Source organism: Parahaliea maris, from assembly GCF_008064665.1.
In the GTDB taxonomy this organism is placed as follows: domain Bacteria; phylum Pseudomonadota; class Gammaproteobacteria; order Pseudomonadales; family Halieaceae; genus Parahaliea; species Parahaliea maris.
Window position 1 is genome coordinate 230,194 of sequence record NZ_VRZA01000005.1, and the last position, 57,671, is coordinate 287,864.

46 protein-coding genes (2 of these 46 only partly in view) are annotated in these 57,671 nt (G+C 62.3%); 21 read left to right on the top strand and 25 right to left on the bottom strand.

Annotation, left to right across the window (positions count from 1 at the left end; genetic code table 11):
- The 3 genes from FV139_RS14960 to FV139_RS14970 form a co-directional block, all read right to left on the bottom strand.
- Positions 1-1,767, bottom strand: partial view of a TonB-dependent receptor gene (locus tag FV139_RS14960; RefSeq protein ID WP_187276570.1) — the 5' portion only. 384 nt of this gene lie to the left of the window's left edge; 1,767 of the gene's 2,151 nt are visible here — the first part of the coding sequence; the start codon lies at positions 1,765-1,767; its stop codon lies off the left edge, out of view.
- A gap of 231 nt (positions 1,768-1,998) precedes the next feature.
- Positions 1,999-2,733: a hypothetical protein gene (locus tag FV139_RS14965; protein ID WP_148069265.1), complete on the bottom strand. Its 735-nt coding sequence runs from the start codon at positions 2,731-2,733 to the stop codon at positions 1,999-2,001.
- A gap of 124 nt (positions 2,734-2,857) precedes the next feature.
- A complete protein-coding gene (locus FV139_RS14970; protein WP_148069266.1) occupies positions 2,858-3,673 on the bottom strand; it encodes a hypothetical protein in 816 nt (271 codons plus the stop codon).
- Between the two features lie 293 nt (positions 3,674-3,966).
- Here FV139_RS14970 and FV139_RS14975 point away from each other — a divergent pair, with 293 nt between their 5' ends.
- From FV139_RS14975 to FV139_RS14985, 3 genes are all read left to right on the top strand, one after another.
- Positions 3,967-4,734, top strand: coding sequence for an SDR family NAD(P)-dependent oxidoreductase (locus FV139_RS14975; RefSeq protein WP_148069267.1), 768 nt, complete (start codon positions 3,967-3,969; stop codon positions 4,732-4,734).
- 4 nt (positions 4,735-4,738) lie between these two features.
- Entirely contained in the window at positions 4,739-5,419 is a 681-nt protein-coding gene (locus FV139_RS14980; protein WP_148069268.1) for a hypothetical protein, read from the top strand.
- Positions 5,420-5,506: 87 nt separating this feature from the next.
- Positions 5,507-6,874, top strand: coding sequence for a purine-cytosine permease family protein (locus FV139_RS14985; RefSeq protein WP_148069269.1), 1,368 nt, complete (start codon positions 5,507-5,509; stop codon positions 6,872-6,874).
- Positions 6,875-7,310: 436 nt separating this feature from the next.
- Here FV139_RS14985 and FV139_RS14990 read toward each other — a convergent pair whose 3' ends face one another.
- The 4 genes from FV139_RS14990 to FV139_RS15005 form a co-directional block, all read right to left on the bottom strand.
- Positions 7,311-8,732 (bottom strand): MFS transporter, encoded by a 1,422-nt coding sequence (locus FV139_RS14990; protein WP_148069270.1) that lies wholly within the window; start codon positions 8,730-8,732, stop codon positions 7,311-7,313.
- A 95-nt stretch (positions 8,733-8,827) separates the two neighbouring features.
- A complete protein-coding gene (locus FV139_RS14995) occupies positions 8,828-9,988 on the bottom strand; it encodes an FAD-dependent monooxygenase (protein ID WP_148069271.1) in 1,161 nt (386 codons plus the stop codon).
- A gap of 109 nt (positions 9,989-10,097) precedes the next feature.
- Positions 10,098-11,021: a hydroxymethylglutaryl-CoA lyase gene (locus FV139_RS15000; RefSeq protein ID WP_148069272.1), complete on the bottom strand. Its 924-nt coding sequence runs from the start codon at positions 11,019-11,021 to the stop codon at positions 10,098-10,100.
- The gene (locus tag FV139_RS15005) at positions 11,021-12,220 is read right to left on the bottom strand and encodes a CaiB/BaiF CoA transferase family protein (RefSeq protein ID WP_148069273.1); all 1,200 of its coding nucleotides are present in this window, start codon (positions 12,218-12,220) and stop codon (positions 11,021-11,023) included. The genes FV139_RS15000 and FV139_RS15005 overlap by 1 nt, the downstream gene beginning before the upstream one ends.
- A gap of 206 nt (positions 12,221-12,426) precedes the next feature.
- Between FV139_RS15005 and FV139_RS15010 the strand changes: the two genes are divergently transcribed.
- The 4 genes from FV139_RS15010 (at position 12,427) to FV139_RS15025 (ending at position 15,946) form a co-directional block, all read left to right on the top strand.
- Entirely contained in the window at positions 12,427-13,095 is a 669-nt protein-coding gene (locus tag FV139_RS15010; protein WP_148069274.1) for an isochorismatase family protein, read from the top strand.
- A 27-nt stretch (positions 13,096-13,122) separates the two neighbouring features.
- Entirely contained in the window at positions 13,123-14,034 is a 912-nt protein-coding gene (locus tag FV139_RS15015; protein ID WP_148069275.1) for a polysaccharide deacetylase family protein, read from the top strand.
- 4 nt (positions 14,035-14,038) lie between these two features.
- Positions 14,039-14,968, top strand: coding sequence for a polysaccharide deacetylase family protein (locus tag FV139_RS15020; RefSeq protein WP_148069276.1), 930 nt, complete (start codon positions 14,039-14,041; stop codon positions 14,966-14,968).
- A gap of 78 nt (positions 14,969-15,046) precedes the next feature.
- Positions 15,047-15,946, top strand: a complete 900-nt coding sequence (locus FV139_RS15025; RefSeq protein WP_148069277.1) for an isocitrate lyase/PEP mutase family protein — start codon at positions 15,047-15,049, stop codon at positions 15,944-15,946.
- A 32-nt stretch (positions 15,947-15,978) separates the two neighbouring features.
- On the opposite strand, the gene FV139_RS15030 is transcribed toward FV139_RS15025, so the two are convergent.
- From FV139_RS15030 to FV139_RS15045, 4 genes are all read right to left on the bottom strand, one after another.
- On the bottom strand, positions 15,979-16,488 hold the full coding sequence (locus FV139_RS15030; RefSeq protein WP_148069278.1) for a VOC family protein: 510 nt from the start codon (positions 16,486-16,488) through the stop codon (positions 15,979-15,981).
- A 72-nt stretch (positions 16,489-16,560) separates the two neighbouring features.
- Positions 16,561-18,867, bottom strand: coding sequence for a xanthine dehydrogenase family protein molybdopterin-binding subunit (locus tag FV139_RS15035; RefSeq protein WP_148069279.1), 2,307 nt, complete (start codon positions 18,865-18,867; stop codon positions 16,561-16,563).
- Between the two features lie 13 nt (positions 18,868-18,880).
- Positions 18,881-19,411 carry a (2Fe-2S)-binding protein gene (locus FV139_RS15040; protein WP_148069280.1) on the bottom strand — a complete coding sequence of 177 codons (531 nt, stop codon included), beginning with the start codon at positions 19,409-19,411 and terminating at the stop codon, positions 18,881-18,883.
- 275 nt (positions 19,412-19,686) lie between these two features.
- The gene (locus tag FV139_RS15045; protein WP_148069281.1) at positions 19,687-20,637 is read right to left on the bottom strand and encodes a LysR family transcriptional regulator; all 951 of its coding nucleotides are present in this window, start codon (positions 20,635-20,637) and stop codon (positions 19,687-19,689) included.
- 84 nt (positions 20,638-20,721) lie between these two features.
- On the opposite strand from FV139_RS15045, the gene FV139_RS15050 reads away from it, so the two are divergent.
- Together FV139_RS15050 and FV139_RS15055 are read left to right on the top strand one after the other, a co-directional pair.
- A complete protein-coding gene (locus FV139_RS15050; protein ID WP_456238457.1) occupies positions 20,722-21,675 on the top strand; it encodes an alpha/beta hydrolase in 954 nt (317 codons plus the stop codon).
- Between the two features lie 14 nt (positions 21,676-21,689).
- Entirely contained in the window at positions 21,690-22,631 is a 942-nt protein-coding gene (locus FV139_RS15055; protein ID WP_148069283.1) for an alpha/beta hydrolase, read from the top strand.
- Between the two features lie 33 nt (positions 22,632-22,664).
- On the opposite strand, the gene FV139_RS15060 is transcribed toward FV139_RS15055, so the two are convergent.
- From FV139_RS15060 to FV139_RS15070, 3 genes are all read right to left on the bottom strand, one after another.
- Complete coding sequence (locus tag FV139_RS15060; protein ID WP_148069284.1) at positions 22,665-23,669, bottom strand: AraC family transcriptional regulator; 1,005 nt, start codon at positions 23,667-23,669, stop codon at positions 22,665-22,667.
- Positions 23,670-23,797: 128 nt separating this feature from the next.
- Positions 23,798-24,928, bottom strand: coding sequence for a glycine cleavage system aminomethyltransferase GcvT (gene gcvT, locus FV139_RS15065; protein WP_148069285.1), 1,131 nt, complete (start codon positions 24,926-24,928; stop codon positions 23,798-23,800).
- 162 nt (positions 24,929-25,090) lie between these two features.
- Positions 25,091-25,720, bottom strand: a complete 630-nt coding sequence (locus FV139_RS15070) for a helix-turn-helix domain-containing protein (protein WP_148069286.1) — start codon at positions 25,718-25,720, stop codon at positions 25,091-25,093.
- A gap of 233 nt (positions 25,721-25,953) precedes the next feature.
- Between FV139_RS15070 and FV139_RS15075 the strand changes: the two genes are divergently transcribed.
- The 4 genes from FV139_RS15075 (at position 25,954) to gcvP (ending at position 32,089) form a co-directional block, all read left to right on the top strand.
- Complete coding sequence (locus FV139_RS15075) at positions 25,954-27,339, top strand: L-serine ammonia-lyase (protein ID WP_148069287.1); 1,386 nt, start codon at positions 25,954-25,956, stop codon at positions 27,337-27,339.
- A 37-nt stretch (positions 27,340-27,376) separates the two neighbouring features.
- Positions 27,377-28,687, top strand: a complete 1,311-nt coding sequence (glyA, locus tag FV139_RS15080) for a serine hydroxymethyltransferase (protein ID WP_148069288.1) — start codon at positions 27,377-27,379, stop codon at positions 28,685-28,687.
- A 62-nt stretch (positions 28,688-28,749) separates the two neighbouring features.
- Complete coding sequence (gcvH, locus tag FV139_RS15085) at positions 28,750-29,139, top strand: glycine cleavage system protein GcvH (protein ID WP_148069289.1); 390 nt, start codon at positions 28,750-28,752, stop codon at positions 29,137-29,139.
- A gap of 4 nt (positions 29,140-29,143) precedes the next feature.
- A complete protein-coding gene (gene gcvP / locus FV139_RS15090) occupies positions 29,144-32,089 on the top strand; it encodes an aminomethyl-transferring glycine dehydrogenase (protein ID WP_148069290.1) in 2,946 nt (981 codons plus the stop codon).
- A 44-nt stretch (positions 32,090-32,133) separates the two neighbouring features.
- On the opposite strand, the gene FV139_RS15095 is transcribed toward gcvP, so the two are convergent.
- A complete protein-coding gene (locus FV139_RS15095; protein WP_235898663.1) occupies positions 32,134-32,970 on the bottom strand; it encodes a LysR family transcriptional regulator in 837 nt (278 codons plus the stop codon).
- 636 nt (positions 32,971-33,606) lie between these two features.
- Here FV139_RS15095 and FV139_RS15100 point away from each other — a divergent pair.
- The 7 genes from FV139_RS15100 to FV139_RS15130 all read left to right on the top strand — a co-directional run bounded on the left by FV139_RS15100 (position 33,607) and on the right by FV139_RS15130 (position 42,444).
- The gene (locus tag FV139_RS15100) at positions 33,607-35,283 is read left to right on the top strand and encodes a M20/M25/M40 family metallo-hydrolase (protein ID WP_187276571.1); all 1,677 of its coding nucleotides are present in this window, start codon (positions 33,607-33,609) and stop codon (positions 35,281-35,283) included.
- 89 nt (positions 35,284-35,372) lie between these two features.
- Positions 35,373-36,134, top strand: coding sequence for an ABC transporter ATP-binding protein (locus FV139_RS15105; protein WP_148069292.1), 762 nt, complete (start codon positions 35,373-35,375; stop codon positions 36,132-36,134).
- A 32-nt stretch (positions 36,135-36,166) separates the two neighbouring features.
- Positions 36,167-37,702: an ABC transporter permease gene (locus FV139_RS15110; RefSeq protein WP_148069293.1), complete on the top strand. Its 1,536-nt coding sequence runs from the start codon at positions 36,167-36,169 to the stop codon at positions 37,700-37,702.
- The gene (locus FV139_RS15115) at positions 37,695-38,204 is read left to right on the top strand and encodes a hypothetical protein (protein WP_148069294.1); all 510 of its coding nucleotides are present in this window, start codon (positions 37,695-37,697) and stop codon (positions 38,202-38,204) included. The genes FV139_RS15110 and FV139_RS15115 overlap by 8 nt, the downstream gene beginning before the upstream one ends.
- Complete coding sequence (locus FV139_RS15120; RefSeq protein WP_148069295.1) at positions 38,198-39,619, top strand: ABC transporter permease; 1,422 nt, start codon at positions 38,198-38,200, stop codon at positions 39,617-39,619. Before FV139_RS15115 ends, FV139_RS15120 begins: the two co-directional genes overlap by 7 nt.
- Positions 39,620-39,740: 121 nt before the next feature.
- Positions 39,741-41,087, top strand: a complete 1,347-nt coding sequence (locus FV139_RS15125) for an ABC transporter permease (RefSeq protein ID WP_148069296.1) — start codon at positions 39,741-39,743, stop codon at positions 41,085-41,087.
- A gap of 46 nt (positions 41,088-41,133) precedes the next feature.
- Complete coding sequence (locus FV139_RS15130; RefSeq protein WP_148069297.1) at positions 41,134-42,444, top strand: hypothetical protein; 1,311 nt, start codon at positions 41,134-41,136, stop codon at positions 42,442-42,444.
- Positions 42,445-42,475: 31 nt separating this feature from the next.
- Here the strand turns inward: FV139_RS15130 and FV139_RS15135 are convergent, their stop codons facing one another.
- The 10 genes from FV139_RS15135 to FV139_RS15180 form a co-directional block, all read right to left on the bottom strand.
- Positions 42,476-43,732, bottom strand: a complete 1,257-nt coding sequence (locus tag FV139_RS15135) for a cytochrome-c peroxidase (RefSeq protein ID WP_148069298.1) — start codon at positions 43,730-43,732, stop codon at positions 42,476-42,478.
- On the bottom strand, positions 43,729-44,157 hold the full coding sequence (locus tag FV139_RS15140; RefSeq protein WP_148069299.1) for a FixH family protein: 429 nt from the start codon (positions 44,155-44,157) through the stop codon (positions 43,729-43,731). Before FV139_RS15140 ends, FV139_RS15135 begins: the two co-directional genes overlap by 4 nt.
- A gap of 45 nt (positions 44,158-44,202) precedes the next feature.
- Entirely contained in the window at positions 44,203-45,576 is a 1,374-nt protein-coding gene (locus FV139_RS15145) for an alanine/glycine:cation symporter family protein (protein ID WP_148069300.1), read from the bottom strand.
- Positions 45,577-45,611: 35 nt separating this feature from the next.
- Positions 45,612-47,204, bottom strand: a complete 1,593-nt coding sequence (locus tag FV139_RS15150; RefSeq protein ID WP_148069301.1) for an amidohydrolase — start codon at positions 47,202-47,204, stop codon at positions 45,612-45,614.
- A 123-nt stretch (positions 47,205-47,327) separates the two neighbouring features.
- Positions 47,328-48,920 carry an amidohydrolase gene (locus tag FV139_RS15155; RefSeq protein ID WP_148069302.1) on the bottom strand — a complete coding sequence of 531 codons (1,593 nt, stop codon included), beginning with the start codon at positions 48,918-48,920 and terminating at the stop codon, positions 47,328-47,330.
- A 155-nt stretch (positions 48,921-49,075) separates the two neighbouring features.
- Positions 49,076-51,898 carry a TonB-dependent receptor plug domain-containing protein gene (locus tag FV139_RS15160; RefSeq protein ID WP_148069303.1) on the bottom strand — a complete coding sequence of 941 codons (2,823 nt, stop codon included), beginning with the start codon at positions 51,896-51,898 and terminating at the stop codon, positions 49,076-49,078.
- A 607-nt stretch (positions 51,899-52,505) separates the two neighbouring features.
- Positions 52,506-53,930 carry a spinster family MFS transporter gene (locus FV139_RS15165; RefSeq protein ID WP_187276572.1) on the bottom strand — a complete coding sequence of 475 codons (1,425 nt, stop codon included), beginning with the start codon at positions 53,928-53,930 and terminating at the stop codon, positions 52,506-52,508.
- 117 nt (positions 53,931-54,047) lie between these two features.
- On the bottom strand, positions 54,048-54,977 hold the full coding sequence (gene rarD, locus FV139_RS15170; protein ID WP_148069305.1) for an EamA family transporter RarD: 930 nt from the start codon (positions 54,975-54,977) through the stop codon (positions 54,048-54,050).
- An 18-nt stretch (positions 54,978-54,995) separates the two neighbouring features.
- Complete coding sequence (locus FV139_RS15175) at positions 54,996-56,351, bottom strand: LssY C-terminal domain-containing protein (RefSeq protein WP_148069306.1); 1,356 nt, start codon at positions 56,349-56,351, stop codon at positions 54,996-54,998.
- Positions 56,348-57,466: a hypothetical protein gene (locus FV139_RS15180; protein WP_148069307.1), complete on the bottom strand. Its 1,119-nt coding sequence runs from the start codon at positions 57,464-57,466 to the stop codon at positions 56,348-56,350. Before FV139_RS15180 ends, FV139_RS15175 begins: the two co-directional genes overlap by 4 nt.
- A gap of 95 nt (positions 57,467-57,561) precedes the next feature.
- Here FV139_RS15180 and FV139_RS15185 point away from each other — a divergent pair, with 95 nt between their 5' ends.
- Positions 57,562-57,671, top strand: the beginning of a protein-coding gene (locus FV139_RS15185) for a cation:dicarboxylate symporter family transporter (RefSeq protein ID WP_148069308.1). It continues 2,071 nt past the right edge of the window; the window shows 110 of its 2,181 coding nt (coding positions 1-110); the start codon lies at positions 57,562-57,564; its stop codon lies beyond the right edge, outside the window.

Consider the following 57,671-nt stretch of genomic DNA (forward strand, 5'->3'; position numbering starts at 1 on the left):
CTCGCTATCCTGGTAGACGCCGTTGGCCCACACATACAGTGAAGAGGACAACTGCACGGAAATTTCCGCCTCGATGCCCTTGTGCTCGGCATCGTAGTTCTCGGTGATGAACACGCCCTCATTGGTCACCGCCTGCTGCTGCAGGCTGGCATACTCGTTGAAAAAGCCCGCCAGGTTGAGTCGCAGACGATTGTCCCACCACTCGCTCTTGAAGCCGACTTCCCAGGCCTCCACGGTCTGCGGTTCGAACGCCGTGCCGAGAGCCTCGGCCGTAGACGCCAGGCCGTTATAACCACCGGCCTTGAACCCTTCCGTGTAGCTGGCAAACATCAGGATATCGTCGCTGAACTGGTATTCGACAGCGGCTTTAGGAGTGAACTCGCTGAAGTTGTCGTCACTGTTGACCGGCAGGCCACCCACCATGGCATCCAGTTGCTTCTTGTCCTCGGTATACCGGCCACCCAGGATCACTGCGAGGCTGTCGGTAAAGTTCAGGCTGACCTGGCCGAAAGCCGCGTAACTGTCGGTGGTGATATCAAACAGTGTGGAGGACGGGCCGAAGAAGATGGCAGATTCGAGGGCCTGGGTACCGGTTTCCCGGAAGTAGTAGAGGCCGCCCACATAGTCCACAAAGCTATCGAAGGCCTCACCCTGCAGTTGCAGCTCCTGGGTAAAGCTGTCCTGGTCGCTGACCGACTCGCGCTCGAACAGCTCGATGTAACCGGGGAACGGAATACCGAGCGCTGCATTGGCGACGCCGCCAGAGAAACCCACAGCCCAATCGTCCTCCAGCTCGCTCCAGGAGGTAATGGAGCTGAGGCTCATGCTCTCGCCGAGGTCAAAGCTCAGGTGCAAACTGGTGCCGTACTGCTTGTCGGTGGTGTAGGACTCATAGGGGGAGAGCAGTTTGTCGATCGCGCCGGAGGTAAAAGGAAAGTCCTCGTAGGAACCGGTCATACTGAAGGGGTCCAGCGCCGAGGCCCAGAGCCCGTCGCTGTCAAAGTCGCTGTAGAAGCCCTTGAGCCGCGCGGTAAAGGCATCGCCCTCGTAATAGAGGTCGGCCTGGAAGCCCTTGAACTCCTCTTCGCCTACCTCCCGATCCAGGGTCAGGTTCTCCTGACGGCCAACATCGCGATCACGGTACATGCCGGACAGGCCCGCACGCAGGCGGCCATCCTCACTGACCGAGCCGCCGACGTAGAATTTGTCGTAGAACTCTTCCCAGCGACCGATTCCGATCTCGTTCTTGAACGTCAGCTCCTCGGTGGGCGTTGCGGAAATGATCTTGAGCGCACCGGCCGAACTGTTACGTCCGTAGAGCGTACCCTGGGGACCACGCAGTACCTCGATACGCTCCACGTTGAGACCCTCGATGAACGAGGCCGCCGAGCGGGGCTGGTAGATATCGTCTATATAAACACCGACCTCCGCCTCGGAGGTGATGTTGGAACCGTCACTGGTACCACCCCCACGGATGTAGGGGGCGATGGAAGCGCTACCTCCGGTCACTGTTCTGAACAGCACATTGGGCGCGACCTGGGAAAGATCCTTGACGTTGTCAATCTGGAACTTCTCGATATCATCGGACCCGAGAGCAGTGATGGAAACCGGGGTTTCCTGGATACTTTCGGCCCTGCGCTGGGCGGTGACCACAATGTTTTCGATCACCAGGTTGGAGGCCGTTTCCTGCGCCTGCACCAATGATCCTGCCGAGAACACCGAGAGCAGCGACGTGCCTGCTATCGCGGAAAAATGTGAACGTTTCATGGTCATCCCCTCAACTTATCAGCGCTGTGCTGATGCAAAAAGACGCGAGCCCCGAACTTCCCAGGCACACAAATTCAGAAAACCTGATCTCAGACGTGCAACCGCCGGATCACACGCACGCTGCCGCGGGCAGAAGGCTGCCGGACACTGGAATAGCAGGACGCCAGCGACAGAATCAAAAAGGCTACATGGGTTTTTTGACGGCCAGCCATGACATTTGTCATTCGCCCCTCACTCCACTTCGCCCTCCAGCTCCACCAGGTGGTAATACTGGTTCAGTCCGTGGGAGATGACCTGGACCGGCACACAGTCCTGCCCGTACGCCCATATTTCAAAATCGTCCACACCCGGCACCTCGATCAGGACCCGTTGCGCATTGAACGTTCCGGCCGGAACAGTAACCTCGTCCAGTCCGAGATCATGGCTGGTGGAAAATCCCGCCTCGAGGTGAATGAGGTCGGGGCCTGACCCACCGTTGGCGAGCGTAGAGGTGGCGAAGGTGGCGATCTCGAAATCCTTCATCTCACCCGTAAAATTGCGCAGCCGGCCTACCAGCCAGGCGTCCCCGTGTAATGAGTGTGTACCGAAGCATTCGATCTCACTGTGATGACTGGCGCGCCGGGAAATTCGCCCCCCCTCAGCCGTGAGGCCCTCGCATTCGGCGTCGCAACCGTCAAAGCGGTACCAGGAAGACCCCACGAACTGTTCCTCTGCCGTGAGGCGAACGAAGGCGTCGACAGGCCGCCAGTCCTGCCCGACGCTCATCACGACATCCCGTAGCAACCGGTAGTCATCCATCTCGCAGCGGGCGCGCAATGTCCGCGAACCACCAGGTTGCACCGTTACGTCGAAATACTCTCGCCCCATCTCCCCGACACCTTCGGTGACATAAAGAAACTTGCCCCGGTAGCTGCGATGTCGCATACCACACTGCTCCGGAGGGAGCGGAGTAACATTAGCTGTCATGAACGGGTGTCTCCTGTAAGGCACTGCGGGCGCCGGTAACGCTCTCCGCTGGCAAGCTGTAGATCCCGTACCGGTCGGGAAAGGTGGAAAGGAAAACGCGATACCGGTTTTTCAACGCCGCGGCCTAGTAATCGGCAAAGGCCCGCACATAGATCTCCAGCGGCTCCTGCACAGTGCACTCGCCCAGCTGCGGGTCGAAGCCGTAGCAACCCCGGTGCCAGGAATCTCCATCAATCGTGGCCTGCCCTGCGATCACCAGCAGCTCCAGTACAAAACCGGGCCAGCTCGGAAAGGAACCCGAGTACCCAGCGGGAACCCGGAGAATGAAGGCGGATTCGGCCGCCCAGGGGGAATGGTCGCTGACACCGGAAAACTGGCTCAGTTTTCCGGGAGCACCCCGCAACAGTTTCACCTGGCAACTGGCGTTGACCTCGTCATTCACCCAGGGGAGGTCCTGCGCATTGACAATGGCCGGGGAGACCGGCCTCGGATTCCACAACTGATCCACCAGGTAGTGGCCGGTCCAGGGCTCCGGGTGTTCCTGGAAATGAAAGCGACGCCGCTCCCTGGCCAGCGATGCAATGATGATGCCCCCGTCGTGTGAGCCCTCGCCATGGCCGTATACCGTCCCAATGGGCCGGTAGACATAGGTGTCCTTGTAATAGGGATCGATCTCGTCGTGGTGAAACTCGCCGCTGAACTGATAGAGCTCTTCTTCGCAGTCGTAAAAGTGCGCGTCCTCCGGATAAACGAAATTATCGGGACAATTCAGGGCAAAGGTCTCCGCCCCGGTCACGGGATCGGCACTCAGGGAGAGCATCCCCACATTGAATTCATTGCGGGGCCAGTCGATGGAGGACAGGTCAATCTTTCCCGTGCGACGCTCGCCTCGCAATGGTCGTGGATGGGATGCGGAAGGCGCTGGTGTTCCGTCGCTCATGGGAGGCCCTGTTCTATCGATGGGTTGGTTCAATGACAGCTCGCAGCATGACAGGATCGGGGCGTGATCAGGACAAGTCTCACACCAACCCGCCCGTGCTCCCGCGTCAATTGTCTTCAGGCTACTCACCACACCGGCCCGGCAGCCATGACAAAAGTCAATCCGTTTTCTGCGTCGCGCATGCTAGATTGATCGAGCCAAACACGAACAGGCCGCTAAAGGCCCGGCCGGTCCGCCGGTACCCACTGATAGCGACACCACACTGTGCCCCCTCGCAATAGCCAAAGGCAGCCATGACCAAGCACCAGCAATTCCCGGGGAAAACCGTACTCGTGACCGGCAGTGCCGGCGGGCTTGGAACAGCCATAGTGCGAGCCTTCGCCGAACAGGGTGCACATGTGCTTGCGGCTGACATCGACCTTGCATCCGCCGAAGCGCTTGCGACATCGATCGGGTCAGGCATTGACCCCGTAGGGCTGGATGTCACCAGTGAAGCCCAATGGGAAGATCTCTTCACGATGGCTGGCGAGCGCGGCATCGATATCGACGTGGTCGTCAATAACGCGGGCTACTTTCAGCCCAATATCCCCTTCGAGGACATGCCGCTGGCCGAGTGGCAACGCCATTTCGCCGTGAACAGCGACGGCGTATTTCTCGGCTGCAAACACGCAATACGGCACCTGCGCGAACGCGGCGGCGCCATTGTCAATATCGGCTCCGGCATGTCCATCACCGCGAACCCGATGGCAAGCGGCTACTGCGGCTCCAAGGCCGCCATGCTCATGACAACCCGCACCGCCGCTGCCAGTGCTGGCAAGTACAACATCCGCGTCAATGCCGTGTTGCCCGGAGCGGTGCCCACCGACATGCTGATGGGCAACCTCGTAGCAGGCCAGACGGAATCACAGTTGCTTGACACCCTGCGCAGCCACAGCCCGCTCAATCGCCTGGCCACACCGGAAGATATTGCCCGCGCCGTGCTGTTCCTGGCCCATAGTGATAATGCAGCCATCAGCGGCATCTTCCTGCCCGTCGATGGCGGCAACATGCCAGGCGCCTGAGCGTATGGCCAACGCACTGGACAGACTGGTTCGCGGGCGTATCGCCTACTGGGGTGAAGGACAGACATTGCTTGGCCAGGAACGATTCGAACTGGCGCAGCACACCGGTGGCAGCACCCTGCGCGCCCTGTGCGAGATGAACGACATCGGCCTGCTGCGGGATGTCAGCATCGCGCTCGACAGCAAGGGCTGGCCACTGGACGGCTTCTGCCGGCTCACCCGCCATGGCCAGGTGGTGGCGAGTAGCTGGTACGCCTTCAACATGCAGCAGATTGCCGTCGAGAGCACCATTACCGGCATGGGACGGCTCTCCCAGCGCTTCGACAACAGCGAGCCCTATCGCTACCTGGGTCTCCACCCCTTGCAGGGGGATGCCCTGGTCACCTGCCACGTCGACAACAGCCGCCCGGGTGAATACCGGGTCGTGCGCGGCCTGACCAACTCCATCTCCGAGAACGGCGACGAGGACCTGCGCGCTACGCCCGTCAACATTGAAGTCGCCTGGCTGGGCCACGAGTTGCTCGAGGTCGCGGCGGGTGCCTTTGCCGCGCGCAAACTGGCATTGCGCTGGCACCCGGACTGGCCTCCCGCCTACATCTGGGTGCGGGAGGACGATTGCCTGTTCCTGAAAATGACCTGGGAGCAGGTCAACACCTGGTACGAACTGGTCGAACTCTCTGAATAGGGCGACGACCCCACCCTATTTATTGATTTATTGTTATATCTATAATATTTATAGAACCCTGCCTCACGACTGCAAAAGGGGAAGGGTATGTCAGACATCAAGGAAAAGCTCAGGGCCTGGTGGCACCTGGACCCGGAAAAGGAAGCGGCCAGCGCCGATAACCCGCTGGCACCACTGACACCGGACCAGCGCCGCAACGCCCTGCCCCTGCTGGCCCTGGCCTTCGGCTGGGGCTTTCTGGTCACCGGCCTGCTTACCGGCGGCGCACTGGGACAGGGCATGCCTTTCTGGCCCGACCTGCTGATCGCCTCCTTTCTCGGCAACGCAATGAACTTCGTGATCGGCGCGCTGGTGGGCTACATCGGCTATCGCACCGCCTGTAACAGCGGCCTGCTGTACCGCTTTACCTACGGCAATATTGGCGCCCGGGTACCGGTACTGTTTGTCGCGCTCCTCACCATTGGCTGGCAGGGTCTGGTGGTCGGCGCCTTCGGCTTCGCCTGGGCCCAGTCCTTTGACAGTACCACCTTCTACGCCGTCGCCATTTTCGCCGGGCTGCTGTACACCGTGACCACCTACTTCGGTGTCTCGGCGCTGGAAAAGGTCAGCATGCCCTCGGTGCTGATGCTGGTAGGCGTGGGTATCTACGCTACCTGGCTGAATGTGGACAAGGTGGGCGGCTGGAGCGAGTTTCTCGCCCTGTCGCAACAGCGTTCAGGTGAAGCTCCCCTGACCATGCCGCAGGCGATCAACCTCGTAGTAGGTTCCTGGATTGTCGGCGCTGTGGTCATGCCAGAGTACACGCGCTTCGCCCGCAAGGCCTGGGTCGCCCTGGCCATACCGTTCGTGGTGCTGATCATTTCCCAGTGGTTCCTGCAGATCGTCGGCTCGATGGGCGGGATCGCCTCGGGCACCTATGAATTCACGACCTATATGCTGGAGCAGGGTGCAGTGATCGGCGGCCTGGGGCTGATCGCCATGAGCCTGGCCCTGTGGACTACCGGCGATACCAATCTCTACCTGCCCGCCATCCAGACCGCCAATGTGCTGCGTCGCCCGCAACGGGTAACGACGGTGATCTGCGGCCTGCTGGGCACGGTGCTGGGACTGTTCATCTACCAGCATTTCCTGAGCTGGGTAAACCTGCTGGCGAGCCTGGTGCCACCGCTGATCGGTCCGGTCATCATCGACTACTACGTGATCAACCGGCGCAAGTACCGCAGCGAGCACCTCGAACACCTGCACGGCTGGAATCCGGTGGCGATTCTGTCGTACCTGATCGGGGCAATCGTGGCAGTGGCCGCCACTGCGAACAGTGAACTGCTGTGGCTGGAATGGCTGTTCCCCTCCTCCCTCGGCCTCACCACCTCCATGCTGGCCTACCTGGTGCTGTTCTACCTTGCACGTGCTGTCGGTCGTACTTACGGGCCTGCGGCGTTGACCCGCGCTAGCTGACCTGAGCTGTTACACAAAAGGCCGGCCCGAGTCAGGTCGTACCGGCCTTCTTTCTGACGCTTCGTAAATAGGCGGAAAGTGGAGTGAAATAACGATGGATAGCACTCTGTAGACCGGGTGCGACCTGGGCGCACGCCCAGTTCACACCCTGCTTCAACGCGAAGATCCAATTAGTCGGATTCGAAGTTGCGAGAATGAAAATACTCGAGATAGAGCGCGCGCAGTGCCCGGAGCCTTTCCGGGACCGTCAGCGGCATGGATGCCGCTGTCGAGCCTACATGGATGTATTCACGGCGAGTCCCGGAAAGGCTCCGGGCACTGCGCGCGCGGCGCAAGTACACCTATACGCCAAACAAGTCAGACGTCGAAGCCTCTCAGATATTTCCCGGCCCTAGACGAAAATGATGGAACAGGGAATCACACCTATACCACTCCGTCAGCCCAACGCCTCTTTCGCCGCCTTGTGATAACGGGTAAAGGCCGCCAGGCTCAACGCCAGCACCCCGGCAGGAATCGTGGAGTAGAGCCAGATCATCCCGCGGATGGCTTCCTGGTCCTGTGGTACCGCGCCGCCGGTGGATGACTGGAAGCCCACCGCACTCAACACCAGGCCCGCCAGCACCGGCCCGAGAGCAAAGGCCAATTTCTCCGTGGCGGAAAAAATGCCCGAGAACAATCCCTCGTCGACACTGCCTTCCTTGCGGCGCTGCAACTCAATGGTGTCCGTCAGCAGCGAGAAAGTCAGTACCGAAAAGCCCGAGTTGGTACAGCCGATGATCAGCGCCCGAACCAATACCAGGGAATGCTGGGTCGACAGCTCACCCAGCAGCGGCAGGGTCACCAGCACGTCCTCACCCGGCCCGATCCACAACCAGGTGATCGTCACCAGGCCCCAGCCGATACAGGCGACCCAGAAAGCCCGTTCCTTACCCCAGCGGCGTGACAGCTTGACCCACATGGGCTGGCTGAGCACCGAACCAACCGCCATGACCAGCACAAAAGGCAGGAGGAGGTTGATATCGGCGATGGCGTAGAGGAAGACAAAACCCACCACCGCATAGCCGCTGGCCTGGGCAATGGACTGGATGAAGAAGGTCAGGGTCAGGATCATGAACGGGCGGTTCTGCTTCACGACCGAAAGCCTGAGCAACATCTTGCCCGGCATCGCGGGGACGGCCCCGGAGTGACCATAGTCGCGAGGTACGCCGAAGGCTGTCGCCAGCATGGCAAACATGCACAGGCCGCCAAAAATGATCGCCATGGTACGCCAGGCAGCGGCGTCCCCACCCAGCGCGAATACCAGCGGCTGCGCCAGACCGACGCCCATGATCACCCCGGCTACTGCAAAAATCATGCGAAAGGCGAGGATGGTGGTGCGTTCGTGTGGGTCTTCAGAGAGCTCCGACGCCACCGCCAGGTAGGGTACAGAGAAGGCGCTGAAGGCGGTGGAGGCAAGAAAAAACAGCAGGCCTACGGTCAGCGCAGCAGCCCACTGGGAGGAAAATCCGGAGAAGGAAAACAGGGAGATGAATCCCAGACTGGTCAACACAGCCCCCGCGGCGAGAAACGGCCGGCGCCCGTGCCGGGGCTTGTACTGATCTGAGAGTGCGCCCATAAACGGGTCGCAGATAATGACCCAGAGCTTGGGAATCAGGACGACGATCCCGGCCAGCCAGGGCGCAACGCCCAGCATAGTCGTCATGAACAACGGCAACAGGGCCGCCGGGGAATCGCGAAACAGCTGCGCCCCGGTCTGGCCGAAGCCGTAGAGGATCATGGTCTTGCGCGGGACGGACTTGCGCGGGGCAAGGTCTCCGGCTTCCACGGTTTGCGAGGTGAACTCGGCGGATGATTCCATAGTGTCGCGGTCGGCTCCTGAAATGGCGGCGACGGCCCCGTCACCCCTTGTCTGTAAACGGGGCCGGCGATGTCAGGCCCCGCGATCGGCGTGGGCTAGACTGGCTCCGTGGTGCAGTCGTAGTGGAACAGCCCCAGGGTCTCTTCGTTGCGCAGATTGCCGAGGCCATACATCTCGGACTCCTGCCCCTGCAGGCGGTCGGCATTCGCGTTGGACTCTGCCTGGATGAAACTGGTGCGCTCGTGCCGCGCCGCCTGGTAGCGCTGCAATGCCTCACCTGTCGAGGCCGCGTCATCCAGCACCCGCGCCAGCATCACAGCATCCTCGACGCCGGTGGCTGCACCCTGCCCGAGAAAGGGGGTCATCGCGTGTGCCGCGTCGCCAATCAGGGTGACCTTGTCAGCGATGTTCCAGTTGGGCAGCGGGCTGTGGGCGTTGATGGCCCACTTGAACAGCGTCCCGTGCTGGATGGCGCCAATCATGGACTGGATATCCTCACACCAGTCACCGTAGAGCGCTGTCAGTTCCTCGGGCGATGCCGGAATCGACCAGCCGTCCTCGGTCCAGCCATCCTGGCGGGCGAAGAACACCAGGTTCAACAGCGCGCCCTTGCGCAGGGGGTAGCGTACCACCATTTTACCCGGGCCGATGTGCATGCCCGGCTGGTCGACCAAGTGCTGGATCGCGGGGCTGGCCGGCGCCAGAGCACGGAAGGCAATATGCCCGGTAAAGTGCGGTGCCACCGGATCGAACATCTGGCGCACACGGGATTTCAGCCCATCGGCACCAATGACCAGGTCGGCCTGTGCATCGCTACCATCGGCGAACAGCAGGCGCGCGCCCTCGCCCTCACAGTCAATATCCGTTACCCGCTTGCCGAGGACAATGGTCACGCCGCGTTGTTCGGCCGCTGCGACCAGGATCTGGTGCAGGTCGGCGCGATGGATGTAGACGTAGTGGGCCTTGTAGGTATCGAAGGTCTTGCTGCGATCCACCTCCAGCAGAACGCGCCCGTCCTGCCAGTGGGACACATGCTGTTCAACAGGCTCCACACCCGTTTCATAGACGGCCTCACCAACGCCAACCGCGTCCAGTGCCCGCATCGCGTTGGGCGACAGTGTGATGCCGGCACCAATGTCTGCCCAGGCGTCGGCAGCCTCGTAAAGCGTCACTGTGTGACCGCGATCGCGAAGAGCAAGCACCGCCGTCAGGCCGGCTATTCCTGCTCCGACAACGGCTATATTCATGGGTGCCATACTCTGCCTCCTCGCACGGGCTGTGGTGCCGGCACGGACCGGCTGAAAGGGTATTAACTGACTGAGGAATAGTCTGCACGGTGGCCCGGATGGGCCACCATGACAATTATCAAGCTGTGCAGGCGCTTACCTGTTTTTCCAGCCAGGGCTTGAGCCAGCGCTTGGCGCGACCGCCGGGCGCGGTGCCAGTGAGGGTTTCCGAAAGGTCTGAAGCGCGCAGCAGGCGGTCCAGGTCGATGCCCGTGCTGTAGCCCATCTGTTCGAGCATCATCACTACATCTTCAGTGGCGACGTTGCCGCTTGCACCGGGCGCAAAGGGGCAGCCACCGAGACCGCCGATAGACGCATCGAAATAGCGCACTCCGGACTCCAGGGCTGCGAACACGTTGGCGAGCCCCATGGCGCGGGTATCGTGGAAGTGACAGCCAAGTCGCTCGCTGCCAACGGCCGGCACCAGCGGGTCCATCAATTCGCGCACCTGCTGCGGATTGGCGGCGCCAATCGTATCGGCGATCACGATGCGGTCCGCGCCCAGTTCAGCGAATCGCTGGGCAATATCGCGCACCAGGGCAGGGTCGGTGTCGCCGTCGAATGGGCACGCAAAAGCCACGGAGATCGTGGCAATCACCCGAGCGCCCTCTTCCCGAGCTCGAGCGATGATGGCTGCGGCGTCAGCCTCGGCTTCCTGCCTGGTCATCTTGACGTTGGCCTGGGCCATACCATCGCTGGCATAGAGCACCATGGCCACGGTGTTCACACCGGCGGCCCGGGCCAGTTCGTAGCCCCGGGCATTGGGGATCAGGGCGCTCAGGGCCACCCCCTCCAGAGCTTGCAGACGCGCCATGACCTGGTCGGTACCCGCCATTGCCGGTACCGCCTTCGGTGACACGAAGGCGCCCGCCTCGATGTAATTCATGCCGGCGTCCGCCAGCGCCTGTACCAGTTGTACCCGCTCCTCGACGCTGAGGATCCTGGGCTGGTTCTGCAGGCCGTCACGGGGACCCACATCGTTAATTATGACCTGTTCACCCATCAGCCGATCACTCCCTGCTGGCGCAGTTTTACCACTTCCTCGTCACTGTAGCCCAACAACGCGGTGAACACCTCTTCAGTATGCTGGCCCAGCAGTGGCGCTGGGCTGTACTCGTCTTCACCGGTGCGCGACAGCTTGATGGGATTCCCGGGGCCCTGTGTGCTACTGCCGTCGGGGTGCTGCAATTCAACGACCATCTTGCGGTGCAGCACCTGGGGATCGGAAAGCGCCTGACTGAAATTGTTGACCGGTGCACAGGGGATACGCTTTTCCTCTAGTTGGGCAAGCCAGTACGCGCAGGTGTTGGTGCCCAGAATTTCGTTCAGTTTTGTTTCAATCATGTCCCGGGCAGCCCAGCGGCCCGGCTGGCCATCCAGGGCAGGATCATCGAACTCCGGGCACGGCGTGACCGTTTTCAGGTTCTGCCAGAAATTGTCCGTGATGACAGCAATCACGATGAAACCGTCAGAACAGCGGAAGGTATTGTAGGGCACGTGCACGAAGTGGGAATTGCCGATCGGGTGGGGGTTCTCACCGGACAGGAAATGCATGGTCGCCATGTAATTCAGCAGGGAAATCTGGCAGTCCAGCATGGATATATCGACGTGCTGCCCGCGACCGCTGCGTTCACGCTCATACAGCGCGGCCAGGATGCCCATCACACCGAACATGCCACCACCGAGGTCACCGATGGGAATGCCGGCCCGCACCGGGTGCTCCGGGTCCATACCGGTAATAGACATCCCGCCTCCACTCGCCTGGGCCACCTGGTCAAAGGCCGGCCGCTTGTGACCGGGGCCATCGGAGCCGAAGCCGGAGACAGTGCAGGTGATGATGCGGGGATTGACCTTGCTCAGGGATGCGTAATCGATCCCGAGGCGCTCGGGTACACCCGCGCCAAAATTACTCAGCACGATATCGGACACTTCCACTAGCTTGTAGAACTGGGCCAGTCCCTCCTCGCTCTTGAGGTCGATGGCTACACTCTTCTTGTTGCGGTTAAGGGTGATAAAGTAGGCCCCCATACCGGCGAGCGAATTTTTCGGGTCCGACGCCAGCAACTTGCGCGTGCCTTCGCCATGCAAGGGCTCTACCTTGATGGTTTCGGCGCCCAGGTCCGCCAGGATCATACCCCCATAGGGGCCGGAGAGCATGTGGGTGAGGTCGAGGATGCGAACCCCTTCGAGTGTCTTGTTCATGGCTGATCCCTTCGCTAGATGTCGGCCTGCCCCAAAGGGGAGGAGCGCAGTCAGTTCCCGCAAAACCGTAATGTTATATTTTTATATCATTAAAGGCAATTCGCGCACTCGCCTTTGCCGCCACGAGGGTATATGATTTATTGGTATACCTTTATGATTAATATCCAGGCGCACCCCCGGGAGCGCCCTGCCAGCAGGACCCGATAATGGAAACCAGCGATAAAACCGCGCGCCAGATATACCAGGAACTCAAGGCCAACCCCTCCCGGGCACGCTTCGGCTTTGGCGAAAAGGCGATTCTTGTCAATGTCGACCCGCAGAAGGCCTACACCCGTACCGACCTGTTCAAGACCGCCTACGAGACCGACCCCCGCCAGATGGAATACACCGACACCCTGGCAAAAAAATTCCGGTCCCTGGGCTGGCCGGTGGTGTGGACCCACGTGGCCTACATGGCATCGGGCGAGGACTGCGGTGTCTGGGGCACCCGCACCGACACGCCGGATTCGCTGCAGAACATCAAGTTCGGTTCCGAGCGGACCGAGTTCGATGACCGCCTGGACATCGATCGTGAACGCGATGTGATCTACTGCAAGAAAATGCCGTCGGCCTTCTTCGAGACCCAGTTGCAGTCCCTGTGCGTGTGGCACAAGGTCGACACCGTGGTCATCACCGGCGGCTCGACGTCCGGCTGCATCCGCGCCACCGCGGTGGACTCACTGTCACGCGGCTACCGCACCATCGTTCCGGAGGAGTGCGTATCCGACAAGCATGAATCCTATCATTTCGCTAACCTGACGGATCTCGCCATCAAGTACGCGGACGTCCTCGAGGTGCAGGAAGTATTCGACTGGCTGGACAGCCGCAAGGCCTGAGCCACCACAGAAAAGGAAGCACACAGCATGAAAGCCGACCCCGGACTCTACGACTACTGGCCCTGGGAAGGGCGCCCGAAGATCAGCTGGCCGGGCGGTGCCCGGGTCGCTTTCTGGGTAGCCCCCAACATCGAGTTCTACGAACTCAACCCGCCGGCCAATCCCCACCGCAAGGCCTGGCCCCAGCCCTACCCGGCCACACCCGGCTACAGCATTCGCGATTACGGCAACCGGGTCGGCCACGTGAGGCAGATGGAGGTGCTGGACCGCTACGGTATCCGCGGCTCGATTTCCCTGTCCACCGCCCTGTGCGACCATCACCCGGAAATCATCCGGATGTGCGCCGAGCGTGACTGGGAGTTTTTCAGCCACGGCATCTACAACACCCGCTACACCTACGGCCTGTCGGAAGAGCAGGAAAGGGAGATGATCCAGGACTCGGTCGACACCATCGAGAAACACACCGGCCGCAAGCCAGCGGGCTACCTGGCGCCCGCACTCTCCCACTCCGAACACACCATCGACCTGTTCGCCGAGGCCGGGGGCATCTACACCTGCGACCTGTTCCACGACGACCAGCCGACTCCCGTCCATGTCCGCAATGGCCAACGCTTCGTCTCGGTACCCTACTCGCTGGAGATGAACGACACCATCGCCTACGTGGTGAACAAGGTGGAACCGCGCCGCTACGGCCAGATGCTCAAGGACAACTTCGACCGCCTGTACCAGGAAGGCGCCGACAATGGCACGGTCATGTGCATACCCACGCACAACTACCAGGTGAGCTGCCCGCATCGCCTGAAAGCCTTTGAGGAGGCGCTGGAGTACATCACCGGGCACTCCGATGTGTGGGTGACGACCGGCCGGGAAATCGCCGAGCACTACCTCGAGCATCACTATGGCAACGCCGTGGCGGCCATCGCTGCGCAGGAGGGCTGAGGCCATGGCACTGGAACGCGAACACCTCGAGTATCCCCGCCGCGCATACGGCATGGATCACGACCGCTACGACTGGTCGATGCTCACTGATCGCTCCCCGGTTCAGTGGCCGGGCGGCAAACGGCTGGCGCTGTGGGTCAACGTCTGCCTGCAGTTTTTCCCCCTGAACCAGAAAGGGAAGCCCTTTGCCGTCCCGGGCGGCATGACCATGCCCTACCCGGACCTGCGCCACTTCAGCCTGCGCGATTACGGGAACCGCGTGGGCATCTACCGTTTCCTGAAGGCCTTCGATCGCTACGGCGTGCGCCCGGGCTTCGCTGTCAATTCGGCGCTCGCGGAGCGAGCGCCCGCCCTGCTGCGCACAATCGCCGAGCGCGGGGACGAGATACTGGCCCACGGCGTGCACATGGATGCGCTGCACTACGGCGGTCAGGATGAAGCCGAAGAACGGGCGCTGGTAACCGAATGCCTGGATACCCTGCGACAGGCCAGCGGCCAGGCGGTAACCGGCTGGCTGAGCCCGGCCCGCAACGAGAGCGAGCACACCCCCGAACTGCTCGTCGAGCACGGCGTGGAATACTTCTGCGACTGGGTCAACGACGACATGCCCTACCGCTTCCATACCGGCAATGGCGGCCTGTGGGCGATGCCGCTGTCGAATGAGTTGGAAGACCGTTTCGTCATCATGAACAACCTGCACTCGGAGCAATCCTGGCTGGAGCAGGTCTGCGATGCAGCCGACTTCCTGCTGCAGGAAGCGGAGCAGAGCGACAGCGGGCGGATTCTCGCGCTGAACCTGCACCCCTGGATGCTCGGCCAACCCCACCGCATTGCCAAACTGGAGCAGGCGCTGGATTACATCACGGGCAAGGACAGCGTCTGGACTGCACCGCCCGGCGAAATTCTCAAGGCCTTTCGCGAACAGCAGGCCTGAAAGCCTGCCCGCCTGACGACAACTGGCCAGGGGTGCTCCCGGGTGGAGCCCCTCTCGCCTTCATCCCGGTAGCATTCGATGCAAGAAACAGCCCCCTGCAACAATCACCGCAAACAGTTGCGCCACCTCCTGCAGCAGCCCGGAGTGATCCAGGCGCCCGGAATCTACGACGGCCTGTCCGCTCTACTGGTGGAACAGGCCGGCTTTCCCGCCGCCTTTGTCTCCGGCGCCTGCCTGTCCTTCGCCCGGCTCGGCCGCCCCGATATGGGCCTGGTCTGTGCCCGGGAAGCCTGCGATACCGTATTCAGCATCCGCGACCGAATCGAGTTGCCGATTATCGTCGATATCGATACCGGCTTTGGCAACGCCCTCAATGTGCAGCGTACGGTGCGGGAATTCGAGCGCGCCGGAGCCAGCGCATTGCAGATCGAGGACCAGCAAGCCCCCAAGCGCTGCGGTCATCTCGCGGGTAAATCGGTTGTCGCGACCAGCGAGATGGTCGGCAAGGTGAAAGCGGCGCTCGACGCCCGGCGCGACGAAAATACACTGATTTTTGCACGGACCGACGCCCTTGGCGTTCTGGGGCTCGAGGCCGCCATGGACCGGGCCGAGGCCTATCTTGAGGCGGGTGCCAACGCCCTGTTCATCGAGGCACCTCCCACAGTGGAAGCCATGCAACTGATCGCAGGGCGATTCGCAGCCAGGGCTCCCCTGATCCACAATCTGGTGGAAGGGGGCAACAGTCCGGTGGACGATTGTGACTCGCTGCAGGCCCTGGGCTATCGCGTTGCACTGCATCCGGCGGCGCTCATCAACCTGTTCACGCGGCAGTCTCAGACTATGCTGGCGCAATTGCGCGAGCAGGGTACAACACGCGCGTGGCACTCACAGATGTGTGACCTGCACGAGGTGTCGGCAACCCTGGGCCTGCAGGATCTCCTCCAGGCAGGCTCACAGTATGGCGCGGAACCGGATTAGCCGGGAGCAACCAGCTCTCTTACGCTTGGCCGTCAGCTGACGGGAGGCGGCGTCGTTCGCAACTGGTCTTCCGGGGGGCGTTCGATCAGGGAAAGCAGCGTGCCATCGCAATCCCGGACACAGGTCTCGCGAACAGAGAAATCCCCCATCTGAAATGTCTGGGGATCAGGCATCCAGCGCGCGCCGGCTCGCTCCAGCAACGGCAGGGTGCGTTCCAGTGAGCGCACGTAAAATACCAGCGCCACCTCGCCGATGCGGGCGGCACCGTCGCCCCTGTCGACCTCTGCAGCGCCCTGGGCCGGCGACAGTTCGAACAGTCCGAGCATGCCGAAGTTGGGGCCCGGTTGCTTCAGAATGCGGGCGGGATAGGGGTGGTGCTGCGGCAGGCCGATGACCTGACTGGCCGAGGGGTGATCGAGCACCATATCGAGGTAGGTTTCCTCGAAACCCAGCGCGCGGTAGAACGCGGTCGCCTTCTCCAGGTTACGCACAAAAATCGTCGCCCGGATCAGCGACGACAGTTGGAGTTCGCGTTGTTCCATAAGTCCTCATTTAATGTCTACTTTGCACATACCCGGGCTACACGACTACCGGGCACGGTAAATGCCACTGGGTCAGGCGAAAGCAAAGCCGGCGTCCGCAATCGGCAGCGTTCTTACCCGCTTGCCCGTCACGGTGAAAATGGCGTTGCAAATGGCAGGGGCGACCGGCGGCAACGCCGGCTCCCCCAGGCCCGAAGGGGCGGTATCAGACTGAATGAAATGTGCCTCCACCACCGGAGCGTGGGGCATGCGCAGTACCGGATACTCGTGGAGATTGGTTTGCGCAATCCTCCCGCCTTCCATAGTAATTTTTTGACCCATCATGGCGCTGATTCCATCGATGATAGCGCCTTCAACCTGGCCTTCCGCGCCGCTCAGGTTAATGACCGGGCCGACATCCACCGCGGCGGTGACTTTATGGACTTTGACCTTGCCGGCTTCATCCACGCCGACATGCGCCAGCTCCGCCACATACGCAGCATGGCTGAAGTGAAAGGCGAGCCCGAGCCCCTCTCCATCGGGAACCGTCCCCCCCCATCCACCCCGCTCCGCGGCCAGGCGGATGACGGCAGAAGCCCTGCCGGTGTGCAGTGACCACTGGTTCGGTGCGCCGAGGTACCGCGGCTCCCCCATGATTTCCAGCAGGAATTCCAGATGATCCCTGCCCGCGAGTACGCTCAATTCATGGAGGAATGACTGCACCACAAAACCATTGACATTGGCGCCAGGGGCGCGCCAGTAGGAACAGGGCGTGGCAATCTCCAGTGCGGTCTGGGAGGCACGCGCATGGTTGAGGTTCAGCATCGGGAACTCGGATGGCTGGAGCACACTTCCCGGCACTACTTTTCCGCGGTTACTCACACCGACAAAGTGGTTTTGCCAAGCGACGAGTCTGCCTTCTGCATCCAGTGCAGCGCGCAGCCGCTGCGCCCCGGCCGCACGAAAATAATCGTGCTGGATGTCATCGGTCCGGGTCCACAGGTTTTTGACCGGTGCCCCGACCTGCCTTGACATGGCGATCGCTTCGTTGGCGTACTCATAGCTCGTACGCCGGCCAAAACCACCGCCCATGCGCAGCTGATGGATGGTGACGTCTTCAGGGTTCAGCCCGAACAGGGACTGCGCGTATTGCCGGGCCCTCCCGGGTATCTGCGAAGGTATCCAGAGTTCCAGGCTATCGGCCTGTCCTCCCGTCCCGTGACGGTAATCAGCGGTGCAGTTCTGCGGTTCAAGGCATAAATGCGAGACGAAACCGTACTGATAGAATGCGTCTGCGACCCGATGGTCCGGATGCGCAAACGCCCCTTCGACATCGCCGCTGTCAGCCACTGGGGTCTCGCCTGTCTCACGGCTCACCCTGTCAGCCTGCTCCTGGAAAGCCTGCCAGCTATCCCGGGAGGCCTCGCTTTCATCCCATTGGACCTGAAGCTTTTTCCGGGCTTCCAATACTGCCCAGGTAGAGGACCCCACGATCGCAATTCCATCGGACAGTTCACTGGGATTACCCGTTCCCCTTACCACGAAGGCGTCTTTCACGCCGGGTGCCCGACGAACCTCCTCCAGGTTGGCGCTGACCACCTTCCCCCCCAGCACGGCGCACTTGACGAAAGTGCCGTACAACATCCCGGGAACCTGCTGATCGATACCAAACAGGGGACGTCCCTGGACGATATCGGCATTGTCCGTCTGCCCCACCCGGGTACCGAGCAGCGTATAGGTCGAGGGATCCTTGAACGTCAAAGTTTCGGGCGACGGAACCGGTTGCCGCTCCAGTTCCGGGCCGACCAGTTCTGCAAAGGCTATGGATCGACCGGAACTGTGCAGGATTCTTCCCTGCTCCGCCCTCAGCTCTGTCCTGGGCAGCTTCATTCGCTCAGCGGCCGCCGCCAGCAGCATCTCCCTCGTGGTCGCGCCGACGATCCGCATGGCCTGGAAATGACGCCAGATATTGGTGGAACCACCCGAAGATTGGCGCCCGAACCGCTCCTCTACCGGCGCCGCTTCCGTGCGCACACTCGACCAGTCGGCACACATTTCTTCAGCGACGATCATGGGCAGTGAAGTCTTTACCCCCTGGCCCATCTCCGGACCCGGCGAATAGATTGTGATGGTTCCGTCTTTTGCCAGACTGATGAAGGTATTCAGCTCCACCGCGTCAACCGCAGGGGCTGCGTTGACCTCCGGAGTGCCCGACAGGGGTAAATAGCAGCCCAGCACCAGGCTGCCGCCGCCGTAGCCGGAGAGCCTGAGGAAGCCGCGACGGCTGACCACGAGGCTCTCCTCCCCCGCCGCTGTGGAGGTAGTTAAATCAATCCCCCGGGCCTGCAATCTGCCTTTCAGGGTATCCGTGAGTCGCGAGGAGGGCTTACGCGTTGTCAATGGTCAATGCCTCTCACGCACGTTCTTGCGGGACGCCCGCCAGAGGGAGAGCCCCGGAATCCGCGACAGTCACAGCAGGGCTATTCTTCATTTCGGCCGCCGTGCGAATGGCCTTGCGAATCCGGTTGTAGGTACCGCAACGGCAGAAATTCCCCGCCATATAGGCGTCAATTTCCTCATCACTGGGATCAGGATTCGTTTCAAGGAGCGCGGCGGCCGACATGAGCTGCCCCGCCTGGCAATAGCCGCATTGCGGTACGTCGAATTCCACCCAGAGCTTTTGCAGGATATGCAGATCATCCCCGTCTGACAGGCCTTCGATGGTCGTGATCTTCTGCCCCGCGACTGCACTCACCGGCAACGAGCAGGAACGCACCGGGTGACCATTCAACTGAACGGTGCAGGCGCCACACTGGCCAATACCACATCCGTACTTTGCGCCCACCAGGCCGATGGCATCCCGCAGGATCCACAACAGCGGTTCGTTCTGGTCTGCCTCGACGTGATGAACCACGCCATTAACTTCAAGTGAATGAGAAGCCAATACAAGACCCTCTGCAAAAAAGTGATATGGGGACGTCTGTCCGTGATAGAGACTACCAGTACGCTAGCAATGCCCGCGAGTGCCGGGGAACCGCTGGATAGAAGCGTGGGTAGGCTTCAGCTTTCAACATTCCATCTTCCAGCAAAATCGCCAGCGTGTGAGCCCGCGGCGAGGGAGTTTTACGCATACCTATGTATTTTAGTGCCAGACAGGTGCAGGCAGCACCGCAGAATCACTATTGGCACAGTACGCCGGCGCCGGCCAACACTACCCGATCACGGCGCTTTGCCTGTCACAGACCGTTTTGATCCCAGAGAACTCCGCTGCGCCACCAGAAAATCGATCAGCGCCTGGGTTTTCGCAGGCCGCTGTTCTCGTGATGGCGCGTAGAGGAAAAACCCCGGAAAGGGTTTGCACCAGGGCTGCAACACCCGGACCAGGGTGCCCTCCTCCAGTTGCCGGCGGACGCAGAGATCAAGGTACTTCACCAGGCCCACGCCCTGCACAGCTGCGGTCAGCATGCTTTCGTCATCGTTGAACACCGCGTTTCCCCTGGGCTCGAAGACAATGGTGCGATGCTCGCTGTCGGGGGAGGTGAACGTCCAGCGATCCAGGGTACCGCTGGAGCTGAAACGATAGGCGAGGCAATTGTGGTGCTGCAAATCAGCCGGTGTTTCCGGCACACCGCAGCGATCAAAGTAGGCGGGCGAGCCGATGACAGCCATCTCGATGGGCGGCGTCACGGGGATCGCAACCATGTGCTCGTCGACGCTCTCGCCCAACCGGATCCCCAGGTCCTCCCCTTCCGACACGATGTTCGCCAGGCCGTCGTTGTAATCCAGCTCCAGGCGCAGCCGCGGATAGCGGGTCAGCAGCGTTTCGAGGTGCGGCTCCAGCAACAGGCGTGCAGCGATCCGGGAGGTATTGATCCGCAGGACCCCTGAAGGCTCCGCGTGTGCCTCACCCACCTCCGCCACAGCACGCTCAATGCTCCCAATGGCCGGGCTGATCGCATCCAGCAGGCGCTGACCTTCGTCAGTCAAAGACATATTTCGGGTCGTACGGTTGAGCAAACGCACACCCAGTTGCTGCTCAAGCGACTTCAGCTGCTGTGAGAGCGCGGCGCGCGAGACCTCCATCTCCCTGGCAGCCCTGGTAAAGCTGCGATGACGGGCAATGTGGAAGAACCACACCAGGGCCGGCACCTGTGACGGATCCAGCGACATATTGGTAACTCCTGCTTAACAGTCATGTCATTTTAGGCCCATTTATTGAACGGTGTCAGTTACCTACTATGCTTCCTGTGGCGCGTGGCCACGCACCGCGAGAGCGCAACAGGAGACAAGACCATGGAAAAGATCAGCATCAAAAACCTCAATGGCCAGGGCACCACCCTGTCGGCCATCATCTATTTTCCGGAGGGCTTTGACGGCAACCAGACCTACCCGGCCCTGGTGGTCTCCCACCCCGGCGGCGGGGTGAAAGAACAGACCGCGGGGCTGTACGCGCAGCACCTGGCAAAACACGGCCTGGTCACCGTTGCCTACGATGCCTCCTACCAGGGAGAGAGCAGCGGCGAACCCCGCCAACTGGAAAACCCCCATGTGCGCACGGAGGATGTCAGCGCGGTCATCGACTACCTGACCACCCAGCCCTACATCGACGCCGAGCGCATCGGCGCCATGGGCATCTGCGCGGGCGGTGGTTACAGTGCCAACGCTGCAATCAACGACCCCCGCATCAAGGCCCTGGCCACCGTCAGCGCGGTCAACATCGGCCAGATGTTCCGCAATGGCTGGGACAACACGGTGAGCGATGCTGACGCCAGCCCCCTGCTCGCCATGGGTTCACAATCCCGGACCAGCGACGCCGGCAACGCCGACCTGGCGACCCTGCCGCTGGCCCCCATGCGCAAGGAAGACGCACCCAACGCCGAACTGGCCGAAGCCTGGGAGTACTACCACACGCCACGCTGCGAACACCCGAATGCCCCCGGGTTCATGACGGCTCGCAGTCTGAACCAGATCATCACTTACGACGCCTACCATAAGGCGGAGGCCTTCCTGACCCAGCCAGTACTGACTGTCGTGGGCGATGCAGCCGGCAGCAAGTGGATGAGCGACGACCTGCTGGAGCGCGCGGCCAGCGCTGACAAGCAGATGCACATCGTCAAGGGTGCGAACCACATGTCCCTCTATGACGTGCCCGAGTATGTCGAAGAAGCCGTCGCCGCGTTGGCGCCGTTTTTCGGACGCACCCTGTAACTGGAGTACTGAAGATGAGCCATGAAAACAAAGTCGGCGTGACCTACGCCAACCTCGGCTGGGACACGGCAGCCGACCTCTACCTGCCGCCGGGTTTCGACGAAACGAGACAATACCCGGCTATTGTCAGCACCCACCCCATCGGCAGTTGCAAGGAGCAGACCTCCGGTAACATCTACGCCCGAGCGCTGGCGGAAGCAGGCTTTATCGCGCTGGCCTTTGACGCCAGCTTCCAGGGCGCCAGCGGTGGGTCGCCGCGCTTTATCGAGGACCCGGCAATCCGGGTTTCGGACATCCGCTTCGCCATCGACTATCTGGTTTCCCTGCCCTACGTGGATGCACAGCGGATCGGCGCGATCGGCGTGTGCGGCGGTGGCGCCTACACCGTTCATGCCGGGATCACCGATCATCGCATCAAGGCCCTCACCTCCATCACCGGAGTCAACTTCGGCCGCCTGATGCGGGAAGCCTTCAGTGAATTTGACCCCGTCGCCGCGCTGGACGCGATGGCCGCCCAACGCACGGCGGAAGCACAGGGCGCGGAGCGCAATGTCATCAATTACCTGCCAGCATCGGTAGCGGAAGGGCGGGAAAACGGGCTGACCGATATTGATGTACTGGAAGCAACGGACTACTACAAAACCCCCAGGGGCCAACAAGCCAACGGCGCGACCAGCGGCCTGTTTTCCTTTAACAGCGCCGCCATGGGCTGGGACGCTTTCCTGCAGGCGGAGGTACTGTTGACCCAGCCCCTGATGATCGTCATCGGCGACAAGCCCGGCGGCTTTGGCGCCTACCGCGATGGTTGGGAGTTGTACGGAAGGGCCGCATCGAAGGAAAAACAGATCGTGGTCGCGGAAGGCTGGTCACACTACGACCTGTACGACAGGCCAGAGCCCGTCGACTTCGCGCTCTCGCGGGTCATTCCCTTCTTCCGCGAGCACCTGCAGGCATAGCACTTACAGGCAAAGCACCTGCAGGAATAGGTCCTAAAGCTCCGCCCGATAGCGCGCCGGCGGCATACCAAACCAGCGCTTGCAGGCCCGGGTGAGGCTGGCGGAATCACAGTAGCCCGACTGGGCGACCACCTCGTCGATACTGTAGCGGGGGTCGCGCAGCAGGTCGGCCACGTGGTTGCGCAGGTACTCGTCCTTGATCCGGCTGTAATCGGTGCCCAACTGGGCGAGCCGGGTGCGCAGTTTGCGCGGGCTGAGCTCGAGCTCCTGACAGAGGTCTTCCAGTGAGGGCACCCTGCCATTCAGCTCAATCGCATTGTGAATCTCGGCCCTGATCCGTGACCGCAGGCTCACCCGGTCATTGAAGATGTCGACGATGTGCGCGGGGGATTCTTTCAGGAAGCTCTGTAGTTCGGCGGGGGAACGCTCGATGGCGCAATCCAGGAGATGACTGGAAAAGACCATGCAGCTGCTGTCCTGCCCGTACAGCACGGGGCAATCGAACAGGCTGCGGGGGTCGTGCTCCCGCTCGCTCTGCTGGTGGGCAAAGTGCACCTCGATCAGCGGTAACGGGGTATCGATGCACCAGGACAGGAACCGGTGCCAGAGCATGGTGTAGAACTCGGTGAGAAAATGCTCCGGATCGTCGGGCCCGACGTAGGTGCCAATGCCGAGAAATATCCGCTGCCCCTCGCGCGAGACCGTAAGCCGATGGCAAACGGGGGGCAGGAAACTGCTGATGCGCTGGCCGCGGTCGAGGGCCATCTTCAGGGTTTCGCCATCCGACATATAGTCGCAGGTCAGCGCCCAGGTCCCCCTCGGCACCGGGTCGGGGCTGATCCCGAAGCATTCGTCGTTGGTCGCCTTCCAGATCCCCTGCAGGATCTGGGCGATTGCGTCACGCTCGGAAGACGGCGTTTCGAGGACCGGGCCGATATCAGCAAGGAGAGCCTGATAAGCCTCTGGCTCCATCTGCTCCTGCAGGTGGCCCTGGACCTGACGCTTCAGGATGCGCAAGTAGTGTTGCTGTATAGCCATCTAACCCCAGCTGTTATTTGAACTGTATGCCCGAGGCACAGCGGAAGACTACCCTGCCCCTCGAGGTGGGTAAACAGCCGCTGGCCTGTGGCTGGGATTATACGGTAGTGAGAGCGCTTTAGCCGTGATCAGCCGCGATGGTAGCGCTGGGGCACGAAAGGCATTTTGCTGACCCGCATCGGCAGGCGCTTGCCGCGTACCTCGGCGAACAGCTCGGTATCCAGAGCCGCGCAATCAGCCGTCACGTAGGCCATGGCCACCGGCGCTTCGGCACTGGGCCCGAAAGTCCCGGAGGTCACGGCACCCACCGCGTTACCCTCGGCATCGAAGAGTTCGGTGCCTTCGCGCACCGGGGCACGCCCCTCGCCTACCAGGCCTACCCGCTTGCGCGCCACCTGCTTGGTGGCGATCTGTTCGAGCACCACGTCGGAGCCGATAAAGCCGCCGGGGCGCTCGCCATCGGCGCGACGGGCCTTGCTGATGGCCCAGATCAGGCTCGCCTCGATCGGGGTCGTGGTGGTATCCAGGTCGTGACCGTACAGGCACAGGCCGGACTCGAGACGCAGGGAATCCCGTGCACCGAGGCCGATGGGCTCGACTTCTTCCTGGGCCAGGATTTCACGGACCACTGCGTCGGCCTGGGCGGCAGGAATGGAGATTTCGAAACCGTCCTCACCGGTGTAGCCGGAACGGCTGATGAAACAATCGGCCCCGAGAATCGTCATGCGGCGGGAGTCCATGAACACCATGTCGGCGGTTGCGGGCGCCAGGCGGGCCATGACCGCTGCGGCAGCCGGTCCCTGCAGGGCGACCAGCGCGCGGTCGTCCAGCAGCTCCATGCTGACAGCATCGCCGAGGTGGGCCTCGAGGTGGGCAATGTCCTGGGCCTTGCAGGCTGCGTTGACCACCAGGTACAGGCAATCACCGTAGTTGGTGACCATCAGGTCATCGAGGATGCCGCCCTCGGCATTGGTGAACAAGGCATAGCGCTGCTTGCCTTCGGGCAGGTCGATAATATCTACCGGCACCAGTGCCTCCAGGGCCGCCGCGGCACTCTCGCCACGCAGGTTGAGCTGGCCCATATGCGACACATCGAACAGGCCGGCCTTGTCCCGGGTGTGCAGGTGCTCCTTCTTTACCCCCAGTGGGTATTGAACGGGCATCTCATAGCCGGCGAAGGGCACCATCTTGCCCCCCAGTTCAATGTGAAGGTCGTAAAGAGGGGTTTTCAGCAGATCCCCGGCAGCGTGGTCGGTCATTGTGTTCTCCGCATTCAATCAATAACACCCGCTCACAGGCACACGAATATGGGAGCGGGGGTCCGGTGGCAATACGTTCAATGGCAGGCGGTCATGAGACCGCCATGTTTCCAATAGGAAACAAAAGTAGCGGATCAGCTCCGCCAATGCAAACACTTCGGCTCAGGCCGTCACCCACAACACCACCGCATCTTCCTCACTGGTAGAGGTCAGGGCGTGGCCCATCTCGCAATCATAGTAGGCGCTGTCGCCGGTAAACAGCTCTATGGGCTCGTAGAACTCCGTATAGAACATGATGCTGCCAGCGAGGACGTACAGGAACTCCTCTCCCCCGTGGCGCACCCAGTCACCGTACTCGTCAAACGAACGCGCGCGCACTGCGGTTCGATAGGGCAGCATTTTCTTCTGCCGCAGCTGGTTTGCGAGCATTTCGTGCTCGTAGGTGGGCGTCGGGTGCGGCTCACCCTCGCCGGCCCGGGTAATATCGCGGCGGCCGCCGGAACTGCGCCGCTCGACAGGCTGGGCAAACAGTTGCGGGATGTCGATTCCAAGCCCTTTCACCAGCTTGTTGACGGCGCTGAAGGTAGGCGAGATCTGCTCGTTTTCGATCTTCGACAGGGTGGAGCGCGCCAGGCCGGTCAATTTGCTGGCCTCTTCCAGGGTCAGGTTCTGGCTCAGCCGGATCTCGCGCACCCGCTTGCCCAGTTGCAGGGGCTCCACCATGGCCTCGGCCCGCTTGCGCTGTACCATCAGCCCTTCCTGCTCCTGTAAAAAATGTGGCTGATCCGGCATTTTCCTCTCCCGCTCCTCACCCGTCGGCTCCGGGCGCAATGCTATCGCAGCTGCGCGCCGCCACCTAGTTCCAATATGAGGCACAGTGTACACCAGTACGCACCAAAAGTTTCCTATTGGAAATTTTTGTTGCGCATCGGAACTCTCATTGCTAGCCTGTCACTCTCCCCCACGGCCCGCGGCTTCTGTCCGGGTCGTTTTTTATCACCGGGCTTTGGAAGAGATCCAGTGGCATGACCCTCAGTATTTTCGACCTGTTCAAGATTGGCGTGGGGCCTTCATCGTCCCACACCGTCGGCCCGATGGTCGCCGCCAATCGCTTTCTCGAAGAGCTGGCGGAGCGCCGGCACCTGCCAACGGTATGCGGCATCCGGGCACACCTGTACGGCTCTCTGGCCATGACAGGTCTCGGGCACGCCACGGACACTGCCGTGATCGTGGGGCTTCTCGGAGAAACCCCCGAAGACGTCGACGCCCGCCAGATTCCCGACTACCTGGCCGAGATCGAGCGCAGTGGTACCCTGCCACTCGCCGGATGCCACCCCGTCCCGTTCCGGGCCTCGGAACACCTGCGCTTCCACCACGGCGACAACCTGCCCAAGCACCCCAATGGCCTGCGGCTGGAAGCCCTGGACGAGGCCGGGCTCATTCTCTACAGCAACGTGTACTATTCGGTGGGCGGCGGCTTTGTCCTCAGCTGCGCGGAGGCCGACGCCTCGGGGCGGGGTGTCGCCACTGCACCGGTGGCGGTGACCTACCCCTTCCACGATGCCCGCTCCCTGTTGCAGCAGGCCGACGACCACGGGTTGACCATTGCCGATCTGGTGCTCGCCAACGAGGCGGCATTCCGCAGCGAAGAAGCGACGCGCGAAGGGCTGGCACGCCTGTGGCAGACCATGGACGAATGTATTCGCCTCGGCTGCAAGGCCACCGGCAACCTGCCCGGCGGACTCAACATCCCCCGGCGAGCCAACCAACTCTACCGCGAACTGCGCCGACAACCGGAGCGGGGGTTGAGCGACCAGCTCACCGTGATGGACTGGATCAACCTGTACGCCATGGCCGTCAACGAGCAGAACGCCGCCGGCGCACGGGTGGTGACCGCACCGACCAATGGTGCCGCCGGCGTGATACCGGCGGTACTGGCCTACTACGACCGCTTCGTTCCCGGCAGCAACGCCGAGGGCATCAACACCTTCCTGGCGACGGCCGCCGCCATTGGCATGCTGTACAAGCACAACGCCTCTATCTCAGCGGCGGAAGTGGGCTGCCAGGGTGAAATTGGCGTGGCCTGCTCCATGGCCGCCGCCGCCCTCTGTGCCGTGCTGGGCGGCGACAACCAGCAGATCGAGAACGCGGCTGAAATTGGCATGGAACACAACCTGGGCCTGACCTGCGACCCGATTGCGGGACTGGTGCAGGTGCCCTGTATCGAACGCAACACCATGGGGGCAGTGAAGGCCATCAACGCCGCCCGCCTGGCGCTGCGCGGCACTGGAGAGCACCACGTATCGCTGGATGCCGTCATCCGCACCATGCACCAGACCGGCCTCGACATGCAGGCCAAGTACAAGGAAACCGCCACCGGCGGGCTGGCCGTCAATACGGTTGCCTGCTGAAGCGAACTTCGAGAATTCACGCCGGAGACAACAGATTATGACCACTGACACCACCACCGCGGCCTACCCCTCCCCCACCTGTGCCGACTTCTTCACCCGGGACCTGGCCAGCGCCGACCCGGCCATCCAGGCCGCCGTCAGCGAAGAGTCGCGCCGCCAGGCGGACGGCATCGAACTGATCGCCTCGGAAAACATCGTGTCCCGCGCGGTCATGGAAGCCCAGGGCACCTGCCTGACCAACAAATACGCCGAGGGCTACCCCGGCCGTCGCTACTACGGCGGCTGTGAATTCGCCGACCAGGCCGAAGCCCTGGCCATCGAGCGCGCCCGGGAACTGTTCGGCTGCAGCTTCGTCAATGTCCAGCCCCACTCCGGCGCCCAGGCGAATGGCGCGGTGATGCTGGCCCTGCTGCAACCGGGCGATACCATCCTGGGGATGTCACTCGATGCCGGCGGCCACCTCACCCACGGCGCGCGGCCGGCGCAGTCGGGCAAGTGGTTCAACGCCGTGCAGTACGGCGTGTCCCCGGAGACCCAACGCATCGACTACGATGCAGTGGAAGCCCTGGCTGTCGAGTGCCAGCCGAAGATGATCATCGCCGGTGGCTCCGCGATTCCCCGCGAGATCGATTTCGCCCGCTTCCGGACCATTGCCGATCGCGTCGGCGCCTACCTGATGGTGGATATGGCCCATATCGCCGGCCTGGTCGCCACCGGGGCCCACCCGAGCCCCCTGCCCCACGCCGACGTGGTGACCACCACCACTCATAAAACCCTGCGCGGCCCGCGCGGCGGCATGATTCTCAGCAATGACATGGAGCTGGGCAAGAAAATCAACTCCGCCGTGTTCCCCGGCCTCCAGGGCGGCCCGCTGATGCACGTCATTGCGGCCAAGGCCGTGGCCCTGGGCGAAGCGCTGCAGCCCGCCTTCGGCACCTATATCGACCAGGTCGTCAGTAACGCCCGGGCCCTCGCCGAGGTGATGGTCGAACGCGGCTGCGACATCGTTACCGGTGGCACCGACACCCACCTGATGCTGGTGGACCTGCGCCCCCGCGGCCTCAAGGGCAACCAGGTCGAGCAGGCCCTGGAGCGCGCCGGCATTACCTGCAACAAGAACGGCATTCCGTTCGACCCCGAGAAACCGGCGATCACCTCCGGCATTCGTCTGGGCACTCCGGCGGGCACCACCCGCGGCTTCGGTGTTGAGGAATTCCGCCTGGTCGGCCACCTGATCAGCGACGTCCTCGACGCGCTGCAGGCCAACCCGGAAGGTGACGAGCAGGTCGAAGCCAAAGTGCGCGAACAGGTCCAGGCGCTGTGTGCGCGTTTCCCCCTGTACCGCTAAACGTTACAACGCCAGATCACGCCTATTCTTTACGTCTCTTCTTTACGGACAAGGACAGCAACATGAGCGAAACGCCCACTGAACTGAAGTACACCAGCACCCATGAATGGCTGCGGGAAAACAGCGACGGCACGGTGACCGTTGGTATCAGCGATCACGCCCAGGAGTTACTGGGGGATGTCGTGTTTGCCGAACTGCCGGAGGCAGGACAGCAGATTGGCCAGGGAGAACAGCTCGCCATGCTGGAATCGGTAAAAGCCGCGTCCGACGTATATGCGCCGGTGAGTGGCGAAGTGGTCGAGGTAAACAGCGCGCTGGAAGACGCTCCGGAACTGGTAAACGAGGCCTGTTACACAGAGGGCTGGCTGGTGACCCTGCGGGCGAGCGACCCGGAGGAATTCGGGCAACTGCTCGACGCAGACGCCTATCTCAGCAGCACCGCGGAGGACTGACAGCATGAACGCCCCTGCCACCGACACCCAGCCAGCGGCCCACGCCGCCACCGATACCTCCACACTCGCCCTGTCGGCACTGGAAGACCGCGACGCCTTTACCCGGCGGCACATCGGGGCCGGAACCGCCGACCAGGACGCCATGCTCGCAGCGCTGGGGGTGAACTCACTCGACCAGCTGATCAGCGAGACAGTGCCCGCCAGTATCCTGCTGCAGGACGCCCTCTCCATGGACGAGGGTTGCACCGAGGTAGAAGCGCTGGCAGCCCTGCAGGCAGTGGCGGCAAAAAACCAGGTCGCCAAAAGCTACATCGGCATGGGCTACCACAATACCCACGTGCCCCCGGTCATCCTGCGCAACGTACTGGAAAACCCCGCCTGGTACACGGCCTACACGCCCTACCAGCCGGAAATTGCCCAGGGCCGCCTGGAGGCCCTGCTGAACTTCCAGCAGCTGGTTATGGACCTGACCGGCATGGAGATGGCCAATGCCTCCCTGCTGGATGAGGCCACCGCGGCAGCGGAGGCCATGGCCCTGTGCAAGCGTTCCAACCGCAAGAAGAGCGACGTGTACTTTGTCGCCGATGACGTTCACCCCCAGACCATCGACGTCATAAAAACCCGGGCGGAATATTTTGATATCGACGTCGTGGTCGGCAACCCGCTGGAGCTCGACCAGCACGACGTGTTTGGCGTGCAGCTGCAATATCCCGGCACCTACGGCGATATCAGCGACCTGAAGCAACTCATCTCCGGGGCCCACCAGCAGCAGGCCATGGTATCGGTAGCAGCAGATCCCCTGGCGCTGGTGCTGCTGGAATCCCCCGGCAGCATGGGCGCCGACGTGGTGCTGGGCTCGCTGCAGCGCTTCGGAGTACCGATGGGCTTTGGCGGTCCCCACGCCGCGTTCTTTGCCACCAGCGACAAGCTCAAGCGCTCGGTGCCCGGACGCATTATCGGCGTATCCGTCGACACCCGGGGCAACCAGGCCCTGCGCATGGCCATGCAAACCCGCGAGCAACACATTCGCCGGGAGAAGGCCACCTCCAACATCTGCACCGCCCAGGCCCTGCTGGCCAACATGGCGAGTTTCTATGCGGTCTACCACGGCCCCGAGGGGCTGCGTAAAATCGCCGAACGCACCCACCGCCTGACCGCCATCCTCGCCACCGGACTACTGCGCAAGGGGCTGACCTGCAACAGCAGCTACTTCGACACCCTCACCCTCGACCTGGGTGGAGAGCGCGAGGCCATCTACCAGCGCGCGCTGGCAGCGGGCTGTAATTTCCGCCCGGTGGGCGATGCCCGACTGGGCATCAGCCTGGATGAAACCAGCACCGCGGCGGACGTACAGGAGCTGTTCGACCTGCTGCTGGGCAGCGAGCACGGGCTCGACCTCAACGCCATCGACGCCGAACTTGCCGGCGGCACAATCGCCACCGGCATCAGCGCCAGCCAGCGCCGCGGCGACGCGATCCTGCAGCACCCGACCTTCAACCGCTATCACAGCGAAACGGAGATGCTGCGCTACATGAAGGCGCTGGAAAACCGGGACTACTCACTGGTGCACGGGATGATCCCCCTCGGCTCCTGCACCATGAAGCTGAATGCGACCGCCGAGATGATTCCCATTACCTGGCCGGCATTTGCCAACGTCCACCCCTTCGCACCGGAGTCACAGACCGCCGGCTATCGCGAGATGTTCACCGAGCTCGAAGCCCTGCTGGTGGAGATCACCGGTTACGACGCCATCTCCCTGCAGCCGAACTCCGGCGCCCAGGGCGAGTACGCGGGCCTGCTGGCCATCCGTAAATACCAGGAATCCATCGGTCAGGCACAGCGCAATATCTGCCTGATTCCCGCTTCAGCCCACGGCACCAATCCCGCGTCCGCCGCCATGATGGGGATGAAAGTGGTGATCGTGGAATGCGACGGCGAGGGCAACGTCAGCATTGACGACCTGCAAACCAAGGCCGAGCGCCACGCCGACGACCTCAGCTGCCTGATGATTACCTATCCGTCCACCCACGGTGTGTTCGAGCAGAACATCGTGGAGATCTGCGACATCGTGCACGCCAACGGTGGCCAGGTGTACATGGATGGCGCCAACATGAACGCCCAGGTGGGCCTGTCCAAGCCGGGCCTGATGGGCTCGGATGTCTCCCACCTCAACCTGCACAAGACCTTCGCCATTCCCCACGGCGGCGGCGGCCCCGGCATGGGCCCGATTGGTGTGAAGAGCCACCTGGCCCCCTTCCTGCCCGGACACAGTGTGACCGACGTACCCAATCTGGCTACCCAGAACGGCGCGGTATCCGCCTCCCCCTTCGGTTCCGGCGCGATTCTGCCCATCAGCTACCTGTACATCCGCATGCTGGGCCAGCAGGGGCTCCGACACTCGACCGAGGTCGCCATCCTCGCCGCCAACTACCTGGCACTCAAGCTGGGCGAGCAATACCCGATCCTCTACCGCGGCCGCAACGGCCGGGTGGCTCACGAGTGCATCGTCGATGTGCGGCCGTTGAAGGAGTCCTGCGGGGTTACCGAGGAAGATATCGCCAAGCGACTGATGGACTACGGTTTCCACGCGCCTACCATGTCCTTCCCGGTGCCCGGCACCTTGATGATCGAGCCGACCGAGTCCGAGTCCCTCGCGGAACTGGATCGCTTTATCGAAGCGATGACGGGGATTCGCCAGGAGATTGCCCGGGTGGAATCCGGCGAATGGGCCATCGAGGTGAGCCCCCTGCGCCAGGCACCACACACCCAGGCGGACCTGCGCGCGGCCTGGGACCGCCCCTACTCCATCGAGCAGGGCCTGTTCCCAACGGCCGCCACCCGCAGCAACAAGTTCTGGCCGAGCGCCAACCGCATCGACAATGTCTACGGCGATCGCAACTTCTTCTGCAGCTGCCCGCCGGTAGCGAGTTACGAAGACGACGGCCAGTAACAAGCCTCACCGCACTGGCGCTACGCCAGTGCGGGCTTCACCACTCAGTGCGTCACCAGGTAATCGGCGATCGTTTCCGCCAGCAGTGATACCGCCGTCGAGGCCGGTGCATGGGGCGTGATGAGGTTGATACCCACCGAGCCGAGATCGGGAAGCTGGCGGGACGACTCCAGTACCCGCAGTTTGGTCGGCACAGTACTGCGCGCGAGTACAGTCACCCCGAGCCCTGCCTCCACCGCAGCCTCAATACCCGTAAGGTCGGGAATGGTGTAAACCACCCGTGCATTGATGTGATTTTCCGTCAGTACCTGTTCCGCCCGGGCGCGGTATATACAGGGCACCGGCGCCGCCACCAGCGGCACCTCATCGTACTGGCGCATATCAAAATCATCACTACCCACCCAGACCAGCGACTCGGTCTTCAGATAACCCGGCTGCTGGGAATTGGGCCATTCCTGCAGCGCCAGTATCAGGTCGTAACGGGAAGGGTCCTGCAGCAGGTCCTTGCTCAGCACACACTGCACATCCAGGGCGACCTGGGGATAGGCGGCGCTGAACTGGCCGAGGATGCGCGGCATGAGCACAACGGCGAATTCGCTGGGAATACCCAGCCGCAACTTGCCGGACACGCTGGGGTTGATGAACTCACTGATCGCCTGGTCGTTGAGTTCGATAATTCGCAGGCTGTACTGGAGCAGTCGCTTGCCTGCGCCGGTGAGCTCCAGGCGGGCACTGTCCCGCAAGATCAGTTTGTCCCCCACCAGCTCTTCCAGCTTGCGGATATGCTGGCTGATCGCGGGTTGGGTCCTGCCGAGGCGTTCCGCGGCGAGGGTGTAGCTCCCCAGCTCCACAATTGAGACAAAGGAGCGAAGGCAGTCCATCGGCAGGTTCCGTATACCCTGTTTCACCAAGGTGCTTTCCCCTCCTCCGGCATGGCCCGCACCGCTTCAGGGCGCACAACGCACCAGATCTGCAAGCCGGGCGTTTTTGCCGCCCAATTCAGGGGCATCGGTTCATACATTCAATCTCTCCATACGCATCCGCCAACCTGCTTATCCAGCGCGAAAATGCGAGAAAGGCACCATGATATTAGTCAATGTTATGGGAGGATCAGGATTATTGATTCGGCTGTTTCCACCACAGCCGATATGCTTTTGGTGCCCCAATTCAATTTCTCCCCGGGCCCTCCCCTTCTTCCCTGAAAAAACCCGAATTGGCCTGTTGCTTGCAGTGCTCCCTGTATCGAGAGCCGGGAACGTAAACCGGCAACGGGGAACGCAACCTGTACGCAAGCCCACAGAAGCGCTTGCAACTGCGCATGCAGAAACATTGCCAGTGACGACACAAGACGGCGCTGATTCTCGCCCTGGCGTCACGCCACTTACATGCCTACAGGATACCGCAGAATTACTGCCGGGATTGCACTGGTTCCACGGATTTTTTTCAGGCCTAGCGGAGAATCCGGGTCATTCCCGAACGCTCCGCGGCCCTCACTTGAAAACCAGGAGTTGCAGTTGATGAGATTTCCGAGCTTACCCACCCGCATCGCCACAGGCCTCGCCCTGAGCGGTGCCCTGTTTCTGAGCGCCTGCGGCCAGGAAGATAAGGCGCCCGTCGCGGCCGCCCCGGCGACGGCAGAAGCGACGCCAGTCGCCGCTCCCCCCAGCAGCAAACCTTCGCTGGGCGTACGCCCGGTTGCGGATGAAGAAATCTCGATCGACATGTCAGCTGTGCACAACCCGGAGCTGGCGGAGATTTTCGACTACATCGACGCCAACATCGACGACCACGTGGTCAATCTGCAAAAGTGGATTCAACAGCCGAGTATCTCCAATACCGGTGAAGGCATGCAGGAGTCCGCTTTCATGGTCAAGGGCTTCTTCGACCAGTTGGGCTGCCAGAAAACCAAGGTCTACGAGCCGGGGATGACCGAGTGGGGTACCCAGGCCAACCCGGTGGTATACGCCCACTGTGACGAGGGTGCGGAAAAGACCCTGGTGCTGTACTGGATGTACGACACCATGCCCGTCACCCAGCCCGACCTGTGGAAGTCTCCACCCTTCGAAGCCCGGCTGGTGGAGCAGGAACCCTTCAAGAAGGTGTTGATTGGCCGCGGTGCAACCAACTCCAAGGGGCCGCAGATGGTGCAGCTGAATGCGTTCATGGCGATGAAAGCGGTTACCGGCAAGCTGCCGGTGAACCTCATCTTTGTTGCCGAGGGCGACGAGGAGCGCATGTCCACCGGTTACCGCAAATTCGTGCGCGACCATCCCGAGCTGTTTGAAGGCGCCGACGCCATGTATCGCTTCGGTTTCCAGGGCAGCATGAGCGCTGGCTCAGAGGGCAGCGTGTTCGTGGAACTCATCACCGACGGCGCCAAGTGGGGCAAGGGCCCGAACCGCAGCAATATCCATGGCGGCTACAAACGCGCCGTTGATGCGCCGGCGTGGCGTCATATCAAGATGCTCTCCACCCTGGTGGACGAAACCGGCAACAAGGTGATGATCGATGGCTTCTACGACGACATCGTCCCGCTCTCCGAGGAGGAAGAAGCGCTGCTCGCCAAGAATGCCGAGCGCGTGAAACTCGACGTGGCGGCACAAAATCTCGGGGTTGCGCGCTTCATTGCCGACGACCCGGAGACTTTCCTGAAGATGGCCCGCTACGGCACCTCAATGAACCTCGACGGCATCTGGGCGGGCAACATGTTCGAGGGCGGCTCCGGCGCCATCCTGCCCAACCGCATCGTGTCCAAGCACAACTTCCGCTACGTGCCCAACCAGGACGGCATGGACATTGTCGACAAACTGCGCAAGCACCTGGACAAGCACGGCTACGAGGACGTGGAGATCAATGTGGTCGGCGATGTGCCCTGGGCCAAGCGCAGCTATGACAACGAACTGGCCGATGCCGTGCGCGATATGTACAACGCCTTCAACATCGAGTTCGACGACCCGCTCAGCGACGTCACCTCCATGCTGGGCGGTTACTGGCCCGCCTACCTGTTCGCCGGCGACGTCCTGGATATCCCGATTGTCAGCGGCGTAGCCGGTGTCGGCGGCAATGCCCACGCGGCCAACGAGTACTTCGTGATCGAAGGGGCCAAGAAAATCTACGGTATGGCCGGAGGGGAGAAATCCGTCGCCATGATCCTGTACAACTACGCGGGCCTGAACAAACCCGCCGCGGAGTAATCTGCGAATTCTCCAACCTCAACCCCCCGCCGCCGGCAGGCGGCGGGGGATTGACTCGCCACTCTCTCCACTAACTACAGGACAACAGCATGCCCGTCATTTCATTGCAGAACCTGAAGAAGTCGTACGCTCTGGGCGATAACACCGTGCACGCACTGCGCGGGGTTTCCCTGGATATCGAGGAAGGTGAGTTTGTGGCGATCACTGGACCCTCCGGGTCCGGCAAGTCCACCATGATGCATATTCTCGGCTGCCTGGACCGCCCTACAGAAGGGCACTACCTGCTCGGCGGGGAGGACGTGTCCAACCTGAGCCGCGACGCGCTCGCGGATATCCGCAATCGGCAAATCGGCTTCGTGTTCCAGGGCTTCAACCTCCTGCCGCGCACCACAGCTGTGGAAAATGTCGAAGTTCCCCTGCTCTACTCCCGGCCCCTGTTACCGGCGGCAGAGCGTCGGCAGCGCGCCCTGGAAGCCCTCGACAGCCTCGGCCTGTCCCAGCGCGCCGACCACCACCCCAGCCAGCTTTCAGGTGGGCAACAGCAACGCGTGGCCATTGCCCGGGCCCTGGTCAACAAGCCCTCGCTGATTCTGGCGGACGAGCCCACCGGTAACCTGGATACCAAAACCAGTATCGAAGTGATGCGCCTGCTGCAGAACCTGCGCGAATCACTGGGTATCACCATCGTGCTCATTACCCACGAACCGGAAATCGCCGCCTACGGTACCCGCATTATTGCCGTTCGCGACGGCGAGATCGTCAGTGATGTCGCCAATACCCCAACCCCCATGGAGCATGTCGAAGAGGACCAGGAGCAAAGCGAGCCGGCTCTGGCTGCCGCGAACGCCTGAACCGCACGACTTTCTATACACGAGACCGCTCTATGGGATTTTCCCGGCATTACTTTTCGGTGGCACTGCGGGCGCTATTGCGCAACCGCGCCCAGGCTGCGCTGGCGGTACTGGGTGTGTGCATCGGCGTCGGCGCACTGGTGACCAGCCTGGCGCTCGGCCGCGGCGCCCAGGAGGCCATTGCCGACCAGCTGCTGGCAGCCGGGGCCAACATGATCGTGGTCACCGCCGGCAACTACCAGGCCGGCCGCTCCCACGACTACACGGCGCCGGCGGACCACGCCAGCCTGCTGCACCAATCGGGCCACTATTACGTGGCCAACCTGCGCCGCCAGGGCCCCGCCCTGTCCAGCGCCCTGTTCAACCCGGCGGACAATTTCCTGTTCCGCCCGGTACATTTTGAAAACGACCCAATGGCGGTACACGACCACCCCACCGCCAAGGAACGCCTGGGCGATACCATGGCCGGGCTCGGCGCCGCAGCCACCCTCACCATCGAAGACGCCAGGGCCATTCGCGACAGCATCCCCGGCGTGCACCTGGTGGTCTCCGGGGTCCACGAAAACGCGCGCCTGACGGTCGAAAATGCACCGAAGCAGCGCTGGCTGACCCGGATGCATGGCACTGAGGAACAACTGCCCGAAGTACGGCCCGGCTGGAGCCTGCCCTACGGGCGTTTCTTTAACCGCAACGAGGTCGACGACAGCGCCCAGGTGCTGGTGCTGGGCCGGGTGGCCGCGGAGCGCCTGTTCGGCGCCGGCGTCGACCCCGTCGGCGAAACGGTACTGCTGTGGAACCAGCCCTTCGAGGTGGTGGGCGTCGTTGACAGCCGCAGCTGGGCCAGCACACCGGCAGTGGGCGACGACCAGTTCGATGCCTTCTACGTGCCGGTGACCACGGTGCACCAACTGCTCAACCTGAGCATGCTCAACACCATCACCGTCACCACCCGGGCCATCGAGGGCACCTCACAGGTGGCGGACCAGATCCAGACCCTGTTGCGGGACCGCCACGGCATCACCGAGAGCATGCCCGATGACTTCACGGTCAAGTCCCAGGCGGAACAGGTACTGGGCAAGGGGCTGTCGCCGGATATTGCCCGCATCGTCAGTGGCAATCTCGCGCGGGTAGATGACCTGACCGTGGCGCAACTCTCCGGATCACTGCAACGCACCAACCGCACCATGCTGGCCCTGCTCGCCGGTGTGGCCGCCGTTTCCCTGCTGGTGGGTGGTATCGGGGTGATGAACCTGCTGCTGCTGTCCGTGACCCAGCGCACCCGCGAGATAGGCCTGCGCATGGCCCTGGGTGCCAGGCCCAATGCCATCGCCACCCAGTTTCTGATCGAGTCCCTGCTGCTCAGCCTTTGCGGCGGCGTTCTCGGCGCCCTGCTGGGCCTCATTTCCGCTTCCAGCCTGGAAGGGGTTCTGCAGTGGTCCACCGTGGTTTCGCCGCTGTCCACCGTGCTCGCCATTGGCGTGGCTGCGCTGCTCGGCATCGCTGCCGGCGTGTATCCCGCCACCAAGGCCTCGCGCCTCGACCCGATAGGAGCGCTGCACCATGAATAGCGCCGCAACCCGCGCTGCGGAGCGCAAGGGAGATTCCGCACTCGCACTGATCCTGCTGTTGCTCCTGCTGCTGACCGCACCCGGCGGCGAGGCCCACGAGGATGAGGAACACGGCGCCAGCGACGCCCGCCACGGCGGTTACGTGATGATGCACAACGACTTGCACTTCGAACTGGTACTGACGCCGGGCGGTGAACTACAGCTCTACTACAGCGACGCCCGCCGAGCCGAACTGCCGGCTATCGTGGTTTCCGACGTCGCCATCGAAGTGGACCGCAATGGTGAGGCGGCGGAGTTTGTCGCCCTGCAGATCAGCCCCGGCGGCGATTTCTGGCTAGGCCAGGCACAGCCTGTCACCCGGCCGGACACCATCATTCGTATCGGCTTTGTGTTCCAGGGCGATCCCTTACTGGTGGAAGTGCCCGCCAGCGCCTTCCTGCAGCCGCCTCCCGTCATGAGTGCCGGCCTTTACCTTTCCCCAGAGCGAGTGAGCAGATGCTGATCAATCTACACACAGCCACCCGGGCCTTGCGCCAAAACCGCTTGCAGGCCGCCCTGACACTCTGCGGCATGAGTATCGGGGTAGCGATGGTAGTGATCGTGTCCGGTCTCGGCCGCGGCGCGCAACTGCAGATCGAGTCCCAGATCGAGAGCGCCGGCCCCACCCTCATCAGTGTCCGTTCGGGCAACTTCTCTACCGCCGCCGTCACGGGCAACGGCGAGCAGGACAGCAGCGGCGGTGAAGTCTCCCAGGGCCCGGTCGACCCCTTTGGCCTCCAGACTGATCCGATCAGCGACGCGGCCCCCGTCACGCCGGTGACCGTGCGCAAAACCCGCCATCGCTCACCTGCCTGGCCCCTGACCCAGGCCGAAGTGGACGCCATCGCCAGCCAGGTTGAGGATGTGCGCTCGGTCGCTGCCAGTGTCGCCGGCAACGTGAGCCTCGACGAGCAGCCCCAGCTGCGCATTCGGGTTGCGCGAGTCCACGGGTTCCAGACCGACTGGGAGGTCATGAGTGGCTGGAAAGTCTTGCGGGGGCGTATGGTAACAGCCCAGGAGCACGCTGCCGGAACCCCGGTCATGCTGGTCAGCCCGGCAGTAGCGCAACGCCTGTGGCCGGATCAGGACCCCCTGTTACAACAGCTGTCATTCGCCGGACAGGACGTTGCCGTGGTCGGGGTCGTGGACATCGAGGACGAAAGCAGCTCCATCGTGGTGCCCACCGTGCACGTGCCCATGACCCTGGCCCAGCAACTGCTGGATGGCCAGTCCTTTGATGAGATAAACGTCCGCAGCCGCTCGGTCGCCACGACCAGCGGTGTCGCCCAGGCCATCCGCCGGGTGTTGCGGGAGCAACGCCAGCTGGCGGACGACACCTTTGACGATTTCCGTGTCACCACCCAGAGCACCTCCTCCATGCCCAGCCTGGGTACCGACCCCCGGCTGTCTCGCGCGGTTCACGCCAACCTCGTAGAGCTGGAAAAGGTGTCCTGGGAAGAGATGGCCGCCAGCCTGCGTCAGGCCGGTCGGACTTTTACCCTGTTGCTCACCGGCGCGGCTGCCGTTTCCCTGCTCGTCGGTGGCATCGGCGTCATGAATATCATGCTGGTTTCGGTGGTCGCACGCACCCGGGAGATCGGCCTGCGTCTCGCCCTCGGCGCACGTATGCAGGACATCATGCTGCAGTTTATCGCCGAGGCCGTAACGCTCGCCGTTGCCGGTGGCTGCCTCGGGCTGGTACTGGGCTACCTGGGCCTGCTGGTGGCCCAGCAGAGTTTTCACTGGGCCGCCGTACTGGAGCCGGCCATGGTGATGGCAGCGCTGGTGATGGCGATGCTGACCGGCATTGTGTTCGGCTACGGCCCCGCCCGCCGCGCCGCCCGGCTGGACCCGGTGGTGGCGCTAAAAGCCGAGTAGCGGCGGTGAATTGGTAAAAGCCGAGTAGCGGCGGTGAACTCACAAGAGCCGAGTAGTCTTCTTTCCCAACCCGGTCCACCAGTGAAGGTGTCGGGCCGAATTCTGATGCAGGAGTAAAACGATGTTTGCGACGATGCCAGTTAACTTCCGCCTGGCGCTCCGGTCCCTGAACCGGAACCGGATGCGTACCCTGCTGACGATGCTCGGGATCATCATTGGCGTGGCAGCGGTGCTGACCATGGTCGCCCTCGGCACCGGCGCACGCGGGTCGGTAGAGGGCGAGATCACCTCCGCCGGCACCAACCTGGTGTTCGTCAAGGCCGGCAACTACACCCGGGGCGGTGAAAGCGTCGGTATTGTCGCCGGACGCGGTGCCGCCACCAGCCTGGTGCCGGCCGACGCCGAGGCCATCGTCGAACAGGTCGACGGCGTCCTCGCGGTGAGCCCGGGCGTGGCGGTACGCACCTTCCTGACCAGTGGCGAGGCCAGGGCCTTCGCCAGGGTCCAGGGCATTGCCCCGGCGTACGCCGAAATGTATTCCTGGAATATCAGCCCGGGCCGCATGTTCTCCAACAGCGATACCAGCGACGCCATATTGGGCCGGGCACTGGCGGACCAGCTGTTCGGGGCCGGCAGCGACCCGGTGGGCCAGGTGCTGAGTATACGCAACCATTCATTCACCGTGATCGGCGTCACCGACGGCCAGGCCGATGATCACGCCGATGTCGTGTTCGTACCCTGGGCCACGCTGCAGGGCGTCCTTGGCCTCGGTCACATCGAGAGTATTACCCTCGCAGCGGAAAAAGCGGGCGAGGCCTCCAGAATCCAGGCCGAGATCACCAACCTGCTGCGCCTGCGGCACGGGATCAGCGACGGCAGCGCCGAAACGCAGGACGGCTATCTCGCTGCCCAGAGCAGCGTGGGCGGTATCCCCGATGATTTCACCGTGGAGACCCAGGCCGCCCAGGCCCTGACCCGCGGGCTCTACACCCCGGCGGCCGCCTTCGCCCTGGCCAACCTGCCCAAACTCGACGAGGTCACCCTGGACGAGATGTCCGACACCCTGGACAAGGCGAGTAACACCATGACCGCCCTGCTGGCGAGTATCGCCGGCGTTTCCCTGGTGGTGGGTGGAATCGGCATCATGAACATCATGCTGGTCTCGGTCACCGAACGCACCCGCGAAATCGGACTGCGCATGGCCGCCGGCGCCCGCTCAGCCGATGTCGCACTGCAGTTCCTGGTGGAGGCCATCACCCTCAGCCTGCTCGGCGGGTTGATCGGCCTGGTCACCGGAATACTGTGCGCCCAGGCGATTGGCTGGTCCCTCGGCTGGCCCGCTGAAGTTCCCCTTGCTGCCATGGCTCTGGCCATTGGCATCGCCGGCGCGGTCGGTTTGCTGTTCGGCAGCTATCCCGCACGCCGTGCCTCCCTGCTCGACCCGATAGATGCACTGCGGACGGAATAACGGGAACTCACCGTCTCCGGTGGCTTCCACCGGGGTAAGAGGGTACATGGCGTTACTGGCGGCGCTGAGCTTTTGCGCCGGAGTGGCGCTCGCCGCGACGGGTTACTGGTTCGGGGATACACCTGAAGCGCAGCTGGATCGCCTGGGTGAGCGCTACGTCCGTCTGGCCCTGGCACTGGCCCAACAGCACCCGGAGGAGCTCGACAGCTATTGGGGGCCGACGGATCTGAAAGCGGCCGGCGCGGAGAGCGACCTGGAAACGCTGCAACGGGAGGTTGCAGCCCTGAGTGCTGATCTCGCTGCGCTCTCTACATCCGCCACACCCGCCGAGCCAGCCGGGCTGGACCAGCGCAAACGAAACCTGATCGAACACGCTGTGCAGCTGCAGCATATCTTGGCTGCAGTGGCGGGAAACAGCGGCCTCAGCTTCGCGGATGAGGCAGCACAGCTCTATGACCTGCCCCTGCCGAAACTGGAGGATGGGCGACGCCGGGCGATCCTTGATGAACTCGACACCCTGGTCGCGGGTCGCGGCAATCTCGCCTGGCGGGTGGCGAACTTCCAACGCCAGTTCCTGGTACCGGCAGAGAGTCGTCGCGGGGTATTTGAACGCGCCCTGGCGGAATGTCGGCAGCGCACTCTGGCCCACCTCTCGCTCCCGGCCGGGGAAGCGTTGAGCCTGGCGTGGAGCCGCGACGTCACCTCGCCCTGGCACACCTACCAGGGCGATTACCACAGCGTGCTGCAGGTGAACGATCTGCGCATCGCCTTTGCGTCCCAGGCCCTCGATATCGCCTGCCACGAAGGCTACCCGGGACACCACACCCAGTTTGTCCTGCGCGACCAGGCGGCCGACAGCGCTATGGACGGCGCGGTGGAAAATACCCTCGCCCTGCTGCGCACCCCCCAATCCGCCCTGCGCGAGGCCACCGCCAACCTCGGGGTCGACCTGCTGTTCACCACCGACGAACGACTGGCCTTCGAATCCCAGGTGCTGCTGCCGCTGGCAGGTGTGGACAGCATGCAACTCGACACACACCATCGCATAAACCGGTTGCTGGCAGAGCTGGCGCCCTACGCCATCCCGGTGCTGGCCCAGTATCACGACGGCACGCTGAGCGCGGCCGTTGCCATTCGCCAACTCGAGCGCCAGGCGCTGGTCTCCAACCCGGTGGAACTGCTCGAATTTGTCGATCATTACGGTGCGTACAGTGCGGCCTACACGACCGCCCGGGCACCACTGCTGCAACGACTGTCCCTGGGGGCCGGCGCGAATAAAACAGATTGGAGGGCGCTGACAGCACTGTTTCAACAGGGCTCGCTGGCACCTGTGCCCGCCCTCACCGGGGGCCCGTGAATCTCGGCGGCCGTCTCGCCTTACCGCTGGGCTAGAGGGTTCGCAGAAAAGCTTCCAGATCCCTGAGTTGGGCTGCGTCCAGGCCCAGCGGTTCCGCCTCGTTGTGACCGATGGCTGCCTGTTCGGCCCGGTTGTAATGATCCAGTACGGCGGCCAGGTCGGCAATCTGTCCCTTGTGCATGTAAGGCGCGGTGTACGCAGCATTGCGCAGCGAAGGCGCCCTGAAAGCCGCGATCAGGGTCATTCCCTTGCGCACAAAGCGCAATTCCTGGCACTGCTGGGGCGCTGCATCACTGTAGTCTCCCAGGCAGTTGAAGGGGTCTGCCAGCACCTGGCCGAGGCCGAGACTGCGGCCCAGGTCAGGTCGCTCACCTTCGGGTGGCAGGACACCTGTATTGTGGAACTCATTGTTTGTGAACAACGGGCCGTTATGACACTCGATGCAACGGCCGCCGGAGATGAACAGGCGCAGTCCACGCTGCTCCGCCGGGTTCAGGATGACTCCTTCCTGAGAGCCGGCCTGTCCGAGACTCCGGGCAAAGTCGTCAAAGCGGGTTCGTTGCGGCAGCAAGGTGCGCTCGTAGGCGGCGATGGCCTTGCCCATATTGGCAAAGACCCGGTTGACACGATCGCGGCTGGCGGGCGTCATCTCCTGCCAGGCGGCCTGCCATTCCGCCTTGCCTAGCGGGCTGGCGTGCTCGGGAAATTGCGCGGGATCACTGAAATCCGGCAGCGGACCGAACAGCGTTGCGTAGGGTTCGCGATACTCCGGCAGTTCGCTGAACAGGCGGACGTAAAACATCCGGTTACCGCCATGCTCCACCGGATCTTCCAGTGGCGCCAGGGCCTGGGCCCACAGGCTGTCCCGGCGGCCGTCCCAGAACTGCCACGGACTATAGGCAGCGCCCACCGCACTCATGGTGTGGCGCGCTGAGGTGCCAACACCCTGCCCCAGTACCTTACCATCGGTAAAGTGCAGTGCACTCTGGTGGCAGCTGGCGCAGGAAATCTCGCCGTTGCTGCTGAACCGGGGATCGAAGAACAATCGTTCGCCCAACTGCCTGGCGGCTGGCTGGTCAGCAACGGCGTTACCCGGGCTGGGTGGCGGCGGTGGCAAGGCGTCCAGGGACAGGGACTGAATCAGTCCGATCTCGCTTTCGCTCCAGACGGGGGCGACATCTGCATGGTGATCCGACGTGCCCGAACAGGCCACACCGAGGACGACCGACAGGGCGACCAGTGCCATTTTCGCCCTGGCCTGGACTCCGGTGCAGTTCAGCGATCTCATAGGCTCAGGGTAATGACCACCTCGTCGCTCAGTGCCCCGGCGGTTATCTGCAGGCGAACTTCCCAGTTACCGGGCATATGAAAACGCAAACCGTCGATGCGGTAGTCGCCCGCCCCTGCGGCCTCAATCACCTGCGGCCGGGTGGGCAGGCCGTGGTTGTGGGCCGGCATGCCACCATCCACTGCAATGACGGCACCGGTGACCGGCCTGCCCTCGGCGTCCTCCAGCTGTAGTTGCCAACTGTGCATCCGGTTGATGACGATGGGCTCGGAGGTGTAGGTAACGCGAAAATACCCCTGTGCCGATGTAAAGGCAGCGACCGCGGTAGTGGCAGGAAGCGGCTCCGCCCACAGTCTGACTGCCACCAGCATCGGCACCGCGAACAGGACCGCCAGGGTCAGCCACGACATGGAACGTTTCAGCATGCCCACCTTTCCCGTAGTTTCTTGCGATCAGTCACTGGACAGACATCAGGAACCTTCGGGCTGGACGGCACCGTCGTCTGCCTGGGGCTCTTTACTACCGGCAGAGAAATACTCCCGGCTCAGTTTGAAGATCAGCGGTGAAAGCAACAGCAGCGCCACCAGGTTGGGAATTGCCATGAAGGCATTCAACGTGTCGGCGATGAGCCACACCAGGTCCAGCTGGATCACTGTTCCCAGCGGGATCGCGATAACCCATGCCAACCGGAATGGCAGGATGCCGCGGGTGCCGAACAGGTAGACCACACAGCGTTCACCGTAGAAAGACCAGCCAATCATGGTGGTAAACGCAAACAGGCACAGCCCCAGTGTCACGATATACTGCCCACCCGGGAAGGCGTTGGCGAAGGCCATGGAGGTCAGGGTGGCACCGCTGGCACCCGAGGGCAGCACATCCATGATGACGATCACCAGCCCGGTCATGGAGCACACAACCAGGGTGTCGATGAAGGTGCCCAGCATGGCGATCATGCCCTGCTGTACCGGCTCGTCGGTACGTGCGGCGGCGTGGGCGATGGGCGCGCTGCCAAGGCCCGCCTCATTGGAGAAGATGCCCCGGGCCACGCCGAAACGCAGGGCCGCCCAGACCGTGGCTCCGACGAAACCGCCCGCCGCAGCCGAACCGTTAAGCGCACTGTCGACAATCACCCCGACAGCATGGGGGATCTGGTCGATGTGAGTGACCAGCACCACTACGCTCATCAGGATGTAACTCGCGGCCATCATGGGCACCAGCCAGCTGGCCACGTTGGAAATACGCTTGATACCGCCGAGCACCACTGCCCCCACCAGAACCATCAACACCAGCCCGGTTGCCAGCGGCGGCACCGTGAAGGAGTCGTTGAGCACTTCGGCAACAGAGTTTGACTGCACGGTATTGGCAATACCGAAGCCGGCCAGGCTGCCAAAGATCGCGAACGCGTAGCCCAGCCAGTGCCAGCGCTTGTGCAGGCCGTTGCGAATGTAGTACATCGGTCCGCCACTGTAATTGCCGTGGGCATCCTGCTCGCGAAAATGCACTGCACAGACCGCCTCGGCGTACTTGGTGGCCATCCCCAGCAGGGCTGTAATCCACATCCACAGCAGTGCGCCGGGACCACCCAGGGCTACCGCGGTAGCGACACCCGCAATGTTGCCGGTGCCGATGGTGGCTGACAGGGAGGTCATCAGCGCAGCGAAGGGCGAGATATCGCCCTCACCGGCGCCGCTGCGCCCCCGCAAGAGCAGGCCGATCGCCTGCGGGATCCTGCGTACCGTGGCAAAGCGCAGGCCAAGCGTCAGGTACAAACCCGTGCCCAGCAGCAGCACCAGCATCACCGGCCCCCAGGCAAAGGCGTTGATCGCGCCGATCAGTTCACTCATGTCGCTCTCCCGCGCTGCCTAACACACCACCCACCTCACTTGACTGTCGGGTAGTCGATACCCAACTGCTCCAGATAGGTGTCGTACTTCGAGGGGTCGTAGTAGTAGTCCTTCATCACCGGACGCCACTGGGTCATGATTTCCTCGTTGAGGAAGGTGGCCGGCTTGTCCTCGGGACGCAGCAGCGGAATGTACTTCTGGTCCTTGGTCTGGACGTCGTCGTAATAGGTCCAGGCCGCTTTCAGCAGGGCCGGTTCGGTCAGCAGGTTCATCAGGGTCAGCGCCTGGGCCTTGGCACCAGCCACCACGCCCTTGTGGGCAATCGGGGTCGCCATGGCGACGGCGCTGGACCAGTTGTGGCCACGGGTGCCGGGGATATTGGCGGGATAGCGCAGGGTGATCGTCGGCACGCGCCAGGATACATCACCGATGTCGTCGGAACCGCCGCCCATGTTTTCCTTCATCGGCCGGCCTTCCATCACTTTTTCCGCCAACTCGGTTTTGAGGCCCGCGGTATCAGAGCCCAGGTCCTCCTGCAGGGCCTTGGCCAGCTTCTGGTCGTCCTTGCTCCACTCGGGCATGCCCACCAACTGGATGTTCTCAAACATCTTTTCCGCGATGGGCTTGTTCATATGCCAGGGCCAGGCGCTACCCAGGACGGTGGAGTCCCAGGTTGTGTTGGTCATCAGGGCCGCGCCCTTGGCGATATCGTCGCCAATTTCCCACAGCTGTTTGATGTGCTCGTAGTCCGTCTCCCGGAAAAAGTACCAGATGCTGGCCTCGGAGGGGACCACATTGGGCTGGTCGCCACCGTCGGGAACGATGCCGTGGGTACGCTGCTGCAGGCGCAGGTGCTCGCGGCGGAAGTTGATACCGACATCCATCAGCATCACGGCATCCAGTGCGCTGCGACCGCGCCAGGGGTCGCCCGCACCGTGGGCGCTCTCACCGTGGAAGTTGTATTGCACTGACACCATGCCGTTGCCGTAGCCACCGCCCCAGCTGGTATTGAAGTCGCTGCTGACGTGGGAAAACAGCACCGCGTCGATATCATCGAAGTAACCGTCGCGAACGTAGTAAGCCTTGGTGGCCAACTGCTCTTCCGCCACACCGGGCCAGATCTTGATGGTGCCCTTGAGGCCGTTTTCTTCCATGTACTCCTTCACCGCCAGCGCGGCAACGATGTTGACCACCTGACCGGAGTTGTGGCCCTCGCCGTGGCCCGGAGCGCCCTTGACGATCGGGTCGTGGTAGGCCACGCCGGGTTTCTGGGACGCCTTGGGAATACCGTCGATATCGGAGCCCAGGGCAATCACCGGCTTGCCGCTACCCCAGGTGGCAATCCATGCGGTCGGAATACCGGAAATACCCTTCTCCACCTTGAATCCATTTTCTTCCAGCAAGGCGGTCAGATAGCGCGAGGTTTCGACTTCCTGAAACCCCAGTTCACCAAAGCTGAAGATCATGTCGTTCATCACCTGGGCCTGCTTGGCCCGGGCGTCCACCGCAGCAATCAGTTCTTTCTGGACCGGGGTGGGGTCGACCGCCAGGGCGGAAAGCGGGGCCAGCAGTGCGGCACCGATAAACGTACAGGCACGAAGCGACGCGCGAAGGGGATGTGTTTGCATGAATGCTCCAGTCGTTTTAGCGAATGTTTCTGTCTGACTCTGGTGGATCAATTAAAAAAGCACGCTGCCGCCGGTATGCGCGGCAGCGTGCAAGTGGTCGCAAGCAACGACCAGCAGGTTAACTCAGCGTATGGTCGGATAGTCGATACCCAACTGCTCGAGATAAGTGTCGTATTTTTCCGGGTTGTAGTAATAGGGCTGCATATCGCTACGCCAGATTTTCATGGTGTCCCGATTGAGCCAGGTCGCGGGTTGGTCCTCTTCGCGAATGAGTGGCGTGTACTTGACGTCTTTGGTCTGAACCTCGTCAAAATAGGTCCACGCCGACTTGAGGAGTTCGGGTTTGGTCATCATGCTCAGCAAGGTCAGGGCCTGGGTCTTGGCACCGGCGACCACCCCCTTGTGGGCGATCGGGGTGGCCATGGCAACACCACTGGACCAGTGGTGGCCGATGATGTTGGGCATGTTGGCAGGGTAGAACAGCATGGATGTCGGCACGTTCCAGGAGATATCACCGATGTCGTCGGAGCCGCCCCCGTAGTTCATCTTGGCGGGGAACCCGCCCATCAGCTTGTCGCCCATCTCCGTTTTCAGGCCAACTGGCTCGAAGCCCAGCTCACTCTGCAGGGCTTTTGCCAGCTTCTGGTCATCATCAGACCACTCCGGCAGCCCTACTAACTGGGTATTGTTGAACACTTCCTCTGCCATCGGCTTGTTCAGGTGAATCGGCCAGGCGGAGCCGAGCACTTCTGAATCCCAGGTGGTGTCGGTCATCATGGCGGCACCATTGGCAATTTTGTCGCCAGTGGCCCACAGGTCCATGATGTGTTCGTAGTCGGTCTCGCGGAAGAAGTACCAGACACTGGCTTCGGAGGGCACCACGTTAGGCTGGTCGCCACCATCGGTGATAATGCCGTGGGTACGCTGTTGCAAACGCAGGTGTTCGCGGCGGAAATTCAGGCCCACGTCCATCAGTTCCACGGCGTCCAGGGCGCTGCGACCCGACCAGGGGTCCATCGCGCCGTGGGCGGCCACGCCGTGAAAGTTGTACTTGACCGACACCATACCGCTCATCATGTTGCCGCCCCACATGGTGCCAAGATCACTGCCAACGTGGGCGTAAAGTACCGCGTCTATATCCTTGAAATAGCCCGCACGCACATAGTAGGCCTTGGTTGCGAGCTGCTCTTCGGCAATACCGGGCCAGATTCTGATGGTCCCCTTGAGACCGTTCTCCTCCATGTACTCCTTGACAGCCAGCGCAGAGATGATATTGAGCACCAGGCCGGAGTTGTGGCCCTCACCGTGGCCGGGCGCGCCCTCGACAATGGGGTCGTGGTAGGCAACACCGGGTTTCTGGGAGGCTTTGGGAATACCGTCGATGTCGGAGCCGAGCGCAATAACCGGCTTGCCACTGCCCCAGCTGGCCATCCAGGCGGTAGGAATACCGGCCATACCCCGTTCGACCGTGAAACCGTTGTCCTCGAGTACCTGTGCCAGATAGCGTGAGGACTCGAACTCCTGAAAACCGAGTTCGCCAAAACTGAAAATCATGTCGTTCATGACCTGGGCCTGCTTGGCCCGGGACTGGACGGCATCGAGAATCGCCTGTTGTTGTGCTGTGGGTTCTGCGGCGTTGCCGGCCAGTGGGGCCAGCAGAGTTGCGCCTAACAAGGCTCCCCGAAAAAGCGCCTTGAGGGGTGCAGGTGCTTGCATGTGTACTCCTGGTTCTGTTTCGTATCGGCGGACGCCGTCTGTACTCGGCAACTGGCCGGTGACGAGGGGTTTATTTGTCCGGAACACAGCCCGTCGGAATGGCTTCCGACGGGCTGGCTTTCAGACAAGGTGTTTCCGCGGAGTGTAAGCCGGAATCAGAACTCCAGTCGCATACCCACCCGGAAGGTACGGCCGAGTGTGTCGTACAGGGTACGGTTGGTCTGCAGATAGGCCACCGTGTTCTCGCCACCCTGATAGAAGGGGTTGGAGATCAGCTCGGGATCCTCGTCAAACACGTTCTTGACCGAGATAAAGAACTCCGACTCGACGTCGCCAAAGCTCATGACCTTGGACAGGTAGGCATCGGTGAACAGCCCGCCATCCACGCTGTTGTCGTTGATGGTGTACTTCCCTGCGGCAACCGTCGGGCAGTTGCTGCTGCACTGAACGAACTCATTGCTCAGTACGCCGTCGGACACGCCGCGCAGGGTCAGGTTGAACATCCAGTCCTCCAGGGTGTAGGTCGCCGTCATGCGGTATACCCAGTCCGGAGTGTAGTTCCAGTTGTCGTTGACCCCGGCCAGATCTCTGGCAGTCACACCGTTGTCGGTGATGTTCTCCAGGTAGTTGGTGGCCATGGCGCGCAGCGATACCTGACCCGGGAAGCCGTCAATCAGATCACCCGGCGAGAACATGTAGCTGACCTCGTAGTCGATACCCTTGGCAGTCATACTGTTGAGGTTGTCGTAGTACAGGTCGATGGTGCTGAGCTGACCGTTTACGTAGTTCATCTGGTCGCAGTAAGACTGGACATTGTTGATGAAGCAGAAGTCAGCCACGTCCTGGGCACCGACAAAGGAGATCACACCGTCGATTTCAATCTCGTAGTAATCAGCAGACAAAGCCAGGCCGGGAGCGAAACTCGGCTGCAACACGATCCCCAGACCCAGGGTATCCGCTTCTTCAGGCGCCACGGTGGGGTTGCCCTTGAGGGCCTGGATAAAGGGAACAGATTCACCGTTGATCGCCACGGCGTTGGTCCGTGCGGTACCGGTCTCATACAGTTCACTGAGGTTGGGGGCACGGATGTCACGGGACTGGGTAACCCGGAAGGTCACGTCGTCGATCGGAGCGTAGGTGAACCCGGCCTTCCAGGTGGTGACTTCACCCGAGGTGCTGTAGTCGGTCAGGCGCGCTGCACCGTTGAAGTCCAGGCCGTCGAAGATCGGAACAACGGTTTCCACGAAGAATTCAGTTACGTCGTACTCGCCACGGGTCTCCTTGTAGTTGCCGTATTTCCAGCCACTGGTGTACTCGTCGTCGACATCGGCGTCCATCTGCTCCTTACGCCACTCCAGACCGAAGGCGAGGGAGATAGGACCGGCCCAGCCTTCGAAGTCGTTGGTGTTGAAGGTCAGCGCAGCGACGTCCTGCTGGAACTCCTGCTGGCGACGGGGGCGGCCCAGTACGTAGTCCAGACCGTCCTCGTTGGCGACACCGGTACCGAAACGATTCAGCGGCACACAGCCGTTACCCGGATCACTCAGGGTTGAGCGACAGACGATGCCGCCGGTCGCCGGGTCGATCACCGCATCGGTGGCCATGGCGAGGCGAGAGAAGTTGAAGGTGGGGGTCTGGTGTTCGTCGGTTTCGGTCTTGCCGTGCTGGTAGTAGAAGTCCCAGTCAACGGACTTGCCAAAGGCTTCGAAGATGCCCTCTGCACCGGCAACAAGGCGCACCGTCTCGCGCTTGTTGCGGCTGCCAGAGGCGGGCATGTCAGCGTTGCTGGTGGACATCAGGAAGGAGTCCAGGCCCTGCTCGGCCATAGCCGCAGCTACCTCATCGGGCAGGTAGGCATTATCCGCATAGATGGTGATATTACGGTCGGTCGGATTGATGTAGTGGCTGTAGCCTTCGTATCCGGCGTAAGACGCCTGACCGAAGACTTCCAGCGAATCGGTCAGTTTGTAGCTGACCCGGCCAAATACGCTGTCGCGATTGTCTTCGGCAAGCAGGGAGTTGGTACCCACCATGCCGGAGTTGGTGTATTCCCAGTCGCCGCCCTGCATCCACTGGCCGGCCACGGCACCATAGTTCAGCTGGTTGATGGAACCACCCTCGCCGAAGTAGGTACCCATGAGCGGGCCATCGACAATCAGGCCACCCGGAGTGTAGGCGGAAATACCGATGTTGTTACCAGTGATGAAGGTCGGGGCACCGGCGCCCGGATTGGGGTTAACCATGGCGAAGTGACCTTTCTGTGCCCAGTCCGGTGCTTCGTAGTGAATGCCGTCCTGGTTGGCCTGCTCAGCGCTGAACAGCAGGTGGCCATCGCCATCGGCAAAGGGAATACCACCGGTCAGGGTGATTTTGTCGTTTTCACCACCGCCGGAACCCACCTGCCCGTACTCGAGGTCTACCTTGAAGCCTTCGTAGTCCTTGTCGAGGATAAAGTTGACCACACCACTCACCGCGTCAGAGCCATAAGCCGACGAGGCACCACCGGTGACCACCTCAACACGTTTGACCAGGGACTGCGGGAAGGTGTTGGTATCGACCCGGCCGGAGGAGGATGACACGACAGAGCGCTGACCATCCAGAAGAACCAGGGTCCGGCCTGCGCCCAGTGCGCGCAGGTTCAGCGCGGCGATGCCCGCCTCACCATTACTGAGGGCGCCCGAGCTGGTGGAACCTGTAGTACTGCCCTGCACCGAGGGCAGGGTCATCACGAACTCCGCCACGTTGGCAGAGCCGTCTGCCTTGATATCTTCCGCAGACAGCGCGGAAACCGGTGTCGGCGTTTCGAAGCCGCTGCGGGCGACGCGAGAACCGGTGATGACAACTTCCTCAAGCGCGGCTGCGCCCTGGGCCTGCACCTGCGTTGAAGCCAGCGCGGCAGCACCGGCGGTGCCATAAAGGCACGCGCGAAGTGCGGTATAGAGCGTACTGTGAGGTGTGCTTACTGCTTTTGTGGACATGGTGACCCCCTCTGTGCCTCCGGCCGGCGCAGATAACGTTCTGGCGGGCAGGAAGACCTATTGGATGAAAGAGGAATTTCCCGAGGCCCTTCGGACACACTGTTGGCCGTGTGCTCCGAGGAACAGGGTCTGGGGAACCCGAGGAGGTTATTGCAAGTGGCGGGCCAAAAACGTTTAAAGTGCGAAAAATTATTTTAATGCACGCAAAAACAAAGGAGGGGCAATTAAACCTTAATTCATGCCCGGGACAGAGTAAAATCAATAATACATATGTTTCGATAAGTAAGATTTATGCCCCGCGGGTAACACCTGAAATTTAGTCGCTCTGGCAGCTGACAGTTACAGATGAAACGTTGCATGAACCCGCCCAATCCGGCCCTCCGCACCAATAACGCTCAAATTGTGCGCATTATTGGGGCAATAAGCTGAAAGTGCCTTTCTGTGAGCCGGTGGAACAACTTGGAAGCGGCTAAAGCGTTGGAAGTCGAAGGCACCGGAAGTGAACAACGGGCGGGAACCGACTACCTGATATGACCCGCCAGAGGTAACAAAATTGCCCCATACAGGTGATTTTGTTACCCCGATGCGGAGCGTAAACGGGCCGCCTTCAGTGCAACCTGGAGACCAGGTCCCGCTGCAGGCCACGACAAATCCAGAGGTATCCGCCCCCTGCCAACGCCAGCACCAGAATGGTCGAGCTCAGGGATTGCCGCAGCCCCTCGGCACTCGCCGCCAGGCAGTCCCCTGCCTTGATTTCACCCAGGCTATCGACCAATGCGCTGGCCGCCCCCTTGCAAGCTTGCAGGCTGAGTTCCGCGGCATGGGGCGAGTCCTGCAGCAGCGCTTCCATGCGCATATCGCTTAGTAGTCCGACCCAGAGCGGCCCGAGGCCGTAGCCGATCAGGTTGACGATGAACAGGAACAGGGCCACCGCGGTGGCGCGGGCGCGGGTACTCGCCACGCCCTGGCAGATGGTGTACTGGGCGCCCAGGTAGCTGTAATGGAGGATCGCGCCGATGATCATCAGGCCCAGCGCCACCCCGACACTGTCTGCCGAGAGACCCAGCACATACATTGGCACCGCGGCCAGTAGGCCCAGGCCTGGAATCCACGCCACCGCGTTGGGAAAACGCGTGCTGAGGCGCTCGGTCAGGTAACCCGCGGCAAAGGCGCCAAAGGAGGCTGCCAGCCCCAACGGCACCGCCACTTCCATTGCCACCTCGGCCACCGACATCCCGTGGACACGCTGGAAGAAGGCGGCCTGGAAGTTGATCAGGCCGTAGCCGACAAAGGCGACCAGCGCCGCTGCCAGGGTGTTGGTCCAGAAAGTGGGTTTGCGAGTGAGTTCCGCGACGGTTTCCCGGAACCCCAGCCGCTCCACTTCGGGCGTGCCGGGCGGGTCGGCGTAACCCCGCGGGGGCTCCTTGATGATGAACAGGACGGCAATACCAATCACCACGCCGGGAATACCCAGCACCAGGAATGCCTCGCGCCAGGAAAACATCTCCGCCACCGGGCCACCGAAGGCATTGGCCAGTACCCCGCCGATGGTAATCCCCATGGAATAGACCGCCAGCGCCCGGGCCCGGCTGCGCGGGGGGAAGTAGTCGGCGATCAGGGAGTTGGCCGGAGGTGTGCAGCCGGCCTCACCGATCCCCACGCCGATGCGAAACACCAGCAGGGCGAGGAAGCCACCGGCCACGCCACACAAGGCGGTCATCGCGGACCACAGGATGACGCTGGCGGCAATGATCCGCACCCGGTTATAGCGCTCCGAGAGCCGCGCGATCGGTATGCCCATCAGGGTATACATGAGGGCGAACCCAAACCCGGACAGCAGGCCAAACTGCCAGTCCTGCAGGCGAAATTCCTCGATAATCGGCTGCGCCACCACGCCGATCAATACCCGGTCAATGAAGTTGAGGGTATAGACGAGGGTGAGCGTATAGAGCACGAAACTGCGGTAGGCAGGCGTTCCGAAGCCCTGTCCGGTGTAGGAGCCCGCTGCCACTGCCGCCTGGGTAGAAGCCATACTGCGTACCTTGTTTATTGTTTTCAGTTCACAGGAGTTCGCGTCCCGGAGCATCGCCCGCCCCGGGATCGCGTTGCGCAGCCCCATACTACGTAAACGGAACCATCCTGCCGAGTATTATTTTTGAATATTGGGTATTTTCGGGGCGAGCTCGCGCTGGGAACGGGTGCGCCGACGCTGCAGCAGTGCGTCAGCGGTGTAGAGGGTCAGCCCCAGCCAGACCAGCAGGAAAGTGACCGCCTTGTCCGGGTTGAAGGGTTCACCGAACAGCAGCACCGCCAGGGCCAGCATCAGGGTGGGCCCGATGTACTGCAAAAACCCTACGGTGGACAGGTTGAGCCTGCGGGCGGCGATATTGAACAGGAGCAGCGGTGTGAGGGTGAGGGGGCCGGCAAACAGCAGCAGGCCATTCATCGCGGCGGTATTGTCGAGAAGGTTACTGGTCGGGCTGTCGCTCCACAGCAGGTAACCCACCGCGAGCGGGAACATCAGCAGGGTTTCCACCGCCAGGCCCGTCAGGCTTTCCACCGGCGCGCGCTTGCGCACCAGGCCGTAAAAGCCAAAGGACGTAGCCAGAAACAGGGCCACCAGCGGCAATCGCCCGAACTGCCACAGCTCGTGAGCAATACCGACACCGGCCATCGCCACCGCCGCCCACTGCAGGGGGCGGAAGCGCTCGCCGAGGAAGACAATCCCCAACAGGATGTTCAGCAGCGGGTTGATGTAGTATCCCAGACTGGCCTCGGTGACCCGGGCGCTGTTGATCGCCCAGATAAACACCAGCCAGTTGCTGCCGATCAACAGCGTGGATAGCACCAGGGTCAGCAGTCGCTGCCGGTCACACAGAGTGGCGTACAGGTCGGGAAGCTTACCCAGCAGTGCCAGCACCAGCAGCGCCAGCACCAGCGACCAGAGGCTTCGATGGGCCAGGATTTCCGTCGCGGGGATGTGCTGCAGGGCCTTGAAATACAGCGGCGCCAGGCCCCAGATGAGGAAGGCGACAATACCGGCTGTCAGCCCGGTAGCGACAGCGTCTTTATCTTTCACGTCAACCGATCCGAGACATCAACGGTCCGGCTCCCCAGGCAGCTCAGCCTGCAATTCCGGTGGCCGCAATACCGTGCACCCCTCCGCTCCACACTCGCGCTGCTGCACGGGAGCAAGAGGGTCGGGACTGTCCTGCCAGGGCAGGAAGTGGATAGACCCCATCGGGGTGGTTTCACGCCCGGATATCTGGGCAACCAGGCGCAGGCCGTCGGTATAATAGGGGTCCTCTGTCAGGTTGGCCGCAGGAGCATCCGGGGACGACAGCCCCACGCCCCCCACGAAAGCAAAGCGTTTCACCACCCCCGCCACTATCAGGCTCTGCAGCAAGTGTTCCCTGGACTCGTCCACGTTCGGGTCGATCACGTGGGTGACCAGGTTGGGGCTGAGCGTAGTCGGCTTGATGCTCACGTCACGACTCACCTGCCCTACCCAGACCGACTTGCCCTCGAACAGGAAAGGGGCAAGCCACAGGCGCACGTGGTTGCGTTGCAGAATCGTATTGCGCGCCCGCTGCAGGGCCAGGTCCTGGGGACGGCCAAACAGGTACAGCGGGGAAATGGGGGCCACCGGATAGGCGGCGCCAGAAACCGCGGCCCCCACCAGCCGCCGCACCGTGTGCATATCGATACGGTGAGTGTGTGACCAGCCTGCCCGCGACAGGGCAGATAACACGTCCCCGACATCGCCCAGGACGACGAGGTTAAGCGGGTCTCCGGCGTCGGCACCTTCATCGCTGGCAGTGCAGCAGGGCAGTGCACGCAGTCGCTCGCGCAATTGCGCCTGGTTGAGATCGTCCCGCACCTGACCCGCATAGATCTTGTCCGGCTCCAGGCGTTCGAAATCGAAGGTGCCATCCGGCAGGGTCACAGAAAAGTCGAAGTGTACCGCGTGCTCCTCGCCCACCAGGGTCACTGCCATGTAGCGCCCGCCTTCATGCCGCGGAGCCAGCACGTAACCCTCGTTTACCGAGCCCGCTGTACTTTTAAGGGGCATCGCCAGCCGGTGGAACTGGTTGTTGATGCGCTCATCATCCTTGGCTGCGAACTGTGGCTGGAACATAGCCGCGGCCTCGCCGGGGGCGAAATAATCCGGGTCAAGCGCCGCTACCAGCAGCCAGTGACTGTGGTCCGAACGATTTTCGATGCGCAACCAGATGGCCTGCAGGCCGAAGTCATCGAGATTGACGCCGTAGATGGATGCGGCCTGCTGGTCGGACAGCAGCGTGGTCGAAACAGTGAGTCCGTGCTTCGACTGGGTGCGGATATCGTTTTCAATGGGCGCGCTGGACTTGCCGGGATGGTAACTGCTGCAGGCACCCAGCAACAGCGCAAGCAACAAGGCTGGCAGGCGCAATGAGGGACGTATCAGTTTCACCGGAAGTCACTCACATGGTCGGGCTCGAGATCGGCTCCAACATAGCGTAACAGAGCTTCGAAAAGTATCGAGCGCGGAAACGCCGTTGTGTCGGGTCGGGCAGCAAAGAAGGTGAGCTCGTCCTCGATATCGATAGCCACCCCCCAGTGATCGCTGTTGGCATAGGCCAGTAACGCCGAGCCTGGAATCAGCCCCTCCCTCGGCACCAACTGCCCGTCATTGAGCCGGCTCTCACCGGCGAGCAGCTGCCAGCTGAGGCGCAGTCCACGGGCAATATGTTCCTCGGTCGTCACCGCCACCACGGAGTAATAACGGATATGCGCCGGCAGGGGATGCTGCTCCAGCCAGGCTTGCCGGGTCTCGGGTAGCAGGCTGTCAACCACCAGCCCGTCCCCGGGATCGCAGCGCCCGGCGAAGGCGCTCGCCAAAAACGTATCATAGGCCCAGGCGCCCCGGGAGGCGACCTGGCTACCCTGCACTGGCCCGGCGACACTGACCACGGCATCCACTGCCGCGGCCAGTTCGGGGTAGGTCGCCAGAAAGCTCAGGATATCCACCGCGCCCTTGGAATAGCCGATCAACAGGGTCTGCTGGCCCGGCGCGGGCGGCTGCGCCTGCAGTGCACGGGCGATCAGTTCCGCGTTACGCTGGTCACCGGAGCGGCTCTCGATGGCAATGCTGCGCACCGGCAAGCCCGCCTGTTGCAGCGACTGCAGACCTCGACGGTAGGCCAGCGAGGCGTCGCCAAAACAGCCGGAAAATGCTCCGCCAACCACAAACACGCGCAGGGAGGGGCGCAGAGGCGGTAACGATTGCGGCAGCCCGGCTGCCGGCTCGTCCTCCAGGCGCCAGAGCCACTGTTCGCAGGAGCCCTCCCCGCCACTGCCCCGCTCGCTCAGTGCCAGCGGGCAGAACACCTGGCGAAAGGCGGCGCGGGCGTCTGTGGCGGCGGTACCGGCAACCAGCGGCACCGGGAGGACCGCTTCCGTCGAAGTGACCTCCTGCTGCGAGGGAAGGCTGGCGCACGCCGCCAGGGCCAGCACCAGGCCCCCGGCCAGGCAACGGTATAGCGCAGTAGTCCAATTCAACGGCAAGTAGTCGCGCAAGGTACTCATGCTAGGTATTATCGATGGCCATAGGGGCATAGTACCCAATCCGCACACACGGGGAAGCAAATCATAATCGGGCCGCTGCGCCCTATCGAGGGGTAATGAGGGCAATCTACAATCGGTGGCGGAGTCTGGGTCTCTCCGCGCGCATTCTGGTCGGCCTGGGCGTGGGCATCGGGCTGGGCGCGTTTTTCGGCGAGCGCGCCACTGC

What these genes read in the sequence shown, in the direction of transcription:
- FV139_RS14985 (WP_148069269.1), top strand. Translation starts at nt 5,507, where the DNA reads ATGTCAGACATCAAGGAAAAGCTCAGGGCCTGGTGGCACCTGGACCCG.
- FV139_RS15025 (WP_148069277.1), top strand. Translation starts at nt 15,047, where the DNA reads ATGCAAGAAACAGCCCCCTGCAACAATCACCGCAAACAGTTGCGCCAC.
- FV139_RS15120 (WP_148069295.1), top strand. Translation starts at nt 38,198, where the DNA reads ATGCTGATCAATCTACACACAGCCACCCGGGCCTTGCGCCAAAACCGC.
- FV139_RS15075 (WP_148069287.1), top strand. Translation starts at nt 25,954, where the DNA reads ATGACCCTCAGTATTTTCGACCTGTTCAAGATTGGCGTGGGGCCTTCA.
- FV139_RS15095 (WP_235898663.1), bottom strand. Translation starts at nt 32,970, where the DNA reads ATGGACTGCCTTCGCTCCTTTGTCTCAATTGTGGAGCTGGGGAGCTAC.
- FV139_RS15055 (WP_148069283.1), top strand. Translation starts at nt 21,690, where the DNA reads ATGAGCCATGAAAACAAAGTCGGCGTGACCTACGCCAACCTCGGCTGG.
- FV139_RS15140 (WP_148069299.1), bottom strand. Translation starts at nt 44,157, where the DNA reads ATGCTGAAACGTTCCATGTCGTGGCTGACCCTGGCGGTCCTGTTCGCG.
- FV139_RS15180 (WP_148069307.1), bottom strand. Translation starts at nt 57,466, where the DNA reads ATGAGTACCTTGCGCGACTACTTGCCGTTGAATTGGACTACTGCGCTA.
- FV139_RS15125 (WP_148069296.1), top strand. Translation starts at nt 39,741, where the DNA reads ATGTTTGCGACGATGCCAGTTAACTTCCGCCTGGCGCTCCGGTCCCTG.
- FV139_RS15150 (WP_148069301.1), bottom strand. Translation starts at nt 47,204, where the DNA reads ATGCAAACACATCCCCTTCGCGCGTCGCTTCGTGCCTGTACGTTTATC.
- FV139_RS15115 (WP_148069294.1), top strand. Translation starts at nt 37,695, where the DNA reads ATGAATAGCGCCGCAACCCGCGCTGCGGAGCGCAAGGGAGATTCCGCA.
- FV139_RS15165 (WP_187276572.1), bottom strand. Translation starts at nt 53,930, where the DNA reads ATGGCTTCTACCCAGGCGGCAGTGGCAGCGGGCTCCTACACCGGACAG.
- FV139_RS15100 (WP_187276571.1), top strand. Translation starts at nt 33,607, where the DNA reads ATGAGATTTCCGAGCTTACCCACCCGCATCGCCACAGGCCTCGCCCTG.
- FV139_RS15000 (WP_148069272.1), bottom strand. Translation starts at nt 11,021, where the DNA reads ATGGGTGAACAGGTCATAATTAACGATGTGGGTCCCCGTGACGGCCTG.
- gcvP (WP_148069290.1), top strand. Translation starts at nt 29,144, where the DNA reads ATGAACGCCCCTGCCACCGACACCCAGCCAGCGGCCCACGCCGCCACC.
- FV139_RS14990 (WP_148069270.1), bottom strand. Translation starts at nt 8,732, where the DNA reads ATGGAATCATCCGCCGAGTTCACCTCGCAAACCGTGGAAGCCGGAGAC.
- glyA (WP_148069288.1), top strand. Translation starts at nt 27,377, where the DNA reads ATGACCACTGACACCACCACCGCGGCCTACCCCTCCCCCACCTGTGCC.
- FV139_RS15105 (WP_148069292.1), top strand. Translation starts at nt 35,373, where the DNA reads ATGCCCGTCATTTCATTGCAGAACCTGAAGAAGTCGTACGCTCTGGGC.
- FV139_RS15015 (WP_148069275.1), top strand. Translation starts at nt 13,123, where the DNA reads ATGAAAGCCGACCCCGGACTCTACGACTACTGGCCCTGGGAAGGGCGC.
- FV139_RS14970 (WP_148069266.1), bottom strand. Translation starts at nt 3,673, where the DNA reads ATGAGCGACGGAACACCAGCGCCTTCCGCATCCCATCCACGACCATTG.
- FV139_RS15010 (WP_148069274.1), top strand. Translation starts at nt 12,427, where the DNA reads ATGGAAACCAGCGATAAAACCGCGCGCCAGATATACCAGGAACTCAAG.
- FV139_RS15135 (WP_148069298.1), bottom strand. Translation starts at nt 43,732, where the DNA reads ATGAGATCGCTGAACTGCACCGGAGTCCAGGCCAGGGCGAAAATGGCA.
- FV139_RS15005 (WP_148069273.1), bottom strand. Translation starts at nt 12,220, where the DNA reads ATGAACAAGACACTCGAAGGGGTTCGCATCCTCGACCTCACCCACATG.
- FV139_RS14995 (WP_148069271.1), bottom strand. Translation starts at nt 9,988, where the DNA reads ATGGCACCCATGAATATAGCCGTTGTCGGAGCAGGAATAGCCGGCCTG.
- FV139_RS14980 (WP_148069268.1), top strand. Translation starts at nt 4,739, where the DNA reads ATGGCCAACGCACTGGACAGACTGGTTCGCGGGCGTATCGCCTACTGG.
- FV139_RS15060 (WP_148069284.1), bottom strand. Translation starts at nt 23,669, where the DNA reads ATGGCTATACAGCAACACTACTTGCGCATCCTGAAGCGTCAGGTCCAG.
- FV139_RS15030 (WP_148069278.1), bottom strand. Translation starts at nt 16,488, where the DNA reads ATGGAACAACGCGAACTCCAACTGTCGTCGCTGATCCGGGCGACGATT.
- FV139_RS15155 (WP_148069302.1), bottom strand. Translation starts at nt 48,920, where the DNA reads ATGCAAGCACCTGCACCCCTCAAGGCGCTTTTTCGGGGAGCCTTGTTA.
- FV139_RS14975 (WP_148069267.1), top strand. Translation starts at nt 3,967, where the DNA reads ATGACCAAGCACCAGCAATTCCCGGGGAAAACCGTACTCGTGACCGGC.
- FV139_RS15020 (WP_148069276.1), top strand. Translation starts at nt 14,039, where the DNA reads ATGGCACTGGAACGCGAACACCTCGAGTATCCCCGCCGCGCATACGGC.
- FV139_RS15130 (WP_148069297.1), top strand. Translation starts at nt 41,134, where the DNA reads ATGGCGTTACTGGCGGCGCTGAGCTTTTGCGCCGGAGTGGCGCTCGCC.
- FV139_RS15145 (WP_148069300.1), bottom strand. Translation starts at nt 45,576, where the DNA reads ATGAGTGAACTGATCGGCGCGATCAACGCCTTTGCCTGGGGGCCGGTG.
- gcvT (WP_148069285.1), bottom strand. Translation starts at nt 24,928, where the DNA reads ATGACCGACCACGCTGCCGGGGATCTGCTGAAAACCCCTCTTTACGAC.
- FV139_RS15070 (WP_148069286.1), bottom strand. Translation starts at nt 25,720, where the DNA reads ATGCCGGATCAGCCACATTTTTTACAGGAGCAGGAAGGGCTGATGGTA.
- FV139_RS15045 (WP_148069281.1), bottom strand. Translation starts at nt 20,637, where the DNA reads ATGTCGCTGGATCCGTCACAGGTGCCGGCCCTGGTGTGGTTCTTCCAC.
- FV139_RS15160 (WP_148069303.1), bottom strand. Translation starts at nt 51,898, where the DNA reads ATGTCCACAAAAGCAGTAAGCACACCTCACAGTACGCTCTATACCGCA.
- gcvH (WP_148069289.1), top strand. Translation starts at nt 28,750, where the DNA reads ATGAGCGAAACGCCCACTGAACTGAAGTACACCAGCACCCATGAATGG.
- FV139_RS14965 (WP_148069265.1), bottom strand. Translation starts at nt 2,733, where the DNA reads ATGACAGCTAATGTTACTCCGCTCCCTCCGGAGCAGTGTGGTATGCGA.
- FV139_RS15110 (WP_148069293.1), top strand. Translation starts at nt 36,167, where the DNA reads ATGGGATTTTCCCGGCATTACTTTTCGGTGGCACTGCGGGCGCTATTG.